The organism is Streptomyces sp. NPDC046859, from assembly GCF_040645135.1.
Classification (GTDB): Bacteria; Actinomycetota; Actinomycetes; order Streptomycetales; family Streptomycetaceae; genus Streptomyces.
The window spans coordinates 1-54,293 of record NZ_JBEYXR010000018.1; the positions used below are offsets into that span (position 1 = coordinate 1).

General features: G+C 72.3%; 59 protein-coding genes and 1 rRNA gene (1 of these 60 running past the window's edge). 29 read left to right on the forward strand and 31 right to left on the reverse strand.

All coding sequences use genetic code 11. The annotated features are described in order from the left end of the window. A 5S ribosomal RNA gene (gene rrf / locus ABZ899_RS24820) occupies positions 1-95 on the forward strand; the annotation flags it as partial. Between the two features lie 72 nt (positions 96-167). Here rrf and ABZ899_RS24825 read toward each other — a convergent pair. Beyond that, positions 168-854, reverse strand: coding sequence for a response regulator transcription factor (locus tag ABZ899_RS24825; protein ID WP_361350056.1), 687 nt, complete (start codon positions 852-854; stop codon positions 168-170). Next, complete coding sequence (locus ABZ899_RS24830; protein WP_361350058.1) at positions 851-2,107, reverse strand: histidine kinase; 1,257 nt, start codon at positions 2,105-2,107, stop codon at positions 851-853. Before ABZ899_RS24830 ends, ABZ899_RS24825 begins: the two co-directional genes overlap by 4 nt. A gap of 93 nt (positions 2,108-2,200) precedes the next feature. Here ABZ899_RS24830 and ABZ899_RS24835 point away from each other — a divergent pair, with 93 nt between their 5' ends. Beyond that, positions 2,201-2,761: a GNAT family N-acetyltransferase gene (locus ABZ899_RS24835; RefSeq protein ID WP_361350060.1), complete on the forward strand. Its 561-nt coding sequence runs from the start codon at positions 2,201-2,203 to the stop codon at positions 2,759-2,761. Between the two features lie 11 nt (positions 2,762-2,772). On the opposite strand, the gene ABZ899_RS24840 is transcribed toward ABZ899_RS24835, so the two are convergent. The 7 genes from ABZ899_RS24840 to ABZ899_RS24870 all read right to left on the reverse strand — a co-directional run bounded on the left by ABZ899_RS24840 (position 2,773) and on the right by ABZ899_RS24870 (position 10,715). Next, on the reverse strand, positions 2,773-4,323 hold the full coding sequence (locus ABZ899_RS24840) for a type IV secretory system conjugative DNA transfer family protein (protein WP_361350062.1): 1,551 nt from the start codon (positions 4,321-4,323) through the stop codon (positions 2,773-2,775). Between the two features lie 12 nt (positions 4,324-4,335). Then, positions 4,336-5,748 (reverse strand): ATP-binding protein, encoded by a 1,413-nt coding sequence (locus ABZ899_RS24845; protein ID WP_361350064.1) that lies wholly within the window; start codon positions 5,746-5,748, stop codon positions 4,336-4,338. 6 nt (positions 5,749-5,754) lie between these two features. Beyond that, on the reverse strand, positions 5,755-7,314 hold the full coding sequence (locus ABZ899_RS24850) for an SCO6880 family protein (RefSeq protein WP_361350066.1): 1,560 nt from the start codon (positions 7,312-7,314) through the stop codon (positions 5,755-5,757). Next, positions 7,311-8,624 carry a hypothetical protein gene (locus ABZ899_RS24855; RefSeq protein ID WP_361350067.1) on the reverse strand — a complete coding sequence of 438 codons (1,314 nt, stop codon included), beginning with the start codon at positions 8,622-8,624 and terminating at the stop codon, positions 7,311-7,313. The genes ABZ899_RS24850 and ABZ899_RS24855 overlap by 4 nt, the downstream gene beginning before the upstream one ends. Then, positions 8,614-9,420, reverse strand: a complete 807-nt coding sequence (locus ABZ899_RS24860) for a hypothetical protein (protein WP_361350069.1) — start codon at positions 9,418-9,420, stop codon at positions 8,614-8,616. The genes ABZ899_RS24855 and ABZ899_RS24860 overlap by 11 nt, the downstream gene beginning before the upstream one ends. 184 nt (positions 9,421-9,604) lie before the next feature. Further along, positions 9,605-9,913 carry a hypothetical protein gene (locus tag ABZ899_RS24865; protein WP_055624817.1) on the reverse strand — a complete coding sequence of 103 codons (309 nt, stop codon included), beginning with the start codon at positions 9,911-9,913 and terminating at the stop codon, positions 9,605-9,607. Positions 9,914-10,238: 325 nt separating this feature from the next. Then, positions 10,239-10,715 (reverse strand): MarR family transcriptional regulator, encoded by a 477-nt coding sequence (locus ABZ899_RS24870; RefSeq protein WP_361350071.1) that lies wholly within the window; start codon positions 10,713-10,715, stop codon positions 10,239-10,241. 207 nt (positions 10,716-10,922) lie between these two features. Between ABZ899_RS24870 and ABZ899_RS24875 the strand changes: the two genes are divergently transcribed. After that, the gene (locus ABZ899_RS24875) at positions 10,923-11,882 is read left to right on the forward strand and encodes an alpha/beta hydrolase (protein ID WP_361350073.1); all 960 of its coding nucleotides are present in this window, start codon (positions 10,923-10,925) and stop codon (positions 11,880-11,882) included. Between the two features lie 77 nt (positions 11,883-11,959). Here ABZ899_RS24875 and ABZ899_RS24880 read toward each other — a convergent pair whose 3' ends face one another. Then, positions 11,960-12,322: a DUF1330 domain-containing protein gene (locus ABZ899_RS24880; RefSeq protein ID WP_361350075.1), complete on the reverse strand. Its 363-nt coding sequence runs from the start codon at positions 12,320-12,322 to the stop codon at positions 11,960-11,962. 192 nt (positions 12,323-12,514) lie between these two features. Between ABZ899_RS24880 and ABZ899_RS24885 the strand changes: the two genes are divergently transcribed. Together ABZ899_RS24885 and ABZ899_RS24890 are read left to right on the forward strand one after the other, a co-directional pair. Then, a complete protein-coding gene (locus tag ABZ899_RS24885) occupies positions 12,515-13,522 on the forward strand; it encodes a bifunctional lytic transglycosylase/C40 family peptidase (RefSeq protein ID WP_361350077.1) in 1,008 nt (335 codons plus the stop codon). A gap of 196 nt (positions 13,523-13,718) precedes the next feature. Beyond that, on the forward strand, positions 13,719-14,429 hold the full coding sequence (locus ABZ899_RS24890) for a phosphatase PAP2 family protein (protein ID WP_361350079.1): 711 nt from the start codon (positions 13,719-13,721) through the stop codon (positions 14,427-14,429). Positions 14,430-14,434: 5 nt separating this feature from the next. Here the strand turns inward: ABZ899_RS24890 and ABZ899_RS24895 are convergent, their stop codons facing one another. Both ABZ899_RS24895 and ABZ899_RS24900 read right to left on the reverse strand, forming a co-directional pair. Continuing rightward, positions 14,435-15,991, reverse strand: a complete 1,557-nt coding sequence (locus ABZ899_RS24895) for an FAD-binding oxidoreductase (RefSeq protein WP_361350080.1) — start codon at positions 15,989-15,991, stop codon at positions 14,435-14,437. Positions 15,992-16,101: 110 nt separating this feature from the next. Continuing rightward, a complete protein-coding gene (locus ABZ899_RS24900) occupies positions 16,102-16,266 on the reverse strand; it encodes a hypothetical protein (protein WP_361350082.1) in 165 nt (54 codons plus the stop codon). Positions 16,267-16,387: 121 nt separating this feature from the next. Here ABZ899_RS24900 and ABZ899_RS24905 point away from each other — a divergent pair, with 121 nt between their 5' ends. Beyond that, entirely contained in the window at positions 16,388-17,254 is an 867-nt protein-coding gene (locus ABZ899_RS24905) for a hypothetical protein (RefSeq protein ID WP_361350084.1), read from the forward strand. 71 nt (positions 17,255-17,325) lie between these two features. Then, positions 17,326-17,502: a hypothetical protein gene (locus tag ABZ899_RS24910; protein ID WP_181890458.1), complete on the forward strand. Its 177-nt coding sequence runs from the start codon at positions 17,326-17,328 to the stop codon at positions 17,500-17,502. Between the two features lie 13 nt (positions 17,503-17,515). On the opposite strand, the gene ABZ899_RS24915 is transcribed toward ABZ899_RS24910, so the two are convergent. Further along, positions 17,516-17,896, reverse strand: coding sequence for a metal-sensitive transcriptional regulator (locus ABZ899_RS24915; protein WP_361350086.1), 381 nt, complete (start codon positions 17,894-17,896; stop codon positions 17,516-17,518). Between the two features lie 236 nt (positions 17,897-18,132). On the opposite strand from ABZ899_RS24915, the gene ABZ899_RS24920 reads away from it, so the two are divergent. Together ABZ899_RS24920 and ABZ899_RS24925 are read left to right on the forward strand one after the other, a co-directional pair. After that, positions 18,133-18,753 (forward strand): DUF47 family protein, encoded by a 621-nt coding sequence (locus tag ABZ899_RS24920; RefSeq protein WP_361350087.1) that lies wholly within the window; start codon positions 18,133-18,135, stop codon positions 18,751-18,753. A gap of 7 nt (positions 18,754-18,760) precedes the next feature. Further along, the gene (locus tag ABZ899_RS24925; RefSeq protein WP_361350088.1) at positions 18,761-19,759 is read left to right on the forward strand and encodes an inorganic phosphate transporter; all 999 of its coding nucleotides are present in this window, start codon (positions 18,761-18,763) and stop codon (positions 19,757-19,759) included. Positions 19,760-19,882: 123 nt separating this feature from the next. On the opposite strand, the gene pstB is transcribed toward ABZ899_RS24925, so the two are convergent. The 10 genes from pstB to ABZ899_RS24975 form a co-directional block, all read right to left on the reverse strand. Continuing rightward, a complete protein-coding gene (gene pstB, locus ABZ899_RS24930; protein ID WP_361350090.1) occupies positions 19,883-20,659 on the reverse strand; it encodes a phosphate ABC transporter ATP-binding protein PstB in 777 nt (258 codons plus the stop codon). 54 nt (positions 20,660-20,713) lie between these two features. Then, entirely contained in the window at positions 20,714-21,778 is a 1,065-nt protein-coding gene (gene pstA / locus ABZ899_RS24935) for a phosphate ABC transporter permease PstA (RefSeq protein ID WP_361350092.1), read from the reverse strand. Then, complete coding sequence (gene pstC, locus ABZ899_RS24940; RefSeq protein WP_361350094.1) at positions 21,775-22,779, reverse strand: phosphate ABC transporter permease subunit PstC; 1,005 nt, start codon at positions 22,777-22,779, stop codon at positions 21,775-21,777. Before pstC ends, pstA begins: the two co-directional genes overlap by 4 nt. 128 nt (positions 22,780-22,907) lie before the next feature. Beyond that, a complete protein-coding gene (gene pstS / locus ABZ899_RS24945; protein WP_361350096.1) occupies positions 22,908-24,041 on the reverse strand; it encodes a phosphate ABC transporter substrate-binding protein PstS in 1,134 nt (377 codons plus the stop codon). Between the two features lie 209 nt (positions 24,042-24,250). Further along, on the reverse strand, positions 24,251-24,673 hold the full coding sequence (locus tag ABZ899_RS24950; protein WP_361350098.1) for an NUDIX hydrolase: 423 nt from the start codon (positions 24,671-24,673) through the stop codon (positions 24,251-24,253). A 29-nt stretch (positions 24,674-24,702) separates the two neighbouring features. Continuing rightward, positions 24,703-25,752, reverse strand: a complete 1,050-nt coding sequence (locus tag ABZ899_RS24955) for a CHAD domain-containing protein (RefSeq protein ID WP_361350099.1) — start codon at positions 25,750-25,752, stop codon at positions 24,703-24,705. Continuing rightward, a complete protein-coding gene (locus tag ABZ899_RS24960) occupies positions 25,733-27,970 on the reverse strand; it encodes an RNA degradosome polyphosphate kinase (protein WP_361350101.1) in 2,238 nt (745 codons plus the stop codon). The genes ABZ899_RS24955 and ABZ899_RS24960 overlap by 20 nt, the downstream gene beginning before the upstream one ends. Positions 27,971-28,246: 276 nt before the next feature. After that, positions 28,247-29,242, reverse strand: a complete 996-nt coding sequence (locus ABZ899_RS24965) for an ABC transporter permease (protein ID WP_361350103.1) — start codon at positions 29,240-29,242, stop codon at positions 28,247-28,249. Next, positions 29,239-30,126, reverse strand: coding sequence for an ABC transporter ATP-binding protein (locus ABZ899_RS24970; RefSeq protein WP_361350104.1), 888 nt, complete (start codon positions 30,124-30,126; stop codon positions 29,239-29,241). Before ABZ899_RS24970 ends, ABZ899_RS24965 begins: the two co-directional genes overlap by 4 nt. Beyond that, positions 30,123-30,509, reverse strand: a complete 387-nt coding sequence (locus ABZ899_RS24975; RefSeq protein ID WP_062670598.1) for a GntR family transcriptional regulator — start codon at positions 30,507-30,509, stop codon at positions 30,123-30,125. Before ABZ899_RS24975 ends, ABZ899_RS24970 begins: the two co-directional genes overlap by 4 nt. Before the next feature lie 110 nt (positions 30,510-30,619). Between ABZ899_RS24975 and ABZ899_RS24980 the strand changes: the two genes are divergently transcribed. Next, a complete protein-coding gene (locus ABZ899_RS24980; protein WP_361350106.1) occupies positions 30,620-31,297 on the forward strand; it encodes a hypothetical protein in 678 nt (225 codons plus the stop codon). 7 nt (positions 31,298-31,304) lie between these two features. Here the strand turns inward: ABZ899_RS24980 and mshD are convergent, their stop codons facing one another. Then, positions 31,305-32,255: a mycothiol synthase gene (gene mshD / locus ABZ899_RS24985; protein WP_361350108.1), complete on the reverse strand. Its 951-nt coding sequence runs from the start codon at positions 32,253-32,255 to the stop codon at positions 31,305-31,307. A 145-nt stretch (positions 32,256-32,400) separates the two neighbouring features. Between mshD and ABZ899_RS24990 the strand changes: the two genes are divergently transcribed. The 3 genes from ABZ899_RS24990 to ABZ899_RS25000 all read left to right on the forward strand — a co-directional run bounded on the left by ABZ899_RS24990 (position 32,401) and on the right by ABZ899_RS25000 (position 36,663). Continuing rightward, the gene (locus ABZ899_RS24990; RefSeq protein ID WP_361350110.1) at positions 32,401-34,215 is read left to right on the forward strand and encodes a bifunctional metallophosphatase/5'-nucleotidase; all 1,815 of its coding nucleotides are present in this window, start codon (positions 32,401-32,403) and stop codon (positions 34,213-34,215) included. 301 nt (positions 34,216-34,516) lie between these two features. Beyond that, entirely contained in the window at positions 34,517-35,608 is a 1,092-nt protein-coding gene (locus ABZ899_RS24995) for a type VII secretion integral membrane protein EccD (protein ID WP_361350112.1), read from the forward strand. Between the two features lie 14 nt (positions 35,609-35,622). Further along, positions 35,623-36,663: a type VII secretion protein gene (locus ABZ899_RS25000; protein WP_361350113.1), complete on the forward strand. Its 1,041-nt coding sequence runs from the start codon at positions 35,623-35,625 to the stop codon at positions 36,661-36,663. A 4-nt stretch (positions 36,664-36,667) separates the two neighbouring features. Here ABZ899_RS25000 and ABZ899_RS25005 read toward each other — a convergent pair whose 3' ends face one another. The 5 genes from ABZ899_RS25005 to ABZ899_RS25025 form a co-directional block, all read right to left on the reverse strand. Next, positions 36,668-38,113 carry a HAMP domain-containing sensor histidine kinase gene (locus ABZ899_RS25005; protein WP_361350115.1) on the reverse strand — a complete coding sequence of 482 codons (1,446 nt, stop codon included), beginning with the start codon at positions 38,111-38,113 and terminating at the stop codon, positions 36,668-36,670. Next, positions 38,110-38,844 carry a response regulator transcription factor gene (locus ABZ899_RS25010; RefSeq protein ID WP_361350117.1) on the reverse strand — a complete coding sequence of 245 codons (735 nt, stop codon included), beginning with the start codon at positions 38,842-38,844 and terminating at the stop codon, positions 38,110-38,112. Before ABZ899_RS25010 ends, ABZ899_RS25005 begins: the two co-directional genes overlap by 4 nt. Positions 38,845-38,936: 92 nt before the next feature. Beyond that, positions 38,937-39,995 (reverse strand): trypsin-like peptidase domain-containing protein, encoded by a 1,059-nt coding sequence (locus tag ABZ899_RS25015; RefSeq protein ID WP_361350119.1) that lies wholly within the window; start codon positions 39,993-39,995, stop codon positions 38,937-38,939. A gap of 88 nt (positions 39,996-40,083) precedes the next feature. Beyond that, on the reverse strand, positions 40,084-41,106 hold the full coding sequence (locus tag ABZ899_RS25020; RefSeq protein ID WP_361350121.1) for a LacI family DNA-binding transcriptional regulator: 1,023 nt from the start codon (positions 41,104-41,106) through the stop codon (positions 40,084-40,086). A 104-nt stretch (positions 41,107-41,210) separates the two neighbouring features. Next, on the reverse strand, positions 41,211-41,990 hold the full coding sequence (locus tag ABZ899_RS25025; protein ID WP_361350123.1) for a response regulator transcription factor: 780 nt from the start codon (positions 41,988-41,990) through the stop codon (positions 41,211-41,213). 170 nt (positions 41,991-42,160) lie between these two features. On the opposite strand from ABZ899_RS25025, the gene ABZ899_RS25030 reads away from it, so the two are divergent. The 9 genes from ABZ899_RS25030 (at position 42,161) to ABZ899_RS25070 (ending at position 47,755) form a co-directional block, all read left to right on the forward strand. Further along, a complete protein-coding gene (locus ABZ899_RS25030) occupies positions 42,161-43,009 on the forward strand; it encodes an alpha/beta fold hydrolase (protein WP_361350125.1) in 849 nt (282 codons plus the stop codon). 37 nt (positions 43,010-43,046) lie between these two features. After that, entirely contained in the window at positions 43,047-43,301 is a 255-nt protein-coding gene (locus ABZ899_RS25035; protein ID WP_361350127.1) for a MoaD/ThiS family protein, read from the forward strand. Between the two features lie 2 nt (positions 43,302-43,303). Beyond that, a complete protein-coding gene (locus ABZ899_RS25040) occupies positions 43,304-44,461 on the forward strand; it encodes a hypothetical protein (protein WP_361350128.1) in 1,158 nt (385 codons plus the stop codon). Positions 44,462-44,619: 158 nt separating this feature from the next. Next, the gene (locus ABZ899_RS25045; protein WP_361350129.1) at positions 44,620-45,351 is read left to right on the forward strand and encodes a DUF2993 domain-containing protein; all 732 of its coding nucleotides are present in this window, start codon (positions 44,620-44,622) and stop codon (positions 45,349-45,351) included. Between the two features lie 238 nt (positions 45,352-45,589). Next, on the forward strand, positions 45,590-45,670 hold the full coding sequence (locus ABZ899_RS25050) for an Ms5788A family Cys-rich leader peptide (RefSeq protein ID WP_350751515.1): 81 nt from the start codon (positions 45,590-45,592) through the stop codon (positions 45,668-45,670). A 144-nt stretch (positions 45,671-45,814) separates the two neighbouring features. Next, the gene (locus ABZ899_RS25055) at positions 45,815-46,660 is read left to right on the forward strand and encodes a sulfurtransferase (protein ID WP_361350131.1); all 846 of its coding nucleotides are present in this window, start codon (positions 45,815-45,817) and stop codon (positions 46,658-46,660) included. Between the two features lie 58 nt (positions 46,661-46,718). Next, positions 46,719-47,006 carry a DUF1416 domain-containing protein gene (locus ABZ899_RS25060; protein ID WP_004986406.1) on the forward strand — a complete coding sequence of 96 codons (288 nt, stop codon included), beginning with the start codon at positions 46,719-46,721 and terminating at the stop codon, positions 47,004-47,006. Between the two features lie 91 nt (positions 47,007-47,097). After that, the gene (locus ABZ899_RS25065) at positions 47,098-47,358 is read left to right on the forward strand and encodes a DUF3099 domain-containing protein (protein ID WP_361350133.1); all 261 of its coding nucleotides are present in this window, start codon (positions 47,098-47,100) and stop codon (positions 47,356-47,358) included. A gap of 10 nt (positions 47,359-47,368) precedes the next feature. Then, positions 47,369-47,755, forward strand: a complete 387-nt coding sequence (locus tag ABZ899_RS25070) for a VOC family protein (protein ID WP_361350135.1) — start codon at positions 47,369-47,371, stop codon at positions 47,753-47,755. Here ABZ899_RS25070 and ABZ899_RS25075 read toward each other — a convergent pair. Continuing rightward, positions 47,749-48,111, reverse strand: coding sequence for a DsrE family protein (locus ABZ899_RS25075; protein ID WP_361350137.1), 363 nt, complete (start codon positions 48,109-48,111; stop codon positions 47,749-47,751). The two genes, ABZ899_RS25070 and ABZ899_RS25075, sit on opposite strands and share 7 nt — an antisense overlap. 100 nt (positions 48,112-48,211) lie before the next feature. Here ABZ899_RS25075 and ABZ899_RS25080 point away from each other — a divergent pair, with 100 nt between their 5' ends. The 6 genes from ABZ899_RS25080 (at position 48,212) to ABZ899_RS25105 (ending at position 53,053) form a co-directional block, all read left to right on the forward strand. Beyond that, positions 48,212-49,033 carry a hypothetical protein gene (locus ABZ899_RS25080; RefSeq protein ID WP_361350139.1) on the forward strand — a complete coding sequence of 274 codons (822 nt, stop codon included), beginning with the start codon at positions 48,212-48,214 and terminating at the stop codon, positions 49,031-49,033. After that, positions 49,030-49,878 (forward strand): hypothetical protein, encoded by an 849-nt coding sequence (locus ABZ899_RS25085; protein ID WP_361350141.1) that lies wholly within the window; start codon positions 49,030-49,032, stop codon positions 49,876-49,878. The genes ABZ899_RS25080 and ABZ899_RS25085 overlap by 4 nt, the downstream gene beginning before the upstream one ends. Further along, the gene (locus ABZ899_RS25090) at positions 49,875-50,795 is read left to right on the forward strand and encodes a hypothetical protein (protein ID WP_361350143.1); all 921 of its coding nucleotides are present in this window, start codon (positions 49,875-49,877) and stop codon (positions 50,793-50,795) included. The genes ABZ899_RS25085 and ABZ899_RS25090 overlap by 4 nt, the downstream gene beginning before the upstream one ends. Positions 50,796-51,034: 239 nt before the next feature. After that, positions 51,035-51,610: an FABP family protein gene (locus ABZ899_RS25095; protein WP_361350145.1), complete on the forward strand. Its 576-nt coding sequence runs from the start codon at positions 51,035-51,037 to the stop codon at positions 51,608-51,610. A 15-nt stretch (positions 51,611-51,625) separates the two neighbouring features. Then, complete coding sequence (locus tag ABZ899_RS25100) at positions 51,626-52,078, forward strand: transcriptional repressor (RefSeq protein WP_361350147.1); 453 nt, start codon at positions 51,626-51,628, stop codon at positions 52,076-52,078. Positions 52,079-52,087: 9 nt separating this feature from the next. Further along, positions 52,088-53,053 carry a folate-binding protein gene (locus ABZ899_RS25105; RefSeq protein WP_361350149.1) on the forward strand — a complete coding sequence of 322 codons (966 nt, stop codon included), beginning with the start codon at positions 52,088-52,090 and terminating at the stop codon, positions 53,051-53,053. Between the two features lie 10 nt (positions 53,054-53,063). On the opposite strand, the gene dtd is transcribed toward ABZ899_RS25105, so the two are convergent. Then, the gene (gene dtd / locus ABZ899_RS25110; protein WP_361350151.1) at positions 53,064-53,489 is read right to left on the reverse strand and encodes a D-aminoacyl-tRNA deacylase; all 426 of its coding nucleotides are present in this window, start codon (positions 53,487-53,489) and stop codon (positions 53,064-53,066) included. 199 nt (positions 53,490-53,688) lie between these two features. Here dtd and ABZ899_RS25115 point away from each other — a divergent pair, with 199 nt between their 5' ends. After that, positions 53,689-54,293: the 5' portion of an aerial mycelium formation protein gene (locus ABZ899_RS25115; protein WP_361350152.1), read on the forward strand. It continues 19 nt past the right edge of the window; the window shows 605 of its 624 coding nt (coding positions 1-605); it begins with the start codon at positions 53,689-53,691; its stop codon lies beyond the right edge, outside the window.

Sequence of the window (54,293 nt, forward strand, 5' to 3'; positions counted from 1 at the left end):
AAACGCCCGGTTACATTCCGAACCCGGAAGCTAAGCCTTACAGCGCCGATGGTACTGCAGGGGGGACCCTGTGGGAGAGTAGGACGCCGCCGAACGATTTTTGGGAAAGGGCTCACACCTTACGGTGTGAGCCCTTTCTGCATTTCCGGACCTATTTCCGGAGGTGTTCAGGACGGGTGCACCAGGCCCGTGTTGTAGGCAAGGATCACCGCCTGGATCCGGTCCCGGGAATTCGTCTTCGCGAGGATGCGGCCCACATGCGTCTTCACCGTGGACTCGGCGAGATGCAGCCGGGTGGCTATCTCGGTGTTCGTCCAGCCCCTGCCCACCACGCCGAGGATCTCCCGTTCGCGTTCCGTGAGGGTGGACAGGCGCGGGTCCTGACCTGGAGTTCCCCGCGGTCCCTGGTCGTCCTGGGGCGTCCCGGACGGCAGGTGGTGGACGTAGGCGTCCAGAAGGCGGCGGGTCAGGCTGGGGGCGACCACGGCGTCGCCGGTGGCCACCGCCCGGATGCCGGCGAGGAACTCCTCCGGCTGTGCGTCCTTCACCAGGAAGCCCGAGGCGCCGGCGCGGAGTCCGGCGTAGGCGTACTCGTCGAGGTCGAACGTGGTGAGGATGAGCACCCGGGTGCGGTCCCCGGCGGCCGTGATGCGGCGCGTCGCCTCGATGCCGTCCAGGCCGGGCATGCGGACGTCCATCAGGACCACGTCCGGGCTCAGTTCCGCCGTCATACGGACCGCTTCGCTGCCGTTGGCGGCTTCGCCCAGGACCGTCATGTCGTCCTGGCTCTCCAGGAGCATGCGGAAGCCGAAACGCTGGAGGGTCTGGTCGTCGGCGATCAGGACCGTGGTCACTGCGGGGATTCCTCCGGAAGGCTCAGGTGGACGTGCCAGCCGGGCGCGGGGTGCGGGCTCGGGCCGGCCTCAAGTGTGCCCCCGTACAGGGCTGTTCGCTCGCGCATGCCGGGCAGGCCGCGGCCGTCCGCGCCCGGTGCGGGGCCGCCCCGGCCGGTGTCCGTGACCGTGGCGGTGACGGCGCCCCTGTCCTCGTACGACAGCTCTACGTGGGCGGTCGTGCCGGGACCGGCGTGTTTGAGGGTGTTCGTCAGGGACTCCTGGATGACGCGGTAGACGGTGAGCTGGCGGCCCGGGGAGAGGGCCGGGGTTCCGGTCACGGTGACGTCGACGGGGAGACCGGCCGCGCGGACACCGCTGACGAGCCGGTCGAGGTCGGTGAGACCGGGCTGCGGGGCGAGTTGTGGTCCGGGGCTCTCCTCGGGGTGGTCCTCCTCGCGCAGGACGTCGAGGAGACGGCGGAGTTCGCCGAGGGCCTGGCGGCTGGTGGTGGCGATGGCGTGGAGGGCCTGGGCCGCGCGCTCCGGGGACTTCGCGGCGGCGTACTTGCCGCCGTCCGCCAGACCGGTGATGACGGAGAGGTTGTGGCCGATGATGTCGTGCATCTCCCGTGCGATCCGCGCGCGCTCGGCGGCTGCCGCGAGCCGGGCCTGCTGGTCGCGTTCGATCTCCAGGCGGCGGGCGCGGTCCTCGAGGGTCTCGGTGTGGTCGCGGCGGGTGCGGACGGTGATGCCGATGGCCGTCGCCACCGCGAACGTCATGAGGACGGGGACGATCTCCTGGTCCGGGCCGCCCTGCGGATGGCGTACGGCCGTCACGGCGGCGGTCGCGGTGAGGAGGGCCGCCGCCCACCACAGGGTGCGGGCGGGGCGGCGCAGGGCGATGTGGAAGACGACCAGCAGGTGGAGCATGACCGCCTGGAGGGCGATGCCCGTCCAGGCGTTGACGAGGGCGAACGGGGCCAGGGCCAGGAGGACGGCGTGCGGATGGGTGCGGCGCCACAGCAGCGGTACGGACAGGGCCAGGCTGAGGGTCAGGACGAGCCAGCGGGGGCTGTCGGGGGCGCGGGTGACGGTGAGCCAGCCGCCGCCGTAGTAGTCGATCAGGGCGGCCGTCACCCAGAAGCCGGTGAGGTGCAGGTCCCAGACGAGTGGGTGGCGTGCGTCGAAGGCGCGGACGCGCCGGCTGACGCGCTGGACGTACTGGGTCAGCGGCTCGGCCGTGCGCGCCCCGGTGGCTGGTTGCTCCGTCACGTGTCCATCGTGCGGGCTCTTCCCGGCCGGTCCCAGAGGCGGGGGGCGTATTCCGGATGAGGGATGTCGTACCCGGGTACTACGGTGGCCGTCATGTGCACCAGCAGCCCCGACAGCTATGTGATCAGGTCGATACGGGCGGACGAGTGGCCGGCGGTGAGGGAGCTGCGGCTCGCCGCGCTCCAGGACCCGGTCGCGCCGCTGGCCTTCCTGGAGACGTACGAGGACGCGCTGACCCGGTCCGACGCGTTCTGGCAGGAGCGGGCGGCCGGTGCGTGCGAAGGGGCCGACGCGGCGCAGCAGATCGTCGCCGCGCGTCCGGACGGGGTGTGGGTCGGTACGGCCACCGTGCTGGTCGAGGAGCCGGGCACGACGGACTGGGCCGGGCTTCCGGTGGAGCGCAAGCAGGGCCATGTCGTCGGGGTGTTCGTGCGGCCCGAGGAGCGGGGGAGCGGGCTGACGGACGTGCTGTTCGACGCCGCGCTGGAGTGGGCCTGGTTGCGGGGTGCGGAGCGGGTGCGCCTCATCGTGCACGAGGAGAACGGGCGGGCGCAGCGCTTCTACCGGCGGGTCGGGTTCGTGCCGTCCGGGGTGACCGTGCCGGTCGGTGAGCAGGGGGCGCGCGAGCTGGAGTTCGTCATCGAGCGGCCGTGACCGGCGCCCGGTCAGCCGGGCAGTTCGGCGTGCGGCCAGCGGGAGCGCGCCTGTTCGCGGGACCGGAGCAGGGCCAGGGTCGGCATACCCCGGTCCGCTCCGGATGCCAGCAGCTCCGGTACCTGGGGAAGCGGAGCCACGGCGGCGACGTCGTCCAGGACGAGCGTCATTGGTGGGTCGAGGCGACCGGAGGATGACCGTTCGGCCATGCGCCGGCCACGCTCGACCACGCTTGCGGCCAGGGCCGTCAGGAGGGGCATGGCGCCCGGCTCGGCTCTGGGATCCTCGATGGATTCACCCACCACGTAAAGCGTGCCCGTTTCGTGGACGAAGGAATCCAGGGTGAGGGCATCGGTTCGGTGGGGCGTGCAGGACTCCCGGATGTTGACCATCGACAGGGCGGCCAGCGCCCGGGTCGTCAGCTCCTGCGCCATGTCGCGGCGTTCGGGGTGGGCGGTGAGCGCCGCCTCCAGTTCCCCGGCGGACCCGGGTGCAGCCTTCGGGTGGGTACGGAGGATACGTACGGCGTCCTGGATCTGACTGCCCTGGGACCAGCGGTGGACGTGCCGGACGGTGCGGCCGTCGACGGCGGCGGCGTGCAGATAGCTGCGCAGCAGCGTCTCCGCGGTGTCGCCCACCGCCTGGTCGAGGCGGGAGGCGGGGCGGACCGGGGCGAGCAGCGCGGCGGCCCGGGAGGCGGCCGTCGCCTTGTCCTCGCAGCCGGTGGTGGGCGACCAGTGGAGGCGGGCCGGGGTGTCGCACAGGTGGCTGGGGTCGTACAGGAGGACCGGGCCCAGTTTGCCGCGGGCGTCCTTGGTGTCCTGCCAGAGCGCCGGGTTGGACGTGACGACGAGCGCGGCGCCCTCGGCGTCGAGGACGGCCTGGGCCGCGCTGTGCAGGCGGGCGTCCCTGGGGGCCACGAGGACCGTTTCCCGGGCGGTGACGGCGGCCGGGAGGGGCGCCAGGGCCGGCCCGGCGGGGGGAGGGGCGGGCGGGGCCGTCTCCGTGCGCAGGCCCGCGTGTTCGACGACGGCTTCCGGCTGCCGCCGTTCCACCGCGGGGGCGGTCTGCCGCGGCTCGGGTGCCGGCACGGGCTGCCGTGCTTCCGGTGTGGGCTCGGGCTCCGTCCGCGGGGCCGGGACCTCGTGCGGAGCCGGTGCGGCGCTCGCGTACGGGCGTCCGGCGCGGCGGGCGGCCCGGACGGCGCGCCAGCGGGCCAGCGTGCCCATCACGAACACGGTGAGCACGACCATCACCATCAACTGGCCGATGAACAGGCCCCAGAACAGCCCGTAGCCGGACAGCTGCCCCTCCGGGGTGTCCGGCCATGCGCCCGCGAGGTCGTGGGGGTCCCCGATCAGGGAACGCATGGCGAGCGGCGTGCGGGGGACCGTGACGCCGTCCGGCCACGACCCGTGCGCGAACAGGCCCGCCAGGCCCGTGGCCGTCCAGACCATCAGGGTCATGCCGAGGAGGAAGCCGAGTATGCCGATCAGCAGGCCGTCGGGAATGCCTCCCTGGCCCTCCCGGTGCCGGCGCTCCCCGCGGTCGTCCGGTCTCACGCTCGCCTCCCCCTACGCCACCGTCGATTCCGAGTCGCCCAGGTGCTGCTCCACGAAGGCCGCCGCCCGCTCCTCCGCCTCCAGTTCGGCGGCGCGCAGGGCGTCGTCGGTGAGGTGGTCGGCGGACGACTCGGTCATCGCGCGGTCGGTGAAGACCAGGGGGCGTTCGGACTCGGTGATCAGGTGCTTGACCACCTGGACGTTGCCGTTGACATCCCAGACCGCGATGCCGGGGGTGAGCGACGGGATGATCTCCACGGCCCAGCGGGGCAGGCCGAGCACCCGGCCGGTCGCCCGCGCCTCGTCGGCCTTCTGCGCGTAGATCGTCCTGGTGGACGCCATCTTGAGGATGGCGGCCGCCTCCTTGGCCGCCGCGCCGTCGACGACGTCGGACAGATGGTGGACGACGGCCACGAAGGACAGGCCGAGCCGGCGGCCGAACTTCAGCAGCCGCTGGAACAACTGGGCCACGAACGGGCTGTTGATGATGTGCCAGGCCTCCTCGACCAGGAAGATGCGCTTCTTCCGGTCGGGGCGGATCCAGGTGTGCTCCAGCCACACGCCGACGATCGCCATCAGGATCGGCATCGCGATCGAGTTGCGGTCGATGTGGGACAGGTCGAACACGATGAGGGGCGCGTCGAGGTCGATGCCGACCGTCGTGGGGCCGTCGAACATGCCCCGCAGGTCACCGTCGACCAGCCGGTCCAGCACCAGTGCCACGTCCAGGCCCCACGCCCGTACGTCGTCTATGGCGACGTTCATCGCCTCGGCCGACTCGGGTTCGGGGTGGCGCAGTTGCTCCACGATGTCGGTGAGGACCGGCTGGCGTTCGACGATGGTCTCGTTGACGTAGGCGTGCGCGACCTTCAGAGCGAAACCGGAGCGCTCGTCCAGGCCGTGGCCCATCGCCACCTCGATGATCGTCCGCAGGAGGGCCAGCTGGCCCGTCGTGGTGATCGAGGGGTCGAGGGGGTTGAGGCGGATGCCCATGTCGAGGGCTGCCGTCGGGTCGAGGCGGATGGGAGTTATTCCCAGCTCCTCCGCGATGAGGTTCCACTCTCCGACGCCGTCCTCGCCCTGCGCGTCCAGGACGACGACCTGCCGGTCGCGGAAGCGCAGCTGCCGCAGGACGTACGTCTTCTCCAGGGCCGACTTGCCGTTGCCGGACTCGCCGAGGACCAGCCAGTGCGGGGCCGGGAGCTGCTGGCCGTAGAGCTGGAAGGGGTCGTAGATGTATCCCTTCCCGGAGTAGACCTCGCGGCCGATGATGACGCCCGAGTCGCCGAGGCCGGGGGCCGCGGTCGGCAGGTACACCGCCTGCGCCTGGCCCGTGGACGTGCGCACCGGTGGCCGGGTCGTCTCGACCTTCCCGAACAGGAAGGAGGTGAAGGCGTCGGTGAGGACGGACAGCGGGTCCCGCATCAGGTCCTACCTCCGAATGCCGGTGGCGAAGGGGAGTGTGTTCACGAATGCCCGGTGGTGCTCGCGGTCGCACCACTCCAGCTTCAGATACGACTTTCCGGCCGACGCCCGGATGGTCCGCTTGTCGCGGGCCAGGGCCTCCGGGGAGCGGGCGGAGACGGTGATGTAGCCGACGAGGTTGACGCCCGCCGCGCCGCTCGCGAGGTCCTCGCCGCGTTGGTCCAGACGGTTGTGGGCGGCGATGTCGCGGGGGTCGACCGTGCGGTTCATCTTGGCGGCGCGGCTCGCCTCGGCCTCGTCGTTGGTCTTCTCGGTGAGCATGCGCTCGATGGCGATCTCGGTGGGTTCGAGGTCCATCGTGACGGCGACCGTGCGGATGACGTCCGGGGTGTGGACCAGCAGCGGCGCCAGGAAGTTGACGCCGACCGGGGTCATCGGCCACTCCTTCACCCAGGCCGTGGCGTGGCACCAGGGCGCGCGGGTGGAGGACTCACGGGTCTTGGCCTGGAGGAACGTCGGCTCCATGGCGTCGAGCTCGGCCGGCCAGGCGTTGCGCTTCGTCATCGCCTGGATGTGGTCGATGGGGTGGTCCGGGTCGTACATGGAGTGGATCAGCGACGACAGGCGGCCCTGGCCGAGGGGCTGCCGTACCCGGATGTCGGCCTCCTGCAGGCGCGAGCAGATGTCGGTGAGCTCGCGGGCCATGACCACCGCGAGCCCGGCGTCCCGGTCGACCTTGCCGCGGCCGTGCGGGCGGGCGGCACGGGCCATCGCCTGGGCCTCGGCGGCCAGTTCGCGGGTGTAGTGCATGCAGGCGACGAGGTAGGCGCGGTGCTGCTCGCTGCTCGTCGACACCATGGACTGGAGCTGGTCATACGACTGCCGCAGCCAGGCCGGGGCCCGGTCCTCGCCGCGGACGGCCACGTCCTTGGCGTGGGCGTCGGGGTCGGCGGGCAGGGTGCGGGCCAGCATCTGCAGGCGGGTCACGAAGCCGTCGTTGTTGGCGACGTGCTTCAGCAGGGTGCCGAAGCGGTCGACCAGGGCCTCCTGGTCCTCGGAGTCGCGCAGGCCGACGCCCGGGCCCTCGATCTCGATGGCGGCGGTGACGGTACGGCGGTCGGCGTGCAGCAGCACGGCGATCTCGTCCGGCCCGAACGGGGCGGCCAGCCAGGTGATGCGGCCGATGCCCGGCGGCGGCCCGACCTCGATCTCCCGGCCGTCGATACGGGTGCCCGCCTCCATGACGGAGGAGCGGTAGGTGGTGCCCCGGCGCAGGGTGCGCTTGTAGCTGCGGTTGATCTCGAACCACTTGTAGAAGGTCCGGTGCTTGTACGGCACGTACACCGCGGCCAGCGCGACCAGCGGGAAGCCCATGAGCAGCACGATGCGCAGGGACAGGACGGGGACGAGCAGTCCGCACATCATGCCGAGGAACGCGCCGGCGATGATCAGCGCGATCTCGCCGGACTCGCGGTTGCGGCCGACGATCGCGTTCGGCCGGGCGCGGCCGATCAGATAGGTACGGCGGGGCGTGACCGGATGGGACACGTGGGACTCGGTCGTCAACGCCCGTCACCTCCTGGACGATTGCTGCGGGTGTTGCCTGCGTGCGGGGTGTTCACCGGGCTGCTCGAACGGGGTGCGGGTGCGGCGGAGGGGACAGATCCGCCGCCCCCGTTCGAGGAGCGCGAGCTGTGGGCGGCGACGCCGCCGGATGCGGGGTTGGACGGGCGGGGGGAGCCGGACTGGCCCGAGCCGCCGTTGTTGTCCGCACGGGAGCTGTGCGTCTTGATGCCCTGGGCGACGAGGGTGGCCGGGGAGCTGATGACGGCCGCCGCCTTGCTCTCGGCGCCGCGCATGATGCGGTTGTTGCGGGTGTTCGCGATCTCGTCGCCGAAGCCGGGGACGAAGCGGTAGATCATCGCCGAGGCGAAGATCGCGAGCAGGATGATGGCGAGGCCGGAGACCACGGCGGCGAGGGAGTCGGGTCCCTCCTCCGTGGCGAGGGCGCCGGCGAGGCCGAGGACGATGACGATGACGGGCTTCACCAGGATGACGGCGATCATGATGCCGGCCCAGCGGCGGACGTGGCCCCACAGGTCCTTGTCCACGAGGCCGGCGTAGACGACGACGCCGAGCAGGGCGCCGACGTAGAGCAGCACGGCCCGGATGTAGAGCTCCAGGTAGAGGATGCCGGCGGCGAGGATCGAGATCAGCGAGACCAGGATCAGCATGATCGGGCCGCCGCCGATGTCGTCGCCCTTCTCCAGCGCCTCGGAGAACGTGCCGAAGAACGTGTCCGTCTGGTTGCCGGTCGCCTTGGCCAGGACGTCGCTGACGCCGTCGGTCGCGGAGACGACCGTGTAGAGGATCAGGGGCGTGAAGGCGGACGCCAGCACCGTGAGCCAGAGGAAGCCGATGGCCTCCGACAGGGCGGTCGCGAACGGCACGCCGCGTACGGCGCGCTTGGTGACGGCGAGCAGCCACAGGAGGAGGGTGAGGATGGCGGAGGCGGCGAACACGACGGCGTAGTGCTTCAGGAACGTGAGGTTCGTGAAGTCGACGGCCGCGGTCTCCTTCACGGCCTCGCTGAGCCTGTCGACGGTCCACGCGGCGGCGTCGGCACAGCCCTTGGCGAGGGAGGAGAGGGGGTCGAGGGTGGTGGTGGGGTCGGTGAGGGAGGGGGTGTCGGACTTTTTGCCGCCGCCGTTGTCTTTCTCGCAGAAGTCCTTGGCGGGGCCGTGGATGAGGTCGCAGGGGTTGTTGCTCGGCGACGGCGTGGGTGCCGCGAAGGCGCGGGAGGCCGTGAGGACCGCGGTGGTCTGTACGGCCGTGAGGACAGCGGCCAGCCTGAGCGCGCTGCGGTTAACGGGCATACGTGAACCCTCCGAACTCCTGGACGGCCTTGGCCATCTCGTCGGCGCTGGAAGCCCGCTCGTCGCCGGGGACCGGTGTGGGGCCGTCTTTCTGGGAGTGCGTCACGATCTTCCAGTCGCCCCCGGCCCACTCCAGCTGCATGGTGATGGTGAACCAGCTGTTCGAGACCGGGCTCGTCGACTTCTCACCGGCGAGACCCAGGAGGCCGCTGCACCAGACCTCGACTGTCGAGCTGGTGGTGGAGGCCGCGACGACCTTCGTGCCGATGGGGCTCGTGCGGGAGACGAACGTGTAACCCGTCGGGGTGGAACCGTCCTCGTTCAGGCCGACGTTCTTGTAGAACGCCGGCGTGTAGGCCTGGTCCAGGGTGGCCTCGAACTCGGAGACACGGGAAGGCGTGATGATCGTCCGCAGGATGTCGTCACGCTTGGCCTTGTCGAACATGTCGGCCGAGCCCAGCGCGATGGCGTAGTTCGCGGCAGCGCTCTGCGCCCCCTGCTCGTCGTGGGCGTGGCCGGACGGGATGCCCGCGGACTTGCTCTTGACGGGGCGGGTGCCCGTGGCCGCCGTGGAGGAGGCGTTCGGCTTGTCCTCGCCGCCGGAGGCGGAGCCGGAACCGCTGCCTCCGCGGTTCGCGAAGGCGATCGCGGCGATGAGGAGCACCACCACGCCGACGACCGTGATCATGCTCCGGGACGACGAACGGCCCCCTCTGCGCGCACCCCCGTACACGTCACCGCCGGCGTCGGGCAGCCGGGTGCGGGTCTGCCCCTCCCGATCGTCTCCGAGACTCATGCCGCGTACGCCCCCTCGGCGTCGGACGAATACACGTTGGAGTACGACGGTAGCCGCGCTGGTTCCCGCGCGGGCGCGGTGTGGTGACTGGACATCAGGGAGACGCAACCTCAGCCGGTGGGCACGACGGGTGGGTAGGGGACAGCGGAGCCGGGCGTGCCCGGAGGGACGGAGGGGTGAGGCGCTAGACGGCCATGCCGTACACGATGGTGAAGAGCGTGCCGAGGGAGCCGATGATGAAGACGCCCGTCAGGCCGGCGACGATCAGCCCCTTGCCCTGCTCGGCGCTGAACGTGTCCCGCAGGGCTGTCGCGCCGATGCGCTGTTTGGCCGCCCCCCAGATGGCGATGCCGAGGCAGATCAGGATGGCGACCGCCATGACGACCTGGATCATCGTCTTGGCTTCGTTTCCCAGTGCTCCGAACGGACCCCAGTCCGGGGCGATCCCGCCGATGATGGTGTTGATGTCGCCCTTGTCGGCCGCAAAGAACATGTAAGTCACCGCCCCTGTCGGGTAGTTCCACAGTCCCCCCGCACTGCGCAGAGGTCAGGTCTCATTCTCGCCGACAATGCCGCTTCCGTATGTCGACTTGGCGTCATTGATGGGCGGGATTCGTACGAATAGCTCGTATGGTCACTCTGTGTATCACGCCAGGTTACGCCGGGCAACGAGGCCTGAGCGGAACCTGGGGTGCGGTTCTGTCGTTAGCCACTCTTCGCCCCGGTGCCGCTTCTGGCGGCGGTCCGGGTGAGGGGTCGTGCCCGTGTTCTGCGGGTGAAGGCTATCCCGCCTGGGTGGACCCCCGCGTGACAGGATGTCAGGCTTCGCGGCCTTCGGAGACGTTCGCCGTGATGAGCCTCAGGAGTTGCTTGGCCAGAGCGTCCTGTTCGGTCGTCAGGCCCATGGCGTCGCCGATCGCGAGCGGGACGGCGGTCGCGCGCTCGCGGAGGCGGGCACCGGCCTCGGTGAGCCGGATGGCGACCGAGCGCTCGTCGTCGGGGCGGCGCTCGCGACGCAGCAGGCCGGCCGCCTCGAGGCGCTTGAGCAGGGGCGACAGGGTGCTGGACTCCAGCTGGAGGGCCGCGCCGAGGTCGCGTACGGAGATCGCGTCCTGCTCCCAGAGTGCCAGCATCACCAGGTACTGGGGGTAGGTCAGGCCCAGTTCGTCGAGGAGTGGCCGATATCGCGCGGTCACGGCGCGGGAGGCGGCGTACAGGGCGAAGCAGAGCTGGTCGTCCAGGAGCAGGGAGCCGGGGCCGCTCGCGGGCGGTCCGGGCGGTGGGGTCGGGCTCATCGGGGCTCCTGGTGCGGCGGTCGCTGCCTGTGCGTCTCCCAAGTGTATCGGGCCAACTCATCGAGCCCTAATGAGTCGAGCACGAAGTCATCGTTGCCAAATAAGTTGCGCGCGACTTAATCGAGCGCTACTTTGACGTCGTGCCACCGACCCCGGCGAACCGGCCGGGCGCTCCTGCCCGTAGCGCCCCGATCCGAGGAGATCGTCATGACCGAGTCCCACCGCCCCGTCCTCGAACCCGCCGCCCAGGCGTTCGTCGAGGCGACCGCGCAGCCGCCGTACCTGTTCGACCTGGCGCCGGACGGCGGGCGCAAGGCCGTCGACGAGGCGCAGTCGGGCGAGGTGGCCAAGCCGGCCGTCGACGAGGAGTGGCTGACCGTGCCCGGTGGCCCGACCGGTCAGGTCAGGGTCCGGATCGTCCGTCCGGCGGGTGTCTCCGGGACGCTGCCGGTGATCGTCTACATCCACGGCGCCGGCTGGGTCTTCGGCAACGCCCACACCCACGACCGCCTCGTGCGGGAACTGGCCGTAGGCGCCGGTGCCGCGGTCGTCTTCCCCGAGTACGACCTCTCGCCCGAGGCCCGCTATCCCGTCGCCGTCGAGCAGAACCACGCCGTGGCGCGGTGGGTCGTCGCCGAGGGCGCCGGACACGGCCTGGACGCGAGCCGGATCGCCGTGGCCGGCGACTCGGTGGGCGGCAACATGGCGGCGGCGCTGACCCTGATGGCCAAGCGGCGCGGGGACGTCCCGCTGGTGGCGCAGGTGCTCTTCTACCCGGTCACCGACGCCTCGTTCGACACCGGCTCCTACCGGCAGTTCGCCGAGGGGTACTTCCTGCGCCGGGACGCCATGCAGTGGTTCTGGGACCAGTACACGACCGACGAGGCCGAGCGCGCGCAGATCACCGCCTCGCCGCTGCGCGCCACCGTGGAGCAGCTCACCGGCCTGCCGCCGGCGCTCGTCGTCACCGCCGAGGCCGACGTGCTGCGCGACGAGGGCGAGGCGTACGCGAACAAGCTGCGCCAGGCCGGCGTCCCGGTGACCGCCGTGCGCTACCAGGGCGCGATCCACGACTTCGTGATGCTGAACGCCCTGCGCGGGACACGGGCCGCCGACGGGGCGATCAAGCAGGCGGTCGGCGTGCTGCGGGACGCCTTCGGGGCGTGACGCGGCTCCGGTGAGGGGCGCCGGGCCGAGCGGGCAGGCCGTCCACGCCCGTCGGGGCGGGGGCGGCCTGTGGCGTCTCAGCCGGACGCACCGTCCGCGGCGGGCAGGGAGTCCCGGACGGCCTGCGCGGTCGCGGTGGGGTCGTAGCCCTCGGGGACCCCGTCGACCAGGACGATGTCGCCCGTGACGTGACGGGTGCGCAGCGGGGCGATCTCCTGGTAGGCGGGGGAGTCCCACCAGGCGCGGGCCTCGGCGAGGCCGGGAAAGGCGATCATCACCACGGCGCCGGGCCAGTCGCCCTCGACCGTCTCGTGCGGGGTGCCGTGCACCAGGAAGCGGCCGCCGTACGGCGCGAAGGTCGCGGTGATGCGGTCGATGTACTCGGCGACCTCGGGGTGCGGGGTGATGTCGCGGAGGTGGGCTATGGCGTAGGCGGGCATGGGGTCCTCCCGGTCGGGACGGGGCGGGTCGGGTCGGATCGAGCGGCCTGCGACGCGATCGTGGCACGCCGGCCACGCCGGGATCGATTACCCGCCGGGTCATGTGCGGCGGGCGGGTGGGCCGGTTGCCGGTGCCCGGGCGAGGGAAGCTCCTACACTGGCGCGGGCGGACTCCCGGCGGGTGAGGGGCGGTTGACGGTGCGTAAGGCTTGGATCGTGGCGGGTTCCGCCGTCGCGGCGGGGCTGAGTTTCGTGCTGGTGCTCGTCATCGGGGTGTACCTCGTCGCCGGGAACCTGGCGGGCGGCCTGAGCGGTGGCGCCCGGAACCTGGCCAAGGGCGCGGTGCCCGCCGCCTACCGGGCGCTGGTGGAGAAGTGGGGCAACCTGTGCCCCGCCATCAACCCGGCCCTGCTCGCCGCCCAGCTGTACCAGGAGAGCGGCTTCAACCCGCGGGCGCAGAGCCCGGCGGCGGCCCAGGGCATCGCGCAGTTCATCCCGGGCACCTGGGCCACCCACGGCATCGACGGCGACGGCGACGGCGACCGCGACGTGTGGGACCCGGCGGACGCCATCCCGTCGGCCGCGTCGTACGACTGCACGCTCGCCTCGTACGTGAAGGACGTGCCCGGCGACCCGAAGCGGAACATGCTCGCGTCCTACAACGCCGGGGCGTACGCGGTCATCAAGTACGGGGGTGTGCCGCCGTACAAGGAGACCCGGAACTACGTGAAGACGATCACGACGCTGGAGGAGAGCTTCGCCGCGCCGGTCTCCCGGCTCGACCCCAGCAAGCAGGCCGCCGGGGCCATCGCCTACGCGCAGAAGAAGCTGGGCACCCTCTACCTCTGGGGTGGCGACGGCTCCGCCGAGGACGGCGGGCGCTTCGACTGCTCGGGGCTGACCAAGGCCGCCTACGAGAGCGTCGGCGTCACGCTGCCCCGGGTGGCCAACGACCAGTGGAACGCGGGACCGCATCCGGCCAGGAACGAACTGCTGCCCGGGGATCTGGTGTTCTTCTCGGACGACCTCGGAAACTCACGGGCCATCCGGCATGTCGGGATTTATGTCGGCGGCGGATACATGATCGACGCCCCGAGAACGGGTGCTGTGATCCGGTTCGACCCGATCGACACCCCCGACTACTTCGGGGCCACCCGGGTGACGGAGGATGGCGCGAAAGCGCTGCCCACGACGGTGTAGACGGAGCGTCAACCCTCCCCCTGAGCAGCGATGACGGGTCTCTCTTCGATAACGTCTGCGTGATCATTCAGTGGAGTGTGGAACCCGACGGCGGGGGCCGTGCGTTCCTGGTGACGTAGCCGGATCTACAACCACGGGGGTGGGCGGAGCGGCGTACGCAGGATGCGCCGAGAGACGATGAAGGGGCCGCGGCACCATGGCTGGACTCGCAGAATCCGGGTCGAACCCCGACGTCGAGCTGCTGTACGACATCAACGGTCTGGCCAAGGACGCACCGCACTGGTTCGACCGGGTCATGGAGTACGTCGGTGAGTACGGCGTGCTGCTCGGCCTGGTCCTGGCCGTGCTGTGGTGCTGGTGGACCGTACGGCGGCGCGGCGCGCCGGACGCCGCCTCCTCGGTCGCCGCGCTCGTGTGGGCGCCGCTGGCCGCGGGCATCGCCGTCCTCGTGAACGTGCCGATAAGGGGCTTCGTGGAACGCCCCCGGCCCTTCAACGACCACCAGGGGCTCGAGGTCCTGATCGGCGGCAAGACCGACTACTCCTTCGTCAGCGACCACGCCACCATCGCGATGGCCCTCGGTGTCGCCCTGTTCGTCGCCAACCGCAGGTTCGGGCTCATCGGCATCGGCCTCGCGCTGCTCGAAGGCTTCTGCCGGGTCTACATGGGCGTGCACTACCCGACCGACGTCGTCGGCGGGTTCGCGCTCGGCACGGCCGTCGCGCTGCTCCTCTCCCCGCTGGCCATGGCGCTGCTGACGCCGCTCATGTCCGCCATCGAACGCTCCCCGCGCGGTGGTCGGCTGATCCGCGCGCGCGGGCGGTCCGGTGACGACGGCAGCGGCGCGCTGCTGCGCGGAGCCCGCAAGGACGGCTCCGGGGACGAGGAGCGGGATCTCGCGGCCTGAGGGCGCTACAGCGACTGCGGGTAGGTGAAGAAGCCCTGCGGGTCGTACCGCCGCTTCAGCTTCGCCAGACGGGTCGCCGCGTCCCCGTAGTACGCCGTGCGCCAGTCCTTCAGGGACGCGTCGGTGTAGTTCTGGTACGCGGCTCCGGAGGCGTACGGCCGCATCGCGTCGTGCGCGCCCGTCAGCCAGGACTGGACGGCGGTGCCCGAGGTGCCCGCCCGCCAGGAGCCGATGTACTGGGCCAGCATCCGCGAGCGGCGGTGGACGAACGCCGTCGCGGTGGGGGAGACCCGGTTCACGGCCCCGCCCAGGGCCGTCAGGGCGATGCTGCCCGAGCCGCCGCGCACCGACTCCATCTGCCGGATCAGCGTCTGGACGCCGGCCGCTGACAGGGAGCGGTCGAAGAAGTCCGACTTGGCCGCGTACGTCTCCCGGCCGAGCGCGCCCTGCGGGGTGCGGCCCGGGGTGGAGCCGGGCAGGTGGCACTGCTCGTCGGTGAACGACGCGCAGCCGGCGTACAGCTCCATCGACTCCTCGTAGGAGCGGCGCCGCAGGGTGACGCTGCGGGCGGGGCCCGGGCCGCCGGGGCCGTCCGCGAGGCGGTCGACGGCGTTCTGCAACTCGCGGTAGGTGCCCAGCGAGAAGGCCGACACGGAGATGGTGGGGGTGGCGCCGGCACCGCCGAGGTGCAGCGCCGACCAGATCTCGTCCGGCTGGGACGGGCCCCACTCCTGCCACGCCCTGATCAGCGCGGCGGCCTTCGACCAGGGCCAGCTCATGTACGCCGTCACCGACTGCGGGGCGGGGTGGGTCCTGAAGTGCAGTTCCGTGACGACGCCGAAGTTGCCGTTGCCGGCGCCCCGCAGGGCCCAGAAGAGGTCCTGGTTGGTGGAGGCGTCGGCGGTGAGCTGCTTGCCGTCGGCGGTGACGAGGACGGCGCGGGTGAGGCTGTCGCAGGTCAGGCCGTAGGCACGGGAGGTGACGCCGTGGCCGCCGCCGAGGGTGAGGCCGGAGACGCCGACGGTCGGGCAGGAGCCGGCGGGTATGGTCACGCCCTTCGCCGCGAGCGTGCGGTAGACGTCGATGAGCTTGGAGCCGGCGCCGACGACCGCGGTGCCGCCGGAGACGCGGATGCGGTCGAGCCGGGAGACGTCGATGATCAGGCGGCCGTCGCCCGAGGACCAGCCGGCGTAGCTGTGGCCGCCGTTGCGGATGGCGACCTTCAGACGGTGGGCGCGGGCGTAGGCGAGCGTGGTGCGTATGTCGTCGGCGTGGGCGACGTAGGCGACGGCGCTGGGCTTCAGGCCGTCGAAGCGGGTGTTGTAGAGCTGGTGGGCCGTGGCCCAGGAGGCGTCGCCGGGGCGTATGAGAGAGCCGTCGAGGTCGCGGGCGAGGGCGGACCAGGTGGCGGGGGCGGAGGCGGCTGAGGTGCGGGTGCGGGTGCGGGTCGTCTTCGACCGGGGGCGGGTGCCGCCCTTGTCCGCGCCGGCCTCGCAGGCGGTGGTCGTCAGCGCGGCGAGCGCTGCCGCGGTGCCGCCGCCGATGAAGGTACGCCGTTCCATGTCGCCTCCTGGGGTCACGTGGAACGAGACGGGGTGGCGCGGCGTGGGGTTCCATGAGCGACGGGCCCGTCCGGCCGAAGGGCAGGGTGACTCCCGAAGGGCAGGGAGACTCAGCCCCGGCTGTGGGTCTCCGCGTCCGTGCGGGCCTGGCTTCTCGCGCGGCGGGCCGGGCCTCGCCAGCCGCAGGTGCAGTGGGCCGTGCAGAAGGGCCCCTTCTCCACCGTCGTCGTCCGGTGCCGAGAGGGGGCGTCGCGGTGCTCGTCCTGCTCCGTCATCGCCCCCACGCTACCCAGGGCGGTCGGGCGCGACGCGCCCGGCGGCGTGACGGGGACCTCTACCGGTCGTTAACCGGTACGACAAGGAGCCCGTGACGGTCGTACCGGGGGTAGGCAGGCGATGGCGGAGAGGCAGCAGCACAGGCGCATGCGCGGAGCCGGCGTCGCGGTGGGGCTCCTGGGTCTCTGCCTCGCCGGCAGCGGGTGCGTGCAGAGGGGGGCCGCCGCCGAGGACGCCCGCGGGGGCGACCCGGTCGACGTGGTGCGCGGAGCCGCCGACGCCCTGGTGGGCGCCCGCAGCTCCCGGGCGCGCACCTCCATGGAGATGGCCACCGGCGGCACCCGGGTCACCATCCGGGGCGAAGGGGTCTACGACTTCGGCCGGCAGCTCGGGCGGCTGAAGGTGCGGCTGCCGCAGGACCCGGCGGGGACGACCGGGCAGCGGCCGATCACCGAGCTGCTCGCGCCCGGCGCGCTGTTCATGAAGAACCGGGGCGCCGGGGTGCCCGCCGACAAATGGGTGCGGGTGGAGACCCGGTCCCTGACCGACGGCAATCTCGTCACCGGCGGCGCCACCGACCCGTTCGCCGCCGCCGAGGTGCTGCGGGGCGCGCGCACCGCCACCTACGTGGGGCAGGCGGAGATCTCCGGGACCCGGGTGCGGCACTACCGCGGCACCGCCGACCTGGCCACCGCGGCCCGGAAGGCCTCCGACGGGAACGCCCGGGCGCTCGCGGCGGCGGCGAAAGGGTTCGCCACGGACCAGGTGCCGTTCGACGTCTACGTGGACGACGAGGGGCTGGTCCGCAAGGTCAGGCACCGCTTCAGCTTCGTCAACGGGCAGCACCGCAGCGCCGTCGAGGTGACCTCCACCACCGCGCTGTACGACTTCGGTGCCCCCGCCCGCGTCCGGCTGCCGCAGGACGACGACATCTACGCCGGGCAGATCGCCGAGGAGCAGCGGGGCCCCGGGGGCGTCGAGAACTAGCCCTTCCGTGCCATGCGCGGTCCGTAGGCCGCTCCCTACTCTAGGAAGTCGGTAACGGCAGAGAAGAGGTGATGCGCGTGGCTCCGGTCGGCGGTACGGCGGTTCAGGACCACGTGGCCCTCGCCGAGATCGAGCTGTGCGGAGAGCTGATCATCGCGGCCTCGGCCGCCCGTGAGGAGCGACTCAGCCTGGAGAGCATCGACCAGGTGCTGCGGGTCGCGGAGGAGCGGGACGCGCGGGCCCGGTGACCGGGCGGGCCGCTCAGGTCCGCAGCAGGCGACCGATGGCCTTCGTGGCCTCCTCCACCTTCGCGTCGATCTCCGCACCGCCCTTGAGGGCCGCGTCGGCGACGCAGTGGCGAAGGTGCTCCTCCAGCAGCTGCAGAGCGAAGGACTGGAGGGCCTTCGTCGACGCGGAGACCTGCGTGAGTATGTCGATGCAGTAGACGTCCTCGTCGACCATGCGCTGCAGACCGCGGATCTGGCCCTCGATCCGGCGCAGGCGCTTGAGGTGCTCCGTCTTCTGGTGGTGGTAACCGTGGACGCCGCGGTCGTGATCCGTCACGATGTCCGCGCCGGCCGTCGTCTCCAGGGCGTCGTCGGCGGCGGAGGGCGCACCCGCGCCGGCCTCTGTGGTCGTCATCGCGTCCTCCCGACGTAAACCGCTTCTATACCCCTACCGGGTATATCGTACCGAACTTTGCCGGGTAGGGGCGTGATGGCCGCCACCCGTGGGCCCCGCCTCAGCGGGGCTTACGGGCGGGCCCCGTGCCGACCACTGTGCCTGATGGGCGACACTGGGAGGCGGCCCATTAGCCGTGGCCGGATGATGCGCCTAGCATCAGCCTGACCGAAACCGATGCATTCTGAGGACCACACGTGCGATTTCGTCTGACCCCCAGGGAGACGAGCTTCTACGACATGTTCGCCGCGTCCGCGGACAACATCGTCACGGGTTCGAAGCTCCTGATGGAACTGCTCGGGGCGGACGCCGCCGGCCGGGCCGAGATCGCCGAACGGATGCGGGCCGCGGAACACGCGGGTGACGACGCGACGCACGCGATCTTCCACCAGCTGAACTCCTCGTTCATCACGCCGTTCGACCGCGAGGACATCTACTCCCTCGCGTCGTCCCTCGACGACATCATGGACTTCATGGAGGAGGCCGTCGACCTGGTCGTCCTCTACAACGTCGAGGAACTGCCCAAGGGCGTCGACCAGCAGATCGAGGTCCTGGCGCGGGCGGCCGAGCTGACGGCCGAGGCGATGCCGAACCTGCGGACGATGGACAACCTGACCGAGTACTGGATCGAGGTCAACCGCCTCGAGAACCAGGCCGACCAGATACACCGCAAGCTGCTCGCCCACCTCTTCAACGGCAAGTACGACGCGATGGAGGTGCTGAAGCTCAAGCAGATCGTGGACGTGCTGGAAGAGGCGGCGGACGCCTTCGAGCATGTGGCGAACACGGTGGAGACCATCGCCGTCAAGGAGTCCTGACCCCTTCATGGACACCTTCGCACTGGTCGCGACCATCGGGGTCGCGCTCTTCTTCACGTACACCAACGGTTTCCACGACTCGGCGAACGCCATCGCCACCTCGGTCTCGACGCGCGCGCTCACGCCCCGGGCCGCGCTCGCCATGGCGGCCGTGATGAACCTGGCCGGCGCCTTCCTGGGCTCCGGGGTCGCCAAGACGGTCAGCGAGGGCCTGATCGAGACGCCCGAGGGCTCGACGGGGATGGGCATCCTCTTCGCGGCCCTGGTCGGCGCGATCGTCTGGAACCTGATCACCTGGTACTTCGGCCTGCCGTCGTCGTCCTCGCACGCCCTGTTCGGCGGCATGGTGGGCGCGGCGCTGGCCGGCGGGACGAGGGTGTACTGGGACGGCGTCCTCGACAAGGTCGTCATCCCGATGTTCGTGTCGCCGGTCGTCGGCCTGGTCGTCGGCTACCTCGTCATGACGGCGATCCTGTGGATGTTCCGGCGGGCCAACCCGCACAAGGCCAAGCGTGGCTTCCGTATCGCGCAGACGGTGTCGGCGGCCGGCATGGCCCTCGGGCACGGCCTCCAGGACGCGCAGAAGACGATGGGCATCGTGGTGATGGCCCTGGTCATCGCCGACGTCGAGGACTACGGCGACCCGATCCCGGTGTGGGTCAAGATCGCCTGTGCGGTGATGCTGTCCCTCGGCACCTACGCGGGCGGCTGGCGCATCATGCGCACCCTGGGCCGCAAGATCATCGAGCTGGACCCGCCGCAGGGCTTCGCGGCCGAGACCACCGGCGCCTCGATCATGTTCGGCTCGGCGTTCATCTTCCACGCGCCGATCTCCACCACCCATGTGATCACCTCGGCGATCATGGGCGTGGGCGCCACCAAGCGGGTGAACGCCGTGCGCTGGGGCGTGGCCAAGAACATCGTCCTGGGCTGGTTCATCACGATGCCCGCGGCGGCCGTCGTCGCGGCTGTGTCCTTCTGGATCGTGCACCTCGCGTTCCTGTGACGCCCGCGCCCCTGTGACGCGGTACGTGGAAGGGCCCGCCCCCGACTCCTGGGGGCGGGCCCTTCCCGTGCCTCGCGGTGGCACCGCCATGCAGCACCGCGAGGGGTCCGGCGGGCGGCCCGGTCAGCCGAAGCGGCCCGAGATGTAGTCCTCGGTGGCCTGGACCGACGGGTTGGAGAAGATGCGCTCGGTGTCGTCGATCTCGATGAGCCTGCCGGGCTTGCCGACGGCGGCCAGGTTGAAGAACGCCGTGCGGTCGGAGACCCGCGCCGCCTGCTGCATGTTGTGGGTCACGATGACGATCGTGAACCGTTCCTTCAGCTCCCCGATCAGGTCCTCGATGGCGAGGGTGGAGATGGGGTCGAGGGCCGAGCAGGGCTCGTCCATCAGCAGCACGTCCGGCTCGACCGCGATGGCGCGGGCGATGCACAGGCGCTGCTGCTGACCGCCGGAGAGGCCCGACCCCGGCTTGGCCAGCCGGTCCTTGACCTCGTTCCAGAGGTTGGCGCCGCGCAGGGACTTCTCCACGATGTCGTCCAGCTCGGACTTCTTGTAGGAGCCGTTGAGCTTCAGGCCCGCCGCCACGTTGTCGTACACCGACATGGTGGGGAAGGGGTTGGGCCGCTGGAAGACCATGCCGACCTCGCGGCGCACGGCGACCGGGTCGATGCCGGGGCCGTACAGGTTCTCGTCGTCCAGGAGCACCTTGCCCTCGACGCGGCCGCCCGGGGTGACCTCGTGCATCCGGTTGAGCGTGCGCAGGAAGGTGGACTTGCCGCAGCCGGACGGGCCGATGAAGGCCGTCACGGAGCGGGGCTCGACGGTCATCGAGATGTCCTCGACCGCGAGGAAGGAGCCGTAGTAGGCGTTGAGGCCGCTGACATCGATGCGCTTGGCCATGTCGATCACTGCTTCTTTCGAATCCGAGTCGCTGACTGGTTCCACGGGGTCGCGTCAGCGACCGGCCTTGGGGGCCTTCCAGCGGGCGATGCCGCGGGCCACCAGGTTGAGGATCATGATGAAGGCGATGAGCACCAGGGCCGCCGCCCAGGCGCGGTCGTAGGCGGCGCCCGAGCCGCCGCTGTTCGCGTACTGCAGGTAGATGTACACCGGCAGGGAGGCCTGCGGGTCCTGGAAGGGGTTGGCGTTGATGAAGTTCGTCACCCACACCAGGAGCAGGAGCGGGGCGGTCTCGCCGGTGATGCGCGCGACGGCGAGCATCACGCCCGTGGTGATCCCGCCGACGGAGGTCGGCAGCACCACCTTGAGGATGGTCCGCCACTTCGGCACGCCCAGCGCCAGCGACGCCTCGCGCAGCTCGTTCGGGACGAGCTTGAGCATCTCCTCGGTGGAGCGGACGACGACCGGCAGCATCAGGATGGCGAGTGCCATGGAGCCGGCGAAGCCGGAGTAGCCCATGCCGAGGACGACGATCCACAGGCTGAGGACGAACAGGCCGGCGACGATCGACGGGATGCCCGTCATGACGTCGACGAAGAACGTGATCGCCTTGGAGAGCCTGCCGCGGCCGTACTCGACCAGGTAGATCGCGGTGAGCACACCGATGGGCACGGCGATGGCGGTGGCGATGCCGACCTGCTCCAGGGTGCCGAGGAGGGCGTGGTAGATGCCGCCGCCGGTCTCGGTGTCGGCGACCACGCCCATCGAGTGGGTGAGGAAGTAGCCGTCGAGGACCTTCACCCCGCGCCGGACCGTCTCGTACACCAGCGAGGCCAGGGGGATGACGGCGAGCAGGAACGCGACCCAGATGAGGCTCGTGGCGACGCGGTCCTTGGCCTGCCGGCGCCCCTCGACCCGCGCGGAGATCCCGTACGAGCCGGCGACGAACAGCAGCGCGGCGATCAGCGCCCACTGGATGCTGCTGTCCAGCCCGGCGGCCGCGCTGACGCCGAGGCCCAGGGCGACGGAACCGGCGGCGACCGCCCAGGAGAACCACTTGGGCAGGGTGGCGCCCTTCAGGCTGTCCGGGCGCCGGGCGGAAAGGGATGCGTGGCTCATGCGTTGGCCCCCGAGAACTCCTTGCGCCGCTCGATGATGAGGCGGGCGGTGCCGTTGACCAGCAGGGTGATGACGAACAGCACCAGACCGGAGGCGATCAGCGCGTCCCGGCCGTCCGTGGTGGCCTCGTTGAACTTGCTGGCGATGTTCTGGGCGAAGGTGCCGCCGCCCGGGTCGAGCAGGCTGGCCTCGATGTCGAAGGTCGGCGAAAGGACCATCGCCACGGCCATCGTCTCGCCGAGCGCGCGGCCGAGGCCCAGCATCGAGGCGGAGATGACACCGGAGCGCCCGTAGGGCAGGACGGCCATCCGGACGACCTCCCAGCGGGTGGCACCGAGGGCCAGGGCGGCCTCCTCGTGCGTCCGCGGGACCTGCCGGAAGATCTCACGGCTCACATTGGTGATGATCGGCAGGATCATGATGGCGAGCAGGATGCCGACGGTGAACAGCGCGCGCGGGGCGCCGCCGTTCCACTCGAAGACGCCGGTCCAGCCGAGGTACTCGTCCAGCCACGCGTACAGGCCGCCCAGGTGCGGCACCAGGACGAGAGCGCCCCACAGGCCGTAGACGATGGACGGGACCGCAGCGAGCAGGTCGATCACGTACGCGATGGGGCCGCCGAGGCGGCGCGGAGCGTAGTGCGTGAGGAACAGCGCGATGCCGACGGACACCGGGACGGCGATCGCGAGTGCGATGACCGACGACACGACCGTGCCGAAGGCGAGCACCGCGATGCCGAAGGCGGGCGGGTCGCCGGTGGGGTTCCACTCGAAGGTGGTGAAGAAGTTGGCCTCGTCCTTGCCGATCGCGCTGGCGGCCCGGAGGCTCAGGAAGACGGCGATGGCGGCCATGAGCACCAGCAGGAAGATGCCGGAGCCACGGGAGAGGGCGAGGAATATCCGGTCACCGGGGCGGGTGGCGCCGCGGGCGCCGCTGCCGCGCCGGGCAGGGGTCGGGAGGGGGGTGGGCGGAGCTGTGTCGTTCTTGACTGATATGTCCATGGGGAGTCTCCGGTCTGCGGAGCCACCGCGCTGGGCGGCTCACGGCGGAGCGCTCCCGGCGGCGGGGCGCTCCTGGCGGCGGTGCACCGGATGTGCGGCCGGACCCGGGGGCCCGGCCGCGGCTCAGGTCAGCTCAGGCTCGAGACGGTGGAGCGGACCTTGGTGATGATCTCGGCGGGGACGGGGGCGTAGCCGGCGTCGGCCAGCAGGCCCTGGCCGTCCTCGGAGGCGATGTAGGAGAGGAAGGACTTCACGGCGGGCAGGGACTCCGCCTTGTTGCCCTTGTCGCAGACGATCTCGTAGGTGACGAGGGTGATCGGGTACGCGCCCTCGGCGGACGGCGTGTAGTTGAGCTCCAGCGCCAGGTCCTTGCCGGTGCCGACGACCTTGGCCTCGGAGATGGACTTGGTGGCGTTCTCGGTGGTCGCCTCGACCGGCTGGGCGGCACCCGTCTTGATCTTGACGGACTTCATGCCGTCCTTGACGTAGGACAGCTCCATGTAGGAGATCGCGCCCGCGGTCTGGCTCACCTGCTGCGCCACACCGGAGGAGCCGGACGCGGACTGGCCGCCCTTGGCCTGCCAGGACTTGCCGTGCTCGTACTTCCAGTCGTCGGGCGCGGCGGCGGACAGGTACTTGGTGAAGTTGTCCGTGGTGCCGGACTCGTCCGAGCGGTGGAACGCCTGGATCTTCAGGTCGGGCAGCTTCGCGTCGGGGTTGAGCGCCGCGATGGCCTTGTCGTTCCACTTGGTGATCTTGCTGTCGAAGATCTTGGCGAGGGTCGGCGCGTCCAGGACGAGGCTGTCGACACCCGGCACGTTGTAGCCGACGCCGATCGGGCCCACGACCATCGGCAGGTCGATGGCCTGGCCGCCGTCGGTGCAGGCGGTCTTCTTGGACTCGGTGATCTCCTCCGCGTCCAGGGCGGAGTCGGAGCCCGCGAACGCGGTCTGACCCTGGAGGAAGGCGGTGACACCGGCACCCGAGCCGGTCGGGTTGTAGTTGAGCTGCACGCCCTTGCAGGCCGTCGTGTACTGCCTGACCCACGCGTCGATCGCGTTCTTCTGCGCGGACGAGCCGGAGGCCTGGAGCTGCCCCTTGGCGTCGCCGCAGTCGATGGCGCCGGCCTTGGCGGTCGCCGCCGAGTCGCCGCCGTTCGCGTTGCCGGTGTCGTCCGAGCCGCACGCCGTGAGGGCCAGGGCGCCGGAGACGGCGAGAGCGCCGACTGCGAGAGCCCGCCGGGTCTTGCGCTGAAGCTTCACTGTGAGGAATTTCCTTCCGGGAGCCGCCGTCCTGAATTTCGGCGGCGTGCGAAGACTGGTGAGATGAGGACACGTCCCCCGGGGCGTGTTCTCTCATCGTGCACGGCCGAAATTAGACAGATCAGGTGAAGGCACCGAAGGGCGAGCATGAACGGGGGGTGAACCCCTGGGGACGGCGTGGTGCGGCCGCGCGCCGCCCGCGCCCCCTCCTACGCCCGGTCCAGTGACGCCAGCAGCGCGTCGACGAGCATGCGGTCCCTCGGCTGCGTCAGCCGGTCCCGGGCGCGCTCGGGGGGCAGCCACAGCACCCGGTCCACCTCGGAGTTCGGGGTGAAGGTGCCGGCGCCCGCCTCGGCGGCCCAGTAACGCACCTCCTTGGGTCGGTCGTTCACGAGATAGCGGACCGTGGGCAGCCCGTCCCCCGGCTCGGCCGTGTGCCCGGTCTCCTCGGCCACCTCGCGCAGCGCGCCCGCGAGGGGGTCCTCGCCGCGTCGCAGCTTGCCCTTGGGGTGCGACCAGTCGTCGTACCGGGGCCGGTGGACCAGGCAGATCTCCAGCTCGCCGCCGTCCGGCGAGCGGCGCCACAGGACGCAGCCCGCGGCGTGCACCGTACGGTCGTCCGCGTCTGTCACCGGGTGCGCCTCCTCGGGGCCGGCGTGGGTCAGGACGTGCCCACGGCCTGCTTCTGCCAAAACCGCTGGAACGCGAACCGGGCCGCCTCCACCTCGTGCCGCTGGTCGGCGTGCAGGACACCGAGGGCGTAGGCCGTCGCGGGCGCGATCCGGGGGGTGCGGGCCGCCTGGGCGGCGGCGGTCGCCGCCTCGGAGGCGTCCCGGTGCCGGTCCAGGGCCTGCCCGGCCGCCGTCAGCCGTACGTCCACGGGGCCGCCGTCGCCGTGCAGGACCTCGCGGGCGTAGCGGTGCAGGCGCAGCAGCAGCCGGACCTGGTGCCAGGGCCCGTCCTGCGGATGCGGGGACGGGTCCGGGGACAGGCCGTGGACCAGCGCCTCCGCGTTGTACGGATGCCCCGCCCGCATCAGCGGCAGCGCGGTCACCGCGGCGGCGAGCCGCTCCTCGGCGGCGGCCGCGAGGGGCCGCAGGTCGGCGGTGGCCGCCGCCGGGGTCAGGGGGACCTCGCTGGCCAGCAGGGCGACGGTGTCGGCCACCGCGTGGAAGCGGCTGCCGCCGAGGGCCTGGAGGGCGGCGGAGTGGGCGCGCGTCCGGGCCAGGGTGAGCTGCCGTTCGAGCAGGGCGCCCGCCTTGGCCGCGCCCACGGCGAGCTTGCCGCGCTCGGTGGCGGCGGGCCCGGTGGGCTCCGGGGCGGGCGGCACCCCGGCCGGGCCCGGCGCCTGCACCGGGAGGACCGGGGTGCCCGACAGCCGGTGCAGGGCCTGCAGCAGCCGTTCCAGCCGGGCCGCGTACGCCTGCTCCAGGGCCAGGGTGCCCGACAGCCAGGCCAGCTCGGGGCGGACGGCCTCCGCCCAGCCGGCGTCGAGGAGCGGGCGGAACGTGTGCAGGCTGCCGCTGATCCGGCGGGCCGAGCGCCGCAGTGCCCGGACCGCGCCGTCGGGCTCCATGCCCGCACCGCCCTCCCGGTGCAGCCGCAGGGCGCGGAGGAACTCGGTGGCCTGGGCGCGCAGGTGGTCCGCGAGGGCCTCCCCGGTCACCGCGCCGGCCGCCGGGTCCGTCGGATCAGGGTGTCGCTGTGCCACGCCGGCGCCTCCGGGCGTCTATGAGCATCTCCTGGACATTGCGCAGGGGCTGCCCCTCCGCGTCCGTCGCGTGCCGGGTCCACTCGCCGTCCGGGCCGAGGTGCCAGGACGCGGTGGTGTCGGACATCCCGGTCTCCAGGAGCCGGTTCAGCGCCGCGCGGTGGGCCGGGTCGGTGACCCTGACCAGGGCTTCGATACGGCGGTCGAGGTTGCGGTGCATCATGTCGGCGCTGCCGATCCACACTTCTGGTTCCCCGCCGTTGCCGAAGGCGAAGACGCGGGAGTGCTCCAGGAAGCGGCCGAGGACCGAGCGGACGCGGACGTTCTCCGACAGGCCGGTCACGCCCGGGCGGACCGCGCAGATCCCGCGGACCCAGATGTCCACCGGCACGCCCGCCTGGGACGCGGCGTAGCAGGCGTCGATCAGGGCCTCGTCGACGATCGAGTTGACCTTGATGCGGACGTAGGCGGGGCGTCCGGCACGGTGGTGCTGGACCTCCTTGTTGATCCGGGCGATCAGGCCGTCCCGCAGGGACTTGGGGGCGACCAGCAGGCGCCGGTAGGTCTCGCGGCGCGAGTAGCCCGACAGCCGGTTGAACAGGTCGGACAGGTCCGCGCCGACCTGCGGGTCGGCGGTGAGCAGGCCGAGGTCCTCGTAGAGGCGGGCCGTCTTCGGGTGGTAGTTGCCGGTGCCGACGTGGCTGTAGCGCCGGAGCGTCTCGCCCTCCTGACGGACCACCAGCGACAGCTTGCAGTGGGTCTTCAGGCCGACCAGGCCGTAGACGACGTGGCAGCCGGCCTCCTCCAGCTTGCGCGCCCACTTGATGTTGGCGTGCTCGTCGAAGCGCGCCTTGATCTCGACCAGCACCAGGACCTGCTTGCCGGCCTCGGCCGCGTCGATGAGCGCGTTGACGATGGGGGAGTCGCCGGAGGTCCGGTACAGGGTCTGCTTGATCGCGAGGACGTCCGGGTCGTCGGCGGCCTGCTCCAGGAACGCCTGCACGGAGGTGGAGAAGGAGTCGTACGGGTGGTGCAGCAGGACGTCCCGGCTGCGCAGCGCGGCGAAGATGTCCGGCGCGGACGCCGACTCCACCTCGGCGAGGTCGCGGTGGGTGCCGGCGATGAACTTCGGGTACTTCAGCTCGGGCCGGTCGATGGAGGCGATACGGAAGAGGCCCGTGAGGTCCAGGGGGCCGGTGAGCGGGTACACCTCGGCCTCGCTGATCTTCAGCTCGCGCACCAGCAGGTCCAGGACCTCCTGGTTGATGTTCTCCTCGACCTCCAGGCGCACCGGCGGGCCGAACCGGCGCCGCATGAGCTCCTTCTCCAGGGCCTGCAGGAGGTTCTCCGCGTCGTCCTCCTCGACCTCCAGGTCCTCGTTGCGGGTGACCCGGAACGCGTGGTGCTCCAGCACCTCCATGCCCGGGAACAGCTCCTCCAGGTGCGCGGCGATCACGTCCTCCAGCGGGACGTACCGGCCGGGGGAGGCCTCCAGGAAGCGGGAGAGCAGCGGGGGCACCTTGACGCGGGCGAAGTGCGGGGTGCCGGTGACGGGGTTGCGGACCCGGACGGCCAGGTTCAGGGAGAGCCCGGAGATGTACGGGAAGGGGTGCGCCGGGTCGACGGCCAGCGGGGTCAGCACCGGGAAGATCTGGTGCCGGAACAGGGTGAACAGGCGGGCCTGCTCCTTCTCCGTCAGCTCGTTCCAGCGGACCAGGTGGATGCCCTCCTCCGCGAGGGCGGGGGCGACGTCCTCGTGGTAGCAGGCGGCGTGCCGGGCCATGAGCTCACGGGAGCGGGCCCAGATCATCTCCAGCACCTCGCGCGGCTGGAGCCCCGACGCGGAGCGGGTGGCCACACCGGTGGCTATGCGGCGCTTCAGACCGGCCACCCGGACCATGAAGAACTCGTCCAGGTTGCTGGCGAAGATGGCCAGGAAGTTGGCCCGCTCCAGCAGCGGTGTGGCGGGGTCCTCGGCGAGTTCGAGCACGCGCTCGTTGAACGCCAGCCAGCTGCGCTCCCGGTCGAGGAAGCGGCCCTGGGGCAGCTGGACGCCCTCGACCTCGCCGACGTCGTAGGCGTCGAGATCGGCGTCGATGTCGGGTTCCAGGTCGGAGACGACCGCCGAGGTGACGGTGTGCGGGCGGTGCGCCGCGATGGAGCCCACGGAGGGCTGCGCGTGCTGGACCTGTGCCGGGGCGTTCGAGGACTGGCTCATACGCCCATTGTTCCGCGCGTCGAGGTGTACAGGCGCGTCGGAACGGGCGGGTGGGAGCGCCGCCGGGAGGCGTCGCCGGTCCCCGTTCCCCGCGCCCGGGTGCGAAGGCGGCACGGGCTCTGGCACGGCGGGAGTCATTGGCCGAGCGTCGCAAGGTTGTCTTAACCGCCGGTTACCAGGACATGGCGTGCGGTGAAGCGGGACACGGCCCGCGCGCGTCCGCACGTCCTTCCCCCCGTGGAGAGACGTGCGGACGCGTGCGAGGCGGCCGCTCCGTCATACGGCTCGCGCGGTGCGGCGGTTCAGCAGGCGGAAGGAGACCAGGACCGCGAGGGCCGCCAGGGCCAGGACGATGCCCGTCTCGACCAGGTGGAGGGGCCAGAAGTGCGAGGCCGGGTGGAAGTCGCGGTAGTAGCCGACGATGTCGTGCTCGGCCAGGCAGCGGGCGTCGTCCACGCACAACGGGTCGGTGACGCGGGCCCCGCCGGAGGTCAGGGCGCCGTCGTCGACGACCATGCCGGTCCACTCGGGGTACTGCTCGCCGGTCAGCGTCCGGACCGGCCACAGGTGCGGGCGCAGGTCCCTGAGGGCGATCGTCAGGGCGCCGAGGGCCACGACCGCGGTGCCGAGCGCGGGCAGGGCACGGCGCTGGAGCAGGCCCGCGAGGACGCCGACGGCCAGGCCCAGCAGGGCGTAGGCGGTGGCGAGGGTCCCGTTGGCCTCGAAGACCGGGCTCTGGTGCCAGTCCGCCGAGCCGATGGTGGCGCGCAGCAGGCTGTCGGAGGTGAACATCAGGCGGTGCAGCGGGGTGAGGAGGAGCATTCCGGCCACCAGCAGCGCGGCGGGGACGGCCAGTTTGGCGGCGAGCCAGCGGGCCGGGGAGACCGACTGCGTCCAGGCCAGCCGGGCCGTGCCGCTCTCCAGCTCCCGCCCGATGAGCGCGCCGCCGGCCCAGGCCGCGGTGAGGAACGGCACGAGTCCGATGAGTCCGCCGGCCAGTGCCTCGGCGCTCTGGTAGCGCCCCGCGGCCGCGCCCCCCATGTCGCAGCCCAGGCTGGGCCGGCCGTCGAGGCAGCCCCGGGACCGGTACTCGGCCCAGGCGGCGTCCGCGCCGGGGCCGTACGCCCACAGCAGGACGCCGGCGCCGACGGCCACCAGCATCACCCAGAACCACAGGGCCGAGCGGTGCACCCGCAGTGTCGCCCAGAGCAGGCCGCGGGGTCCCCGGCGCCGGGCGACGGCGGCCGTGGTCCCGGGGGTCACAGCGGTCATACGGCGGCCTCCCGGACGTCGTCGAGGCGCAGGGCGGGGGCCTGCGGGGCACGGAGATGGGCGAGGACCAGCTCCTCCAGGGTGGGGGCGGTGTCCTGCCAGGCCGGCTCGAGGGGACCTTCGGGCCGGATCAGGGCGGTGAGCCCGCGGCCGGTGGTGCGCGCCTCGACCACGGTGTGCGGGTCGAGGGAGGCGCCGGCGCGCCCGGTGACCAGGCGGTGCGCGGCCAGCAGGTCCTCCAGCGGCCCCGCCAGGCGCACCCGCCCGGCGCCGAGCAGCAGGAGGTGGTCGCAGGAGCCCTCCAGCTCGGCGACGACGTGCGAGGACATCACGACCGTGGTGCCGTGCTCGGCCGCGTCGGCCATGAGCGTCCCCGTCAGCTGGTGCCGGGCGAGCGGGTCGAGGTCGGCCATCGGCTCGTCCAGGAGCAGCAGTTCGGGCCGCTTGCCGAGGGCGAGGGCGAGCGCCACGCGGGTGCGCTGGCCGCCGGACAGGGTGCGGATCTTCGTGTCCGTGTCCAGCTCGCCCTCGGCGACGATCCGCTCGGCGACCCGGTCGTCCCAGCGGCCGGGGTTCAGCTCACGGCCGTAGCGCAGGGTCTCGGCGATGGTCAGCTGGGGGTGCAGGGGCTTGTCCTGGGCGACGTACCCGACCCGTGCGCGGACCTCGGCGGGCGGCCGGCCGAGGACGGTGAGCGTGCCGGCGGTGGGCCGGGCCAGCCCGGCGGCGAGGGACAGCAGGGTCGACTTGCCGGCGCCGTTCGGGCCGACGACGGCGCACACGGCGCCCGGCGGGATCCGGAACGCGCAGCCGTCCAGCGCGGGCTTCCCCCGCCATCCGAACCGCATGTCCAGCCCGGCCGCCTCGATGGCGGTCTCGGTCATGACGGGTCCCCCTTGAAGTGTGTGTCCAGTACGGAAGTGAAGAGCGCGTCCACGTCGTCGCGGTCGAGCCCGGCCTCGCGGGCCCGCACGGCCCAGGCGTCCAGCTCGGCCCGCAGCGGTGAGTCCGCCGGTGCGGTGTTCAGCCCCCGGCGCACGAAGGTGCCGAGCCCCCGGCGCGCCTCGACCAGGCCCTCGCGCTCCAGTTCGCGGTACGCCTTGAGGACGGTGTTCGGGTTGATGGCGGTCGCCTCGACGACCTCGCGGGCGGTGGGCAGCTTGTCGCCGGGCTCCAACAGGCCGAGACGCAGCGCCTGTTTGGTCTGCTGCACGATCTGGACGTAGGTGGCGACGCCGGAGCGCCGGTCGATGCGGTACTCGATCATCGCGTTCCACCACCCTTTCACTAATTGAGTAGTGAAAGGGTGGTGGAAGGGGACCGCGGTGTCAAGCCGGCCCGGTACGGTGACCGGACTCGACAACGGGGGAGGGGCGCGTGGACCTGTCCGCAGCGCGTGTGGTCGCCGTCGACGTGGGCTCCGTGCGCACCGGTTCCTTCGCCTGGGCGGCGGTCGACCTGCCGGGGCACACGCTCGCCGCGCACGGCGACGAGCCCGCGGGCGCGGCGGAAGCGCTCGCCGCCGCCCTGGCGGACGGGGCCGGTGCGGTGCTGGCGCTGGAGGCGCCGATGTCCGTGCCCGTGCCCGGCGACTGGCGGCTGCTGGGGAGGAGCCGCGCCGGGGAGGGGAACCGGGCCTGGTCGGCGAGCGCGGGAGCCGGGGCGCTGGCGACGGGGCTGGCGCAGGGGGCCTGGCTGCTGGCCGAGGTCGCCCGCGCGCTGCCCGGGCTCGCGGCCACCACTCAGGTGCGGCGCTGGCGCGGTACGGCGGACGGCGGAGCCCCGCTGCTGCTCGTGGAGGCGTTCGTGTCGGGGGAGGGCAAGCCGGTGCCCACCGCGCTGGGACCGCACGCCGCCGACGCCGAGGCGGCCGCCCGCGCGGTGGCCCGGCGGCTGACCGGCGAGGACGGCACCGGCGGCGGCACCGACGTGGCGTGCGCGCCGCAGCGCGCCGTCAACCTGCTGGCCGCGCAGGCGTGCTGGGCCGGGCTGTCCGTCGGTGGCGACGAACACGCGCTCGACGTCCTCGTGGTCCGCGCCCGGCCCGTCGGGTGAGACCGGCTCAGGTCTCCGTGCGGTACATCAGGTCCGTCTCGTACGTCGTGAACCCGAGCCGCTCGTAGACGGACACCGCCGCCTTGTTGTCCGCGTCGACGTACAGCATCGCCGTCGGCAGCCCCTGCGCGGCCAGGTGCCGCAGCCCGACCGTCGTCAGGGCCTTGCCGAGGCCGCCGCCCTGGGCGCCCGGACGTACCCCGAGGACGTACACCTCGCCGAGGCGCTCCTCGGCGTGGACCTTCGTCCAGTGGAAGCCGACCAGTTCGCCGCCGCGTTCGGCCAGGAAGAAGCCCGCCGGGTCGAACCACGGCTCGCCCGCGCGGTCGTCGAGGTCGCGCTGGGTGAGCGAGCCCTGCTCGGGGTGGTGGGCGAACGCGGCGGCGTTCACCGCGAGCCAGGCCGCGTCGTCCTGGCCGGGCACGAACGTGCGGATCGTGACACCCTCCGGCAGCACCGGCTCCGACAGCTCCATGCCCGTCAACGGCAGGCGCATCTGGCGCAGTTCGCGGAACATGGTCAGACCCAGCACCTGGGCGAGATGCCGGGCGGCGGAGTGGCCGCCGTGCGCCCACACCCGCAGCCGCTTGCCGGAGGCCGCCAGGAGGGCCGTACCGAGCGCGCGCCCGTGGCCGAGGCCCCGGTGCGCGGGGTGCACGACCAGCTCGGCGGCGGGCGCCTCGACCGGGTCGGTGTCCTCCAACTGGGCGTATCCGACGAGTTGGCCGCCCGCGGTCAGCAGCAGATGCGAGACGCCCTCGCGGCCACCGCCGCCCTCACCGGCCGCCACGCTGTGGCGCAGCTGGAGCCGGCCCTGTTCGGACACCGCCTGCTGGCCGTCGACCCGGGCGGCCTCCGCGAGCAGTTCGAGGACGGCCTCCGTCTGCTCCGGGGACAGGGCGGAGTAGGTCCCGACGGAACGGGAGGGGACGGATCGGGCGATGTCGTCGCTGGTCATGCGTACGAGGGTAAGGGGCGCCCCGGGCAAAGTCGCGGCACAGAAGCAACCAAGGTGTAACCCGGAACCCCCTGTCGCGCTACGCGCGTTGACTCTAGGCTGCCGCCCGACGGGCCCATGCCACTCACGACCCACAGGGGGGCGGATGTCAGCCACATCCCAGCAGCAGCACCGCAGACGCCGTACATACGCACTGGTCGCGACGGCCGCCGGGCTCGCCACCGTCGGCGCGCTCGCCGCAGCGCTCCCCGCGACCGCCTCGCCGGGCGCCGGCTCCGGCGAGGGCGGACACGGACACGGCTTCCACCGTTACCAGGACGTGCAGCTGCTGTCCTTCAACGACCTGCACGGCAACCTGGAGCCGCCGTCCGGCTCCTCCGGCCGGGTCACCGAACTCCAGGCCGACGGCACCACGAAGACCATCGACGCGGGCGGCGTGGAGTACCTGGCCACGCATCTGCGCCAGGCGCGCGCCGGCAAGACGTACTCCGTCACCGCTGCCGGCGGCGACATGGTCGGCGCCTCCCCGCTGATCTCGGGCCTCTTCCACGACGAGCCCACCGTCGAGGCGCTGAACAAGCTCGAACTGGACGTCACCTCCGTCGGCAACCACGAGTTCGACGAGGGCTCCAAGGAGCTGGCCCGCCTCCAGAACGGCGGCTGCCACCCCACCGACGGCTGCTACACGGACAAGAAGTTCGAGGGCGCCGACTTCCCCTACCTCGCCGCGAACGTCCTGAACGAGAAGAGCGGCAAGCCGATCCTCAAGCCCTACTGGGTGTGGAAGAAGAAGGACGTCAAGATCGGCTTCATCGGGGTGACCCTGGAGGGCACCCCGGGCGTCGTCTCCGCCGAGGGCGTCAAGGGCCTCACGTTCAAGGACGAGGTCGAGACGATCAACAAGTACGCCAAGGAGCTGCAGCGCCAGGGCGTGAAGTCGATCGTGGCCCTCATCCACGAGGGCGGCTTCCCGGCCTCCACGTCGTACAACTACGACTGCGACTCCGGAAGCGCCGGCTCCGGCATCTCCGGCCCGATCGTGGACATCGCCAAGAACGTCTCCCCGTCGGTGGACGCGCTGGTCACCGGCCACACGCACAACGCGTACGTGTGCACGGTCCCCGACCCGTCGGGCGAGCCCCGCATGGTCACCTCGGCCTCGTCCTTCGGCCGCCTCTACACCGACACCACGCTGACGTACGACCGCTTCACCGGCGACATCGCCCGTACGTCCGTGAAGTCCGCGAACCACGTGGTCAGCCGGGACGTCACCAAGGCCCCCGACATGACCGCGCTGATCTCGAAGTGGAACACCCTCGCGGCGCCCATCGGCAACCGCCCGATCGGCTACATCTCCGCCGACATCGGCAACGCCGGCACCGAGTCCCCGCTCGGCGACCTGATCGCCGACGCCCAGCTCGCCTACGGCAAGGAGCTGGACCCGGAGACGGACCTGGCGCTGATGAACCCCGGCGGCATCCGCGCGGCCCTGACCTACACGGCCAAGGGCGACGAGGGCGACGGCGTGGTCACCTACGCCGAGGGCTTCACGGTGCAGCCGTTCTCCAACACGGTGAACCTCCAGGACCTCACCGGCGCCCAGCTCGTCCAGGTGCTCAAGGAGCAGGTCAGCGGGACCAACGCGGCCTCGCCGAAGATCCTGCAGATCTCCGCGGGCCTCACCTACACGCTGGACCTGACCAAGTCGGGCGCGGACCGTGTGGTGGCGGACTCCGTCAAGCTGAACGGCACGGCGATCGACCCGGCCGCCACCTACCGCGTCGCGATGAACAACTTCCTCGCGGGCGGCGGCGACGGCTTCACCACGCTCGGCCGGGGCACGAACCCGCTCGTCGGCACGGACGACCTGACGGTGCTGCAGAAGTACCTGACGGCCAACTCCACGCCCACGAGCCCGATCGCGCCCCCCGCGGCGGACCGCATCACGGTCGTCCGGTAGGACACCGTCACCGCTCCGGTGGAGAGGCGTGAACCGCATCGCGCACCTCCGGGGGCGGTTGCGGGTGGGGGGAGCGCGCACGGTCGGACGGACCGGCGCGTTCCCCCCACCACATGACGGGGCTTCGACCCGCCCCCGGTGGACGTCCGCGTGGAGAAGGACGGCGACCGGGTCCGCCCGGAGGGGGCGAGGCACTCTCGAACACCCAGGTCACGGGCGCGGGCCGGACCTTCCTCGGACCGGCCCGCTTCCCTCACTCCCTCTCCATCCACCCGAGTCGGCCGGTGGTAGGTTCGGGCGCGTGACATCCACGGGGTCCGAGCGCACGCCGGCGCCGGAGGTCCTTCCCCGCGGCCCCGCCGGGCACGACGCCACCGACGCGTCCGCCGACGACCTCGGGACGCGGGCCTGGCGATGGCGGCCCGCCACACGACGTGCCGCCGCTGCGGCCGCGGCCGTGCTCTGGGCGTCGTCCGCCGCGGTCCTCGCCCTCCACCGCCTCGACCCGGCCGCCGTCGGGGCCGTCCTGCTCGTCTTCGCCCCGGCCGCCGCCGGGGCCGGTGTCCTGTGCGGGCGGGCCCGGCGCTCCACGACCGCCGTCACCCTTCTCGCGCTGGCCGCCGCCCTGGCCGTCGTCGGCGTGTGGGCCTCGGCCGGTGCCCACGGCTGGCCCGGCCCGCTGCGGGCCGCGGGCCTCGCCGCGGCCGTGGCGGCCGCGCTCGCGCTCGCCGGCTGGTGCACCCCCCTCGGGCGTCCCGCCCTGACCGGCGCCGCGGCCGTCCTCGGCTGCCTCCTCCTGGGCGAGGCCGCGGTCCTGTTCCAGGGCGGGGGGCACACGGCCGTCCAGCAGAGCCGGGCCGCCGCCCTGCCGGCCGTGGCCGCCGCACTCGCCCTCGGCGTTCTCCCGCGGCTGGCCCTGACGGCCTCCGGCCTGACCGCCCTCGACGACCGGCGCACGGGTGGCGTCTCCGTCAGCCGCCACGACGCCGGCACCGCTCTCGCGGTCACCCATCGCGCGCTGGCCCCGGCGACCGTGGTGCTCGCCCTGGCCGCCGGCGCGTCGGGCGTGCTGCTGCTGCGCACCGCCACGGCGGGGACGGTGACGCTCGCCGCCCTGCTGGCCGTCGTCCTCGTGCTGCGCGCCCGCGCGTACCCCCTCACCGTCGAGGTCGGGGCGCTGCTGCTGGCCGCCGCCGTCGTCGTGGTGCGGCTCGCCGCCCTGTGGGGAGAGCCCGGGATCGTCGTCCTCGCCCTGCTCGCGGTGCTGCACCTGACCGTGCACCCGTCCGGGAGACCGCGCGCACGGCTGCGCCGGGCCGGCGACCTGCTGGAACCGTGGGCCGTGCTCGCCCTGGTCCCGGCGGCGGTCGTGGTGTCCGGCGGCTTCGCGTAGGGCAGGGTGACAGCGTGACGGGGACTCAGGACGCACACCGCGGCCCGCACGGGCCCGCACCGGACGCCGGCCGGGACCGCCAGGCACCCCCGCCGCCGGTCCCCCGGCAGACCTTCGTGCCCGACCAGGGTCGCGGGACGCCGGAGTCGGTGCCGACCGTCGACCCCCGGCTGGCCGTCGCCCTGGGACGCCCGCAGCACGGCGACACGGCCGCGCGCCGGGCCGGGGCCTCGCTGCGCAGGCTGACCGCCTCCGCCGCGCAGGAGGTCACCGAGCAGACGCGGCTCGCCCGCGAGGTGCAGCGACCCGTCACCACCGGACGGGTCGTCGCCGTCACCTCGATCCGCGGCGGCGTCGGCAAGTCCACGGTCGCCGCGCTCCTCGGGCGCACCTTCAACCACTACCGGCACGACCCGGTCCTCACCCTGGAGGCCGACGCCGCCCTCGGCACGCTCCCGATGCGCATGGGCGCCAGGACCGTGCGCTGGACCTGCGCCGACCTCGCCTCGATCCTGACCCCGTCGATGGGGCTCACCGACCTCACCGGCTATCTGGTGCCCGTCCAGGACGGCGGCTGGCTGCTGCCCGCGAGCCAGGGCCGCGTCGGGGCGCCGCTGGACGTACGGACCTACCGGACCGTGACCCTCGCGCTGCGCCGCTACTTCGCGGTCACCGTCGTGGACAGCGAGACGCTGCCCGGCGAGGTGGCGCGTACGGCGATGGACACCGCGCACGCCCGGGTCGTGGTCGCCCCGATGACCGCCGAGGGCATCCACGGCACCCGCCAGGTGCTGGACTGGCTCGCCCGGCTCCCGCACTCCGCCCTGCACACCACGGTCGTCGCCCTCAGCGCCGCCACCCCGGACGCCACCCTCGACGAGCGGACGGCCGTCGCCCACCTGCGGGAGCCCGGCGTCCCCGTCGTCCTGCTCCCCTACGACCGGCACCTCGCGCAGGGCGGCCCCATCCGCACCGACATGCTCGCCGCCGCCACCCGTGACGCGTCCGTCCGGCTCGCCGCCGAGGTCATGCGCCGGGCGGCCGGCCCCCGCTGACGCCCTACGGCGTCTCGGGCGGCGGCGTCGGCGCCCCCGGCAGCCGTACGGTGGCGACCGTGCCGCCGTCCTCGGCGCGGGTCAGCGCGACCTGCCCGCCGGCCTGCTCGACCGTCCGGGCCACGATGGACAGGCCCAGCCCCGAACCGGGCAGCGCCCGTGCGCTCGGTGAGCGCCAGAAACGGTCGAAGACGTAGGGCAGTTCGTCGGCGGCGATGCCCGGGCCGTGGTCGCGGACCGTGAGGACGCCGTCGGCCAGCGCCACCTCGATGGTGGCGTCGGCGGGGCTGAACTTCACGGCGTTGTCGAGGATGTTGACGACCGCGCGCTCCAGCGCCGCCGGTTCGGCGCGGACGTACCAGGGCCGCAGGTCGGCGCCGATGGTCAGCTCCGGGCCGCGCAGCCGCACCCGGCGCAGGGCGGCCTCCACGGTGTCCGTCAGGGAGACCACCTGGACCCGCTCGCCGCGCTGGCCCTGCGCCCGGGACAGCTCCTGCAGGTCGCCGATCAGGGCGGCCAGTTCGGTCATCTGCGCCTTCACCGAGGCGAGCAGCGCCTTGCGGTCGGCCTCGGGCAGGGGCCGGCCGGTCTCCTCGCTGCGGGTGAGCAGCTCGATGTTGGTGCGCAGCGAGGTGAGGGGCGTGCGCAGTTCGTGCCCGGCGTCGGCGATCAGCTGCTGCTGCAGCTCGTGGGAGCTGGCCAGCGAGGACGTCATGGAGTTGAAGGACCGGGAGAGCCGGGCGATCTCGTCCTCGGCGTCGTCCTCCACCGGGATGCGGATGCTCAGGTCCTCGGTACGGGCCACGTGCTCGACGGCCTCGGTGAGCTTGTCGACCGGACGCAGCCCGGCCCGCGCGACCGCGAGCCCGGCCGCCCCGGCGCCGACGACTCCGACGCCGGAGACGAGGAGGAGGATGAGGGCGAGGTCGTTGAGGGTGGCGCGGGTGCCCTCCAGCGACACGGCGATGCTGAGGGCGACGTAGGACTGCTGCCCGGTGCCGGCGTCCTGGGCCGGCTGGGGCACGGTGATGACCCGGACCGGGGTGCCGTCCTCGGCGGTGCTGTTGTGGATGACGCCCTTGCTGGACGCCCCGTCCCTGATCACGTCCTTGTCGGCCTGGGTGACCTTGACCGCGCCGATGGAGTCGGCGGTGACGCAGGGAGTTCCGTCGGCCCTGACGATCTGGGTGTACAGGTTCCGGAAGGGCCCCGGGTCCTGCGGGGACGTGGTGCAGTCGGAGAGCGCGCGCTGCAGCTCGACCCACTGCCCGGGCTTCGTCCGCACCGCCTGGCGCAGATCGTCGTTCAGCTGCTCGTAGAGCTTCCCCTGCACCAGGAACCAGCACGTCACCGACACCGCCGCCACCGCGAACGCCACCGCCGCCGCCACCAGCAGCGACAGCCGTGTGCGGATCGGCAGGGTGCGGAGGCGGCGCAGCGCCCTGCTCACTCGGCGCCGCCCTGGCGCAGCACGTACCCCACGCCCCGGACGGTGTGCACGAGCCGCGGCTCGCCGCCCGCCTCCGTCTTGCGGCGCAGGTACATGACGTAGACGTCGAGGGAGTTGGAGGAGGGCTCGAAGTCGAAGCCCCAGACGGCCTTCAGGATCTGCTCACGGGTCAGGACCTGCCGGGGGTGCGTCAGGAACATCTCCAGCAGCGTGAACTCCGTGCGGGTCAGCTCCACGGGCCGCCCGCCCCGGAAGACCTCCCGGGTCGCGAGGTTCATCCGCAGGTCGGCGAAGGTCAGCACCTCGTCGTCGTCCCCCGGGCCCGTGCCGGCCGCCGCGTACGAGCTGCGCCGCAGCAGCGCGCGGACCCGGGCGAACAGCTCGTCCAGCTCGAACGGCTTGACGAGGTAGTCGTCGGCGCCGGCGTCCAGCCCGGTGACGCGGTCGCCGACGGTGTCGCGGGCGGTGAGCATCAGGATCGGCGTGGTGTCACCGGCGGCGCGCACGCGGCGTGCCGCGGTCAGGCCGTCCATCCGGGGCATCTGGATGTCGAGGACGACCAGGTCGGGCCGGTGGGCGGCCGCCTTCTCCAAGGCGTCCGCGCCGTCGACCGCGACCTCGGTGTCGTACCCCTCGAAGGCGAGACTGCGCTGGAGGGCCTCACGCACCGCCGGCTCGTCGTCGACGATCAGGATGCGCTGCGGGTCACGGTCGGCGTCGGCGGGGCTCATCGGCTCGGGTTCCTCGGGTGCGACGGGACGGGGGCGGGTGTGCGGGCGTCCAGGGGCTGCACCTCTTCAGCCTCGCACGGTTCACGGCCTTCTCAGCTCTGTGATCCCGCCCGCAGCTTCGCCAGGTCGGCCTTGACGGTGTTCACCGGGATGGCGAAGCCCAGGCCGACGCTGCCGGCGTCGGAGGAGCCCGACCCCGCGGCCGAGTACATCGCCGAGTTGATGCCGACGATGTGCCCGTTCATGTCGATGAGCGCGCCGCCGGAGTTGCCGGGGTTCAGGGACGCGTCCGTCTGGATCGCCTTGTACGTCGTCGTCGACGAGCCGGTGTCGCCGTTGAACTGCCGGCCGCCGAACTCGAACGGCCAGCCGGCGTCCGGCTGCTGTTGCTGCTGCTGCCCCTCATGCGTGGAGACCTTCACGTCACGGTCGAGCGCGGAGACGATGCCGCTGGTGACCGTGCCGGTGAGGCCCTCGGGCGAGCCGATCGCCACGACCTGGTCGCCGACCTGGACCCGGCCGGAGTCGCCGAGGGTGGCCGCCGTCAGCCCGGACGCGCCCTTGAGTTTGATCAGCGCGAGGTCCTTGCCGCTGTCGGTGCCGACGACGTCGGCGGTGTACCGCTTGCCGTCGTCCGTGCGCACGGTGACCTGGGAGGCGCCGGAGACGACGTGGTTGTTGGTGACGATCTCGCCGTCACTCGTGAGGATGACGCCGGAGCCGGTGGAGGTGCCGGAGCCGGACTGCGCCCTGATCTCCACGATGCTCGGGCTGACCGCCTTGGCGACCCCGGCGACCGTGCCCTTCTGGCTGGAGGGGACGACGGTGGTCCCGGCGGGCGCCGCGGTGGCCGCGGTGTCGCCGTGGCTCAGCTCCTGGATGCCGTAGGCGGTGCCGCCGCCGATCGCCGCGGCGACGATCGCCACGGCGGCGAGGAGGGTGACCGGGCGGCCGCTCCCGCGGCGCCGCCCGGCCGCCGGTCGGGCGGCCGGCTCGGCGAGGAGAGGGGTGGGCGCCGTCCCGCCCTCGGGGTGACCGGCCGGCCGGTAGGCCGGCGGGGGCGGCCATTCCGGGTCCACGGGGGAGGAGGCGTGCTGCCGGGCGCCCTGATACGGGTGGTCGTCGTCGCTGCGGCGGTAGCTCTCGGTCATACGGACGAGCGTGGCGCCCGAGGATGAGAGCTTCCTGAGGGCGGGCTGAGAAGCCCGGCAGAAGACCGTATGCCCGATGTAAAGGCGGTCAGGCGCAACCGCAGGACTGGCGCTGGACGAGCCGGGACGGGAACACCTTCAGCCGCTCCCGGCGCGATCCCGCGACCCGCAGCCCGTCGTCGAGGACGAGGTCGACGGCGGCGCGCGCCATGGCCGAGCGGTCGGAGGCGACCGTGGTCAGCGGCGGGTCCGCCAGCGCCGCCTCCTTGATGTCGTCGAAGCCGGCGACGGCCAGCTCGCCGGGGACGTCGATGCGCAGCTCCCGCGCCGCGCGCAGCACCCCGATGGCCTGGTCGTCGGTGGAGCAGAAGATCGCGGGGGGCCGCCGCGGCCCGGACAGGATGTCGAGCGCTATGCGATAGGCGTCGTAGCGGTTGTACGGCGCCTCGAAGAGCCGTCCCTCGGTGGGCAGCCCGGCCTCCGCCATCGCCCGCTTCCAGCCCTCGACGTGGTCGGAGACCGGGTCGCCGACCGCCGGGGTGTCCGCGGTGCCGCCCATGCAGGCGACGTACGGGTTTCCGTGCTCCAGCAGATGGCGTACGGCGAGCTGGGCGCCGCCCAGGTCGTCGGTGACGACGGCGACGTCGTCGATGGCCTCGGGCCGCTCGTGCAGCAGGACGACCCGGGCGTCCCACGCCTCGATCTCGGCGGCGGCCAGGTCGTTCAGGGCGTGCGAGACGAGGATGAGCCCGGAGACGCGCATCCCGAGGAACGCCCGCAGATAGTGCACCTCGCGCTCGCCGACGTAGTCGGAGTTGCCGACGAGGACCATCTTCCCGCGCTCGGCGGCGGCCCACTCGACCGCGTGCGCCATCTCCCCGAAGAAGGGCTGGCGGGCGTCCGGCACGATCAGGCCTATGAGGTCCGTGCGCCGCGAGGCCATGGCCTGGGCGACCCGGTCGGGCCGGTAGCCCAGCTCCTTGATCGCGGCGAGCACCCGCTCGCGGGTGGCCGGGGCGACCGGCCTGGGTCCGTTGTTGATGACATAGCTGACGACGGCGGTGGATGTCCCCGCCAGTCGTGCGACGTCATCGCGAGTCACCTTGGCCACGCGCGGAGTCTACGCGGATGGACCCGCTCTGGGCAGGGCGTGCGGGAGCGTCCCGCATGCCGGACGGGGCCCGGCCGCGCCGGTGCGCCCCGCCCGGGGTGCCGTTACGCGTCGGCCCGGAGCTCGGCGGCGTCCAGGGCGGCCGCTGTGTCCGCATCCACGGGCTTTGCCCGCCCCGCCGCGGCCTTCGGCTCCTCGGCGGACCGCTCGGGCTTCTCCGGGGTAACGAATCGATAACCGACGTTGCGGACGGTGCCGATCAGCGACTCGTGCTCGGGGCCGAGCTTCGCGCGCAGCCGCCGTACGTGCACGTCCACCGTGCGGGTGCCGCCGAAGTAGTCGTAGCCCCAGACCTCCTGGAGGAGCTGGGCGCGGGTGAAGACGCGGCCCGGGTGCTGGGCGAGGTACTTCAGCAGCTCGAACTCCTTGAAGGTGAGGTCGAGGACCCGGCCCTTCAGTTTCGCGCTGTAGGTGGCCTCGTCCACGGACAGGTCGCCGTTGCGGATCTCCATGGGGGAGTCGTCGTTGACGATCTGCTGGCGGCCCATGGCGAGCCGCAGCCGGGCCTCGACCTCGGCGGGGCCCGCCGTGTCGAGGAGGACGTCGTCGATGCCCCAGTCGGCGGTGACGGCGGCGAGGCCGCCCTCGGTGACGACCAGGACGAGCGGGCAGCCGGGGCCGGTGGAGCGCAGCAGCTGGCACAGGCTGCGCACCTGCGGCAGGTCGCGCCGGCCGTCGACGAGGATCACGTCGGCGCCGGGGGTGTCGACGAGGGCGGGGCCCTCGGCGGGGGCCACGCGCACGTTGTGCAGCAGCAGGCCGAGTGCGGGGAGCACCTCCGTCGACGGCTGGAGGGCGTTGGTCAGGAGCAGCAGAGAACTCATACGTCTGGTTCCTCCTCGGTCCCTGCGAGGACGTGTGCGGTACGGAACTGCTCTGCGATCCCGAAGGCCCCGTACACCCGCGGTTTCCCGCGTCGTATACAACGCTTCCGAAAGCACAAAAGGACCCGGGGGCAACGCTGCCCGAGTCCTCTGCCAGCAGAATAGCCCACATGAACAACGGTCCGGCAGGTCATGCGGCACGATCCACGGTTTGTCCGAACTCTGAGACGGTCGGACGGGGAGCTATCCGGACGTTTCTGCGCGCCGCGGACGGCGTGGCCGTCGATTCCGTATACGACCCGGGCCGGGCCGTATACGACACCTCCCGGTCGTCCGGCGGTGACCCGGTGTTCGTCGTCGCGCACGGCTTCACGGGCGACGCGGACCGGCCGCATGTCCGACGGGTGGCGGGCGTGCTCGGCCGGTTCGGCGCGGTCGTCACCTTCTCCTTCCGCGGGCACGGCGCGTCGGGCGGCCGGTCGACACTCGGCGACCGGGAGGTGCTGGACCTGGCGGCGGCCGTGCGGTGGGCGCGCGGGCTCGGGCACGCGCGCGTGGTGACCGTCGGCTTCTCCATGGGCGGCTCGGTGGTGCTGCGGCACGCGGCGCTCCACCGCGACGACGACGCCCGCACGGACGCGGTCGTCTCGGTGAGCGCGCCCGCCCGCTGGTACTACCGGGGCACCCCGCTCATGCGCCGGCTGCACTGGATGGTCACCCGCCCCGAGGGCCGGCTGGTGAGCCGCTACGGCTTCCGCACCCGCATCCACCACCGGGAGTGGGACCCCGTCCCGATGTCCCCGGTCGAGGCGGTCCCCCGGATCGCGCCGACCCCGCTGCTGATCGTGCACGGCGACCGGGACGGCTACTTCCCTCTCGACCACCCCCGGATGCTGGCCGCCGCGGCCGGTGACCACGCCGGTCTGTGGCTGGAACCCGGCATGGGGCACGCCGAGAACGCGGCCGGCGACGACCTGCTCGCCCGGATCGGGGACTGGGCCCTCGCACAGGGCGGCTAGCCTGACCGTGTACACAGACGACCGATCGAGGGACGGGATGGCAAAGGTCACGGTGCGCTACTGGGCCGCCGCGAAGGCCGCGGCCGGGGTGGCGGAGGACGCGTTCGACGCGGCCACGCTCGCCGAGGCGCTGGATGCCGTACGCGAGCGACACCCCGGTGAGCTGGAGCGCGTCCTGCTGCGCTGCTCGTTCCTCGTCGACGGTGACCCCGTGGGCACCCGCGGGCATGAGACGGTACGGCTGGCCGACGGCGGCACGGTCGAGGTGCTCCCGCCGTTCGCAGGAGGGTGACGATGACCGACCAGCCGTATCAGGGATACGACGGGTACGACCCGTACCGGCAGCAGCAGCCGCCCCAGGGGTGGCCGCAGCAGCAGCCGTACGACGACCCGCAGGCGGCCCAGCAGTACACGCAGCAGTGGCAGGGGCAGACCTGGGAGACGCAGGTGCAGCCCCCGGTGCCCCCGGCCGCGGAGGAGACGGCGTACATGCCGTCGCAGGGAGCCGGCGCGGTCTACGGCGGTCACCAGGGCGGCGCTCCGGCCGCCGGGTACCAGCAGGGCGGCGCTCCGGCCGCCGGGTACCAGGACCCGGCCTGGGGCGACGCGGGCCGCACGCAGCCCCCCGCCCCCGCACCGGCGCCTCCCTCCGACGCCGCCGGACCCGGGTACGGGCCGGCGACCGTCGCGGGCAACGCCCGCATCACGGACGCGCAGCGGGCGCGGCTGGAGGGCCGCTCCCCGATCATCGAGCCGGGCGTGCAGCCGGCGGCGCTGACCGCCGTGCTCGGGCTGCTGCTCGCGGTGGCCGCGGCGATCGGGCCGTACGCCCTCGTGGTCCCGCTCGTCGCCCTGCAGGCGGTGACGGCCGCCGGCTGGTTCCGGCTGAACGGCATGTGGCCCGCCCGGCAGGGCATCGCGCTGGCCTTCGCGGGGGCGCTCACGGCGGACGTGGCGCTGCTCGCGTCCGGCCGCACCCCGGCGGCCATCCTCGGCACGCTGGGCGTCTGGGTGCTGCTGGCCCTCGTGCTCCAGCTCCGCTCGCACGCCGACCCGGACGAGCGGATGTACGGCCTGATGGCGACGGTGGCCTCGGCCGCCCTGGCGATCGTCGCGTCCGGGTACCTCGCCGCGCACGGCGAGGCGGTGACCGTCGGCGCCGTCGCCGTGACGGTCGCGGTCCTGGTACGGGCGCTGCCGCTGCCCACGCCGGCGTCCGTGACCGCCTCGCTGCTCGCCGCCGCGGGGGCCGGAGCCCTGGCCGGCGCGCTGACCGGCATGGGGGCCGCGGGCGCCCTGCTCGGCGCCGGTGCCGCGGTGTGCGCGCTGATCGGGCACCGGGTGGCGAGCTACGACTACCCCTCGCGCTTCGTCCACTTCACGGCGGGCGTCGCCCTGCCGCTGGCCGCCGCGGCCCCCGCGGTCTACCTGCTCGGGCGGGCCCTGGTCTGAGGCGCGGGGCCCGGGCCGCCGGACGCCGCGCCTGTCACAGGTGATCGACAATCCGGCGGTCCGGGCCCGCGGCGGGGTTAGTCTCACGGCGTGGACGGCCGCCCGGTCGTCGGGAACCGTCGTCGTGGACGACCGTCGAGCTGGGGGAAGACCGGACCATGCGAGCGCTGCGCATACTGCTCATCGTCGTGGTGATCCTGGGTGGCCTGTTCGTGCTGGCCGACCGGCTCGCCGTCGGGTTCGCCGAGGACGAGGCCGCCGGGAAGCTCCAGGCCACCGAGAACCTCGCGGCCACCCCGGACGTGTCCATCAAGGGCTTCCCGTTCCTCACCCAGGTCGCCGGCGGCACGCTGGACGACGTCGAGGTCGGCATCAAGGACTACGAGGCCACCGCCGACGGCGGGACCATCCGTATCGACGACCTCAAGGCGAACATGAAGGGCGTCGAGTTCTCCGGCGACTACAGCTCCGCCACGGCGGCCACCGCCACCGGCACGGCCACCGTCTCCTACGCCGAGCTGCTGAAGACCGCCAAGTCCGAGTCCACGCAGGTCGCGCCGGGGGTCACCGCCCGTGTCGTCGGCCTCTCCGACGGCGGCAACGGCAAGATCAAGGTCACCGTCGAGGCGACCGTCCTCGGCACCAAGCTGCCGCAGCCGGTCTCCGTCCTCAGCACGGTCACCGCCGAGGGCGGGACCGTGCGGGTGCACGCGGACAAGCTGCCGGCCCTCGGCGGCGCCGACATCGCCGAGAACCGGGTGCGGTCGATCACCGACTTCGAGCAGAAGATCGACGGCCTGCCCGGCGGCATCGAGCTCGAAAGCGTCCAGGCCGCGAAGGACGGGGTGGAGATCGCGGTGCGGGGTTCGAACGTCCGCCTCGCCGGGTAGGGCGGGTCTGGACGAAGCGGACGGCCCCCGCCGCACCCAGGGCGACCCCTGATGGACGGCCCGGTCCCAAGGGGCGAGACGCCCTCGTCCGCCCTTCCGTCGTGACCGTCGGTGCACGCGCCCGGAATCCCCTCCGGAGCGGGCTCGGCGGTCTTTTTATTTCACATCCCGGACAATCTTGTCTCAGCATGCGACACACCGGTGACACGCCCGCCTGTCCGTCCCTACGATCGAGGTCATGAAGCGACAGGCGGATCTCACAAAGCGGCGGGCAGTGGACCTGTGCCGCGTTGCCGCCATGCTCTGTCGCCCCTTCTGAGCGGACAGTCCGGCTCCTGCCGGTTCACCCCGTATCCCCGCAGCCCTGACCCGGGCACCCGTGCGCGCCCCGGCCGTCCGAGCCGGTCGCGAACCGCACGCCCGCACTGTGCACACCCCGCCGCAACTGCCCCGGAGGAGAAACATGAGCCGCAGCGACGTCCTGGTCGACGCCGACTGGCTGGAGCAGCACCTCGACGACGCGAACATCGCGATCGTGGAGGTGGACGAAGACACGTCCGCCTACGAGAAGAACCACATCAGGAACGCGATCCGCATCGACTGGACCAAGGACCTGCAGGACCCGGTCCGCCGCGACTTCGTCGACCAGGAGGGCTTCGAGAAGCTCCTGTCGGAGAAGGGCATCGCCAACGACACGTTGGTGATCCTCTACGGCGGCAACAACAACTGGTTCGCGTCCTACGCCTACTGGTACTTCAAGCTCTACGGCCACGAGAACGTCAGGCTTCTCGACGGCGGCCGCAAGAAGTGGGAGCTGGACGCCCGCGAGCTGGTCGCCGGCGACGACGTCCCCGAGCGCCCGGCCACCGACTACAAGGCCAAGCCGCAGAACACCGCGATCCGCGCCTTCCGCGACGACGTCGTGGAGGCCATCGGCTCGCAGAACCTGGTCGACGTCCGTTCGCCCGACGAGTTCTCCGGCAAGCTGCTGGCCCCGGCCCACCTGCCGCAGGAGCAGTCGCAGCGCCCGGGCCACATCCCGACGGCCGCCAACATCCCGTGGTCGAAGAACGCCAACGACGACGGCACCTTCAAGTCGGACGAGGAGCTCAGGGAGCTCTACACCGACGAGGACGTCGACCTGGCGAAGGACACCATCGCCTACTGCCGTATCGGTGAGCGCTCCGCGCTGACCTGGTTCGTGCTGCACGAGCTGCTCGGCGTGGAGAACGTCAAGAACTACGACGGCTCCTGGACCGAGTACGGCTCCCTGGTCGGTGTGCCGATCGAGCTCGGCCCCGCCAAGTAACCGCCTCAGCGACCCCGACCGGCCTTCCTTCCGGTCAGACCCCAACCAGGAGAAAGACATGTGTGGAGCGAAGGCCGGCGGCCCCGACGCCTCGACGATCAAGCCCGGTGAGACCACGATCCAGGGTCAGGTGACCCGCGACGGCGAGCCGGTGACGGGCTACGTCCGTCTGCTGGACTCGACCGGCGAGTTCACCGCCGAGGTCCCCACCTCCGCGACGGGCCAGTTCCGCTTCTACGCGGCCGAGGGCACCTGGACCGTCCGCGCGCTGGTGCCCGGCGGGACCGCCGACCGCACGGTCGTCGCCCAGCAGGGCGGCCTGGCCGAGGTCGCGATCGCGGTCTGAGGCGAGACGATCAGAAGGGCCGCGCCCCCGGTGCCACCGGGGGCGCGGCCCTTCGGCATGCGAGCCCGGCGAGCCGACCTACCCTGGACGTATGTACGTACGGCGGCGTCACCGGTACTTCGCCTTGATGGGGATCTGCGTCACGCTCTTTGTCCTGGCGTGGGCCGTCGTGCGCCTGTGGTCGATCCCCGTCGCGGTGGGCATGTGCGTGGTCGCCATGGTCATCCCGCCCGTGGCGGCGATGGTGGCGAACCGGCGCGGCCCGGACGACCGCTGGTGGGACGAGCCCTCCGGCGACCCGCAGTCCGACGAGTGGTGGGACGAGCTGGACGGCAAGAAGAAGCCGCAGTAGAACAGGCCACATGTCGCCCGCCAGGCTGTCCACCGTGGTGCTGGACGCACCCGACGCACACGAACTCGCCGCCTTCTACCGGCGGCTGCTGGGCCATGTGGTGCGCGCCGAGGAACCGAACTGGGTGCTGATCGGGCCGCCTCCCGGCTCCGAGGGCGTCGCGCTGGCCTTCGAGAACGAACCGGACTACGTACCTCCGGTCTGGCCGACGCGCCGACCGGGGGACCAGCAGATGATGCTCCACCTGGACGTCCAGGTGGACGACCTGGCCGCCGAGACCGCGCGGGCCGTGGCGGCGGGGGCGACCCTCGCCGGACACCAGCCGCAGGACGACGTCCGGGTGCTGTTCGATCCCGCGGGCCACCCGTTCTGCCTGTGGACGGAGGCCGGTCAGTAGACGAGGGCCTGCGTGCCGTCCGTCATCGCCTCCTGGACGAAGACCTGGGCGCCCGCGATGCGCACGCCCTCGATCACGTCCTTCTCCGTGATGTCCCGGCGGGCCGCGCACTGCGTGCACAGGGTGACCCGGCCGCCCGCCAGCAGCGCGTCCAGCAGATCGGGCAGCGGGGCCGCGTGCGGGAGTTCGAACTCGGCGGCCCGGCCCGGGAGGGCGAACCAGGCGGACTCGCCGGTCAGCCACAGGGAGACCTCGACGCCGCTGGCCACGGCCACCGCCGCGACCGTGAACGCCTGCGAGCAGCGTTCGGGAGCGTCGGCTCCCGCCGTCACCTTGATCACCAGCTTGTTCGCCATGACCGAATCGTAATCAACATCGCCACAACCTCGGCCGTGGGTCGTGGGTCTCCTGTGCGCCGCATGTGAAATGCGCACGTCACGCACTGTGGGAGACGTCGTGGAACTACCCGAAAGACCGGGCGAGCCCGAGGGCATGGCCCCACCCGGCACCGCACCCGTGCCCGAGACCGTCGAGCCGCAGGGCGCCGAGCCGGAGGCCGCCGCGGCGCCGGTCCGGGCGCGCCGCCGCGGACGGACGACGCTGCTGATCGCCGGGGCCGCCGTGCTCGGGCTCGTCGCCGGGACCTGCACCGGATACCTGGTGCAGGCCGACCGCGAGCCCACGAAGCTGCCGTCGCTGTCCCAGCCGACGCTGAAGCAGTCCAAGGGCGAGGCGCCCGAGCCGCTGTCCGCCTCGCGGGACCGCCGCGTACGCACCGACGGCGACCTGCGCAAGCTGCTGCTGAAGAAGCCGCGCGGGGCGAAGACCGCCGACTGGTCGTCGGCCGACGACGGCTGGATGGACCTGGCCTCCTACGCGGAGACCTTCGGGGATCCCAAGGACGCCTTCGGCGAGAACGTCGCCAACGAGTTCCGGCGCGCGGCCGTCGTCGCCTGGGAGCAGGGCGACACCGCGGTGGAGATCCGGCTCGTGCAGTTCCGGCAGGAGGAGTCGATGGCGGCGGCCGAGGCGGCGCGGGGCGCCCACTACTGGGCGGACATCGGCGACAACCACTCCTGGCCGATCCCCGGCACGGAGGACGGCATGGCCTACGCCTACACGAAGCCGGAGGCCGAGCCGGGCTACGTGCCGCAGTACGAGGCGAAGGCGTTCGCGTGGCGCGGCGACATCGAGATGGAGATCTTCGTGACCTCCCCCAGGACGGTCGGCAAGAAGACCCTTCTCGGGCTGGCCAAGCGGCAGTTGGAGCGGCTGTGAGCGAGGAACGCCCCGTGGACGAGAACAACGGCCCCGTCGCCGGGACCCCGGCCGAGACGGCCGTCGAGGAGCAGCCGCCCGCCCGGAAGCGGTGGCGCCGCGGCCGGATCGCCGCCGTGGCCGGAGCGGTCCTGGCCGTCGCCGCGCTCGTGGCCGGCACCGGCTACACCGTCGTCACCGTGCGCGACGCCGACCGCGATCCCGGGGCGCCGACGTGGAAGTTCCCCTCGGCCGCCGCCGACCGCCCCGCCAAGGCGCCGAAGTCCGGCGGTCTCGCCGGGATGCTCGTCCCGTACGGCACCGACAGCTGGGTCCGCGGTCCCGACATGGGGCAGTTCGGCTCGGACGCCCAGCTCACCGGCACCGAGGCGATGGCCCTGCGCAAGGAGGCGCTGCGCGACCTGCCGCGCTCCCAGCGCCGTGAGCTGGAGAAGCGGATGGACCGCATACGTCCGAAGGGCGTGGCGATGCGCAGCTACTTCAGCGAGTTCGCCAGCGGCCGCGCCGGAGGGTTCGTCTCGGACATCTACAGCGTGAACGTCGTGCTCAGCCGGATGGACAACCGCACGGCCGTGCGCGACATGGTCCGGACCCAGAACGGCCTGCTGAGCGCCCTCGACATCTTCCGCAAGGGCCCGGCGATCAAGGGGCACAAGGACGCCAAGTGCTTCCTGACGCCCAAGGACCTCACCGAGGGCACCGACGAGATGTCCTGCTTCGGATACGTCGGGGACGTGATGGTCACGGTCTCGGCGCAGGGCGCCCGCCCCCTGGACGCCAAGGCGGTCGCGAAGCTCATGAGCACCCAGCTCGACCGCATCGCCGAACCCGGGAAGGCCGTATGACCGAGCAGCAGCCCCAGGCCGTCGAGCCGGGCCCCGAGACGACGTCCGCGGGCGCCCTCGCGACGACGGAGGCACCGGCGCCCGCGCCGGAGCGGACCTCCGCCCCCGAGACCCCCGTCCCCGAGACCCCCGTCCCCGAGACCCCGGCCCCCGCGAAGGACCGCCGGGTCCTGCGGGCCGTCCTGCGCTGGACCGCCGCCGTGGCCGTCTTCGCGGCCGTCGGGGCCGGGACGGCGTACGGGATCGCCGGGATGGAACGCACCGACGTGCCCGGCCTCGCCACCGAGTCGGACGGCCGGTGGGACTACCCCACGCTGACCCGGCCGCCCCTGCCGAAGGGCAGTCCGCGGCCCTTCGCCGAGGAGAACGCCGCCGAGGCGCACCACGCCGACCCGCGCGCGCTCCTGCTGCCCGCGCCCGCCGGTGCCGTCGACGACCGCGCCCTGCGCGGCGAGGACGGCTGGCTGCCGACCGAGGACTTCCTGAAGGAGTTCGCCGACGACGACGAGCGCGCCGATCTGCGGCAGATGCTCAAGGACGACGGCCTGCGGCACACAGCGGCCCGCGGCTGGACCACCGAGGACGGCACCCGCACCCGGATCTACCTGCTCCACTTCGACACCTCGGTCATCGTGGACGACCTGGCCGCCCGCATGGCGCCCTTCGGCGCCCCCGGCTACCGGCTGCGCGGCACCGAGACGTCCGTCGCCGACGAGGGCTTCGCCGACCTGTCCTGGCCGGGCGACTTCTCGCGCTGGGCGTACACCGAGTCCAAGCCGTACGGCGCCGAACAGGTCCGCCAGGCGTACCTGGCCGCCGGTGACGTCCTCGCCGTGATCGTGCAGTCACGCAAGGGCGCCGCCGCGTCCGTACCGTTCCGCCAGACGGTGACCCTGCAGGGCCAGCTGCTCGGCTGACCCCGCGAGGGCGCACCTCGCACGAAGGGCCGGTCCCGGGCCGACTAAGCTGGGGACCGGCCCTTGTACGTTCGCTCAACCTCCGCTCAATCGAGGAGCACCCCGTGGAGATCTTCTTCGAAGCCCTGCTCGTCCTGGTCTGCGTCGGCGTCCTCGCCTTCGCCGGCCTGACCGTGAAGAAGCTGTACCAGGGCCAGCGCTGACCCCCATCCCACACGTACGAGACGTCTGAGCTGCTCATGATCGAGATCCCGTCCGACCTCCACAAGGACCTCGTGCCCCTCGCCTTCCTGCTCGGCAACTGGGCCGGCGCGGGCGTGCACGACTTCCCCGGTTCCGAGAAGTGCAACTTCGGTCAGGAGGTCTCGTTCACGCACGACGGCCGGGACTTCCTGGAGTACGAGTCCCACACCTGGGTGCTCGACAACGAGGGCAACAAGGTGCGCCCGCTGGAGTCCGAGCACGGCTACTGGCGCATCGACGCCGACCGCAAGGTCGAGGTGACCATGGTCCGCGACGACGGCGTGGTCGAGATCTGGTACGGCGAGATGGCCGACAAGAAGCCCCAGATCGACCTGGTGACCGACGCGGTGGCCCGCACCGCCGCCTCCGGCCCGTACTCCGGCGGCAAGCGCCTGTACGGCTACGTCAAGAGCGACCTGATGTGGGTCGGCGAGAAGCAGACCCCCGAGGTCGAGCTGCGCCCCTACATGTCGGCGCACCTGAAGAAGGTCGTCACCCCGGAGGAGGTCGAGCGCTGGGCCAAGGCCCTGCCCGACGACATGCCGGACGACGGCATCGCCTTCTTCAAGTAGTTCTAGACTTCCCATGTGGTGAGCACCGACTGGAAGAGCGACCTCAGGCAGCGCGGCTACCGGCTGACGCCGCAGCGCCAGCTTGTCCTCGAGGCCGTGGACACCCTGGAGCACGCGACCCCCGACGCCATCCTCGTGGAAGTGAGGAAGACGGCGTCGGGGGTCAACATTTCCACGGTCTACCGCACTCTGGAGCTGCTGGAGGAGCTGGGCCTGGTCAGCCACGCCCACCTCGGGCACGGTGCGCCCACCTACCACCTGGCCGACCGCCACCACCACATCCACCTGGTCTGCCGGGACTGCGACAACGTCATCGAGGCCGATGTGTCGGTGGCCGCCGAGTTCACCGCGAAGCTGCGCCGCGACTTCGGCTTCGAGACCGACATGAAGCATTTCGCGATCTTCGGGCGGTGCAGGGACTGTGCGGCCCGGGGTGCGACCGGGAAGACTTCAACTACCGGGTCGTAGGCTGGAGCCATGAAGAGCCCCCTGCTGACCCTGCCCGGCGCCGTGCCCGCCGAGGGCGTGGACGAAGGCGTCGCCGCGCACTACGGCGACCTGTTCCGCGAGCAGCGCGCCCTCGCCGACGGCACCGGCTTCGTCGACCTCTCCCACCGCGGTGTCGTGACCGTCTCCGGCGAGGACCGGCTGACCTGGCTGCACCTGCTGCTCACCCAGCACGTCACCGACCTGTCGGTCGGCGAGGCCACCGAGGCGCTGATCCTCTCCGCGCACGGCCACATCGAGCACGCCCTGTACCTGGTCGACGACGGCACGACGACCTGGGCGCACGTCGAGCCCGGCACCCAGGACGCGCTGATCGGGTACCTGGAGTCGATGAAGTTCTTCTACCGGGTGGAAGTCGCCGACCGCACCGGTGAGTTCGCCGTGGTGCACCTGCCCGCCGGGTCGATCACCGAGGTCCCCGAGGGTGTCGTCGTCCGCGAGACGGCGTACGGCCGCGACCTGTTCCTGCCCCGCGCGGACCTGGAGGCGTACGCCGGGCAGGCCGGCCCGCCCGCCGGGCTCCTCGCCCACGAGGCGCTGCGCGTCGAGAGCCACCGCCCCCGCCTCGGCTTCGAGACCGACCACCGCACCATCCCGCACGAGCTGGGCTGGATCGGCACGGCCGTGCATCTGCAGAAGGGCTGCTACCGGGGGCAGGAGACGGTCGCCCGGGTCCAGAACCTCGGCAAGCCGCCCCGCCGCCTGGTCTTCCTGCACCTGGACGGCAGCGAGGTGCACCTGCCCGCCGCCGGCACCGAGATCCGCCTCGCGGACGAGGAGCCCGACGGCCGCAAGATCGGTTTCATCACGACGTCGGCCCGCCACCACGAACTGGGCCCGGTCGCCCTGGCCCTGGTCAAGCGCAACGTCCCGGTGGACGCCCGGCTGATCGCGGGCGACACGGCGGCCGCCCAGGAAGTGGTCGTCGAGCCCTGACCGGCATCCCCTAGATCTCGATCAGCACGGTGAACGGGCCGTCGTTCGTCAGGGACACCCGCATCCTGGCGCCGAACCGGCCCGTCGCCACCGTCGCGCCCAGGGCGCGGAGCTGGGCGACGACCTCGTCGACGAGCGGCTCGGCCACCTCGCCGGGGGCGGCGGCGTTCCAGGTGGGGCGGCGGCCCTTGCGGGCGTCGCCGTAGAGGGTGAACTGGCTGACGACGAGCAGCGGGGCGTCGAGGTCGCTGCACGACTTCTCGTCGTCCAGCATCCGGATCGACCAGAGCTTGCGGGCGAGCTGCGCCGCCTTCTCCTTGGTGTCCTCGTGCGTGACGCCGACGAGGACGCACAGCCCCTCGCCGGTGATCTCGCCGACCGTCTCGCCGTCCACGACGACGCTCGCGCCGTCCACTCTCTGCACCACAGCTCGCATACGGCCATCATGCCGTGCGTCCGGGGGCGGTCCGGCACCGCCCGATGAGGGCGGCGGCTGTCCCCGAAGACCCCTTCGGGTGCTTCTTTTTGAACAGGTGACCCTCCATCTGGGGCCGTTCGGGGGCTCTCGGTCACGTAGGGGCCGGTCGGGATGGCACGATGCTCCCACACGCGGGTCGAGGGGACGGTTGAGGCATATGAGCACACCGAGTACCGGGCCGCTGCCCGGGGCTGTCGTGCTGGCCCACGCGGGCCGGCCGGACGGTCTGCGACCGCCCACGCAGCGCACTGCCGAGGATCCGGGCCCGGGCCCGCACGCACCGCTGCCCCCGGAGCCGCCCGAGCAGGACCTGACCGTTCTCAGCCTGCCCGAACTGCGCACCCTGCGCCGGGACGCGCAGAGCGACGAGGCCGATCTGAGCTATGTGCGGCGCCTTTTGCAGGGCCGCATCGACATCCTGCGGGCGGAGCTGGCGCGGCGGTCCCCGGCGGGAGCCGCCGCCGTCGTGGACCGCCTGCCGGAGATCCTCACCGACGCCCCCGCACGCCACCGCTCCTCGGCCCGCCACGTGACGCTGGGGACCCCGCAGAGCGAGGAGTCCCGGCGGCTGGCGTCGGAGATGCTGGCCGAGGTCGAGCTCTCCGACCTCCAGGCCCGCACCGACGCCGAACTGCACGCCGCGATGGGCCGCCTCGTCCGCTACGAGCAGCAGGTCTCCCGCCGCCGCCAGCGCCTGCAGCGCACGGCCGACGAGTGCGGTGCGGAGATCACCCGGCGCTACCGCGACGGCGAGGCCCAGGT

Excerpts from the sequence above, each read along its gene's own strand:
- ABZ899_RS25045 (WP_361350129.1), top strand. The coding sequence starts at position 44,620 with ATGCGAGCGCTGCGCATACTGCTCATCGTCGTGGTGATCCTGGGTGGC.
- ABZ899_RS24975 (WP_062670598.1), bottom strand. The coding sequence starts at position 30,509 with ATGATCGAGTACCGCATCGACCGGCGCTCCGGCGTCGCCACCTACGTC.
- ABZ899_RS24880 (WP_361350075.1), bottom strand. The coding sequence starts at position 12,322 with ATGCCCGCCTACGCCATAGCCCACCTCCGCGACATCACCCCGCACCCC.
- ABZ899_RS25105 (WP_361350149.1), top strand. The coding sequence starts at position 52,088 with ATGAAGAGCCCCCTGCTGACCCTGCCCGGCGCCGTGCCCGCCGAGGGC.
- ABZ899_RS25015 (WP_361350119.1), bottom strand. The coding sequence starts at position 39,995 with ATGACCGAGAGCTACCGCCGCAGCGACGACGACCACCCGTATCAGGGC.
- ABZ899_RS25025 (WP_361350123.1), bottom strand. The coding sequence starts at position 41,990 with ATGAGTTCTCTGCTGCTCCTGACCAACGCCCTCCAGCCGTCGACGGAG.
- ABZ899_RS24890 (WP_361350079.1), top strand. The coding sequence starts at position 13,719 with ATGGCTGGACTCGCAGAATCCGGGTCGAACCCCGACGTCGAGCTGCTG.
- pstA (WP_361350092.1), bottom strand. The coding sequence starts at position 21,778 with ATGAGCCACGCATCCCTTTCCGCCCGGCGCCCGGACAGCCTGAAGGGC.
- ABZ899_RS25090 (WP_361350143.1), top strand. The coding sequence starts at position 49,875 with ATGACCGAGCAGCAGCCCCAGGCCGTCGAGCCGGGCCCCGAGACGACG.
- ABZ899_RS25040 (WP_361350128.1), top strand. The coding sequence starts at position 43,304 with ATGACCGACCAGCCGTATCAGGGATACGACGGGTACGACCCGTACCGG.
- ABZ899_RS24855 (WP_361350067.1), bottom strand. The coding sequence starts at position 8,624 with ATGCCCGTTAACCGCAGCGCGCTCAGGCTGGCCGCTGTCCTCACGGCC.
- ABZ899_RS24875 (WP_361350073.1), top strand. The coding sequence starts at position 10,923 with ATGACCGAGTCCCACCGCCCCGTCCTCGAACCCGCCGCCCAGGCGTTC.
- ABZ899_RS24860 (WP_361350069.1), bottom strand. The coding sequence starts at position 9,420 with ATGAGTCTCGGAGACGATCGGGAGGGGCAGACCCGCACCCGGCTGCCC.
- ABZ899_RS24895 (WP_361350080.1), bottom strand. The coding sequence starts at position 15,991 with ATGGAACGGCGTACCTTCATCGGCGGCGGCACCGCGGCAGCGCTCGCC.
- mshD (WP_361350108.1), bottom strand. The coding sequence starts at position 32,255 with ATGACCAGCGACGACATCGCCCGATCCGTCCCCTCCCGTTCCGTCGGG.
- ABZ899_RS25065 (WP_361350133.1), top strand. The coding sequence starts at position 47,098 with ATGTACGTACGGCGGCGTCACCGGTACTTCGCCTTGATGGGGATCTGC.
- pstB (WP_361350090.1), bottom strand. The coding sequence starts at position 20,659 with ATGGCCAAGCGCATCGATGTCAGCGGCCTCAACGCCTACTACGGCTCC.
- ABZ899_RS24960 (WP_361350101.1), bottom strand. The coding sequence starts at position 27,970 with ATGAGCCAGTCCTCGAACGCCCCGGCACAGGTCCAGCACGCGCAGCCC.
- ABZ899_RS24910 (WP_181890458.1), top strand. The coding sequence starts at position 17,326 with ATGCGCGTGGCTCCGGTCGGCGGTACGGCGGTTCAGGACCACGTGGCC.
- ABZ899_RS25060 (WP_004986406.1), top strand. The coding sequence starts at position 46,719 with ATGTGTGGAGCGAAGGCCGGCGGCCCCGACGCCTCGACGATCAAGCCC.
- ABZ899_RS24965 (WP_361350103.1), bottom strand. The coding sequence starts at position 29,242 with ATGACCGCTGTGACCCCCGGGACCACGGCCGCCGTCGCCCGGCGCCGG.
- ABZ899_RS25055 (WP_361350131.1), top strand. The coding sequence starts at position 45,815 with ATGAGCCGCAGCGACGTCCTGGTCGACGCCGACTGGCTGGAGCAGCAC.
- ABZ899_RS24865 (WP_055624817.1), bottom strand. The coding sequence starts at position 9,913 with ATGTTCTTTGCGGCCGACAAGGGCGACATCAACACCATCATCGGCGGG.
- ABZ899_RS25030 (WP_361350125.1), top strand. The coding sequence starts at position 42,161 with ATGAACAACGGTCCGGCAGGTCATGCGGCACGATCCACGGTTTGTCCG.
- ABZ899_RS25050 (WP_350751515.1), top strand. The coding sequence starts at position 45,590 with ATGAAGCGACAGGCGGATCTCACAAAGCGGCGGGCAGTGGACCTGTGC.
- ABZ899_RS24905 (WP_361350084.1), top strand. The coding sequence starts at position 16,388 with ATGGCGGAGAGGCAGCAGCACAGGCGCATGCGCGGAGCCGGCGTCGCG.
- ABZ899_RS24835 (WP_361350060.1), top strand. The coding sequence starts at position 2,201 with ATGTGCACCAGCAGCCCCGACAGCTATGTGATCAGGTCGATACGGGCG.
- ABZ899_RS25035 (WP_361350127.1), top strand. The coding sequence starts at position 43,047 with ATGGCAAAGGTCACGGTGCGCTACTGGGCCGCCGCGAAGGCCGCGGCC.
- ABZ899_RS24845 (WP_361350064.1), bottom strand. The coding sequence starts at position 5,748 with ATGCGGGACCCGCTGTCCGTCCTCACCGACGCCTTCACCTCCTTCCTG.
- ABZ899_RS25070 (WP_361350135.1), top strand. The coding sequence starts at position 47,369 with ATGTCGCCCGCCAGGCTGTCCACCGTGGTGCTGGACGCACCCGACGCA.
- ABZ899_RS24900 (WP_361350082.1), bottom strand. The coding sequence starts at position 16,266 with ATGACGGAGCAGGACGAGCACCGCGACGCCCCCTCTCGGCACCGGACG.
- ABZ899_RS24990 (WP_361350110.1), top strand. The coding sequence starts at position 32,401 with ATGTCAGCCACATCCCAGCAGCAGCACCGCAGACGCCGTACATACGCA.
- ABZ899_RS24870 (WP_361350071.1), bottom strand. The coding sequence starts at position 10,715 with ATGAGCCCGACCCCACCGCCCGGACCGCCCGCGAGCGGCCCCGGCTCC.
- ABZ899_RS25010 (WP_361350117.1), bottom strand. The coding sequence starts at position 38,844 with ATGAGCCCCGCCGACGCCGACCGTGACCCGCAGCGCATCCTGATCGTC.
- ABZ899_RS24970 (WP_361350104.1), bottom strand. The coding sequence starts at position 30,126 with ATGACCGAGACCGCCATCGAGGCGGCCGGGCTGGACATGCGGTTCGGA.
- ABZ899_RS24925 (WP_361350088.1), top strand. The coding sequence starts at position 18,761 with ATGGACACCTTCGCACTGGTCGCGACCATCGGGGTCGCGCTCTTCTTC.
- dtd (WP_361350151.1), bottom strand. The coding sequence starts at position 53,489 with ATGCGAGCTGTGGTGCAGAGAGTGGACGGCGCGAGCGTCGTCGTGGAC.
- ABZ899_RS25075 (WP_361350137.1), bottom strand. The coding sequence starts at position 48,111 with ATGGCGAACAAGCTGGTGATCAAGGTGACGGCGGGAGCCGACGCTCCC.
- ABZ899_RS24915 (WP_361350086.1), bottom strand. The coding sequence starts at position 17,896 with ATGACGACCACAGAGGCCGGCGCGGGTGCGCCCTCCGCCGCCGACGAC.
- pstC (WP_361350094.1), bottom strand. The coding sequence starts at position 22,779 with ATGGACATATCAGTCAAGAACGACACAGCTCCGCCCACCCCCCTCCCG.
- ABZ899_RS25095 (WP_361350145.1), top strand. The coding sequence starts at position 51,035 with ATGATCGAGATCCCGTCCGACCTCCACAAGGACCTCGTGCCCCTCGCC.